This window comes from uncultured Sphingomonas sp. (assembly GCF_964237335.1).
Classification (GTDB): domain Bacteria; phylum Pseudomonadota; class Alphaproteobacteria; order Sphingomonadales; family Sphingomonadaceae; genus Sphingomonas.
This window is the reverse complement of the sequence record NZ_CAXSHM010000001.1, coordinates 114,836-169,274: the sequence shown is the minus strand read 5'-3', so window position 1 is coordinate 169,274 and position 54,439 is coordinate 114,836. Positions and strand designations below refer to the sequence as shown.

Here is a 54,439-nt window from a genome sequence, read left to right as displayed (position 1 = left end):
CAGCCTGCCCGCGTTGCGCGCGCGCCCGGCGGCCGCGCTTCGTTCGGAATAGGAGTCTGCCAATGCCAACCGTTCTCGTCACCGGCGCCACTTCCGGCATCGGGGAGGCGACCGTCCGTGAGTTCGCCGACGCCGGCTGGCACGTCGTCGCCACCGGCCGCCGCGCCGACCGTCTTGAGAAGCTGATCGCCGAGCTGGGCGATCAGGTGACGACCAGCGCGTTCGACGTGACCGACGCCGCCGCCCGCGACGCCGCGGTCGCCGCGCTTCCGCCGATCGACCTGCTCGTCAACAACGCCGGGCTCGCGCGTGGCACCGCCCCGGCGCAGGAGGCGAAGCTCGACGACTGGATGGCGATGATCGACACCAACGTCGTCGCGCTCGTCGCGCTCACCCGCGCGCTGCTGCCCGGGCTGGTCGAACGCAAAGGCGCGATCATCAACCTGTCGTCGGTCGCGGCGACCTACCCCTATGTCGGCGGCAACGTGTATGGCGGCACCAAGGCGTTCGTCCGGCAATTCTCGCTTGGCTTGCGCTCCGATCTCGCGGGCACCGGCGTGCGCGTCACCTCGATCGAGCCGGGCATGGTCGAGACCGAGTTCACCTTCGTCCGCACCGGCGACCGCGCCAAGTCCGACGCGCTGTACAAGGGCGCCAATCCGATGACGGCGGAGGACATCGCCGCGACGTTGCTGTGGGTCGCGACGCTGCCGCCGCACCTCAACATCAACACGCTGGAGCTGATGCCCGTCAGCCAGAGCTTCGCAGGCTTCGCCGTCGCGCGGGAAGGGGTCGCATGAACGAGGATCATTACGAGAAGGAGCTGGCGAAGCTCCAGGTCGCGCTGGTCGAGACGCAGGCGGCGGCCGTGAAGTCGGGCGAGCGGATCGTGCTGGTGCTGGAGGGACGCGACAGCGCCGGCAAGGACGGCACGATCAAGCGCATCGTCGAGCATCTGTCGATCCGCGACACCCGCGTCGTCGCGCTGCCCAAGCCGTCGGACCGCGAGCGGACGCAATGGTATTTCCAGCGGTACGTCAGCCACCTGCCGAGCGCGGGCGAGCTCGTGATCTTCAACCGCTCCTGGTACAATCGCGGCGGCGTGGAGGTCGTCATGGGCTTCTCCACCCCGCCCGAACAGGCCGAGTTCCTGCGCGATGCGCCCGATTTCGAGCGGATGCTGGTGGAAAGCGGCATCCGCCTGGTGAAGATCTGGCTCGACATCAGCAAGGGTGAGCAGGCCGAGCGGCTGCAGGCGCGCCGCGACGATCCGCTCAAAGCGCTGAAGACCAGCGACATGGATGCGGTCGCCCAGTCCAAATGGGACGAGTACACCGCCGCGCGCGACACGATGCTGGCCCGCACCCATACGCCGCTCGCGCCCTGGCATTGCGTGCGCGCCGACAAGAAGAAGCCCGCGCGCCTCGCGATCATCCGCCACCTGCTCGCCCGCGTCGCCCCGGCGGACGTCGCGCGCGACGTGAAGTCGCCGGACCCGGACCTGCTGTTCGCGTTCGAGGCGTCCGCGACGACGGACGGGCGGCTGTACCGATGATGGCATCGGGCGTCAGCCGGTGAGCGCGTCCTCGGCGTGGAGGAAGGACACGAACAGGTCGGTCGAGGATCGCAGCTCGCGCGCGCTCACGACGAGGTCGCTGGCGCCGGTGCGTACCGTCGCCGACAAGGTGGCCGCCACGCCCGCCGCGGTCGCGACCCGGCCGATCCGGCGACCGATGTCGTGCGCGGTGGTGGCCGCGCGCTCGGCGCCGCCGTCGACGGCCTGGGCGGCCGCCCGCTGATCGTCGACCGCGCTCGCGATACCGGTCGCGGCGACCGCCACCTGGCCGATCGCGCCGTTGACGTGCCGCAGCTTCAGGCCGGTGTCGGCGACGCCCTGCCTGATGCCCTCGATCAGCACGCCGATCCGGTCGCTGGCGCGCGTCGTGTCGGCGGACAGGCTCTTCACCTCGTTCGCCACGACCGCGAAGCCGCGCCCGGCCGCGCCCGCGCGCGCCGCCTCGATCGTCGCGTTGAGCGCCAGCAGATCGGTCTTGGCCGCGATCTTGCGGATGTCGGCGAGGAAGCCCTGAACCTCGATCGCCTGCTGTTCGAGCAGCAGCGCCGTCTCGACGCTGCGCTTGGCCTCGGCGCTCGCCGTGTCCGTCAGCACCGATTGCTGCCCGGCCGCGACCGCGATCGTCTGCACCGACCGGGACAGGTCGCGGACGGTCGACGCCACCTGCGCGATCTCGATCGCCGCGCGGGCGGCGACGCCGGCCACTTCGCCCGCTTCCGTATCCGCGGCCGCGGATGCCGTGTCGAGCTGCCCGACGGACTGTTCCATCTGCTCGCTGGTACATGCCACCGCCCGCACGATCGACGTCACCGATCGCTCGAACTCGTTCGCCAGGGTTAGCAGCTCGCCCCGCCGTTCCGCCGCCGCGCGCGCCTCGGCAGCCTCGCGCCGCTCCCGCTCGCGGTGTGCTTCGGCCTCCGCGGTCCGCGCGAGCCGCATCGCCGCCTCCGCCTCGTGCCGGCTCGCTTCCGCCGCGTCGATCAGCTCGCCTGCGTGCCGGATCGCGGCATCCTGGCCGTCGAACAACCGCTCCAGCTGGACGGTCAGGAACGCCAGCACACCGAACTGGAGCCCGACGGCCGCGACATGGAAGGCGACGCGGCCCATCGCTCCCGATCCCGCGAACACCCAACTCGGCGCCAGCCACTCGAAGATGGTGTGGTGAAGCGCGGTGAGCACGGTCGCCAGCGCGATCGGCCGCCAGTCGCCGAGCATGACGAGCGCGGCCATCCCGACGAAGAAATACATATGGCCGTCCATCTGCCAGGGATGGCCCTGGAGCAGGAACACCAGCATCGCCGGGATGATCGCGGCGAGCGTACCCATCAGCGTGCGGGCTTCGGCATCGTGGCGGCCCCGCACGGCCATATAGGTCGGGCCGATGTTGATGAGCGTACCGATGACGAGCAACGGCATTCCCATCCGCGCGCCCAGCAAGGCGTTGGCCGCCAGCAGCAGGGCGATCGACGCCCAGCCGATGATCGCCCAGGCGCGTATTCCGCGCCGCCGCAGCGTATCGAGCGTGCCGAGCGACGCTTCGTCGGCCCTGCGACCCAGGGGCTCGACGCGCGCGATGACCGGCAATTGGATCACGCGTCCGTACCGCCGCGCGTCGTGCAGCCGACGAATGGCGCGTTCAGGATCAGGATGCCGCGGCGCGCGGTCTGGCGCGCGATGCGGGCGCGGTCGCCCAGGACGATCATCGTGCCGCCGATCGGGCCAGCCCCGAGCACGGCGCCGCCGCCGGCGAGGGCCGCGTTCATCAGATCACCCTCGTGTGCGCCCGGCAGCGCGACCAGCAACATCGGCCCCGATACGGGCGGCCACAGCGCGAGCAACGGCAGCAACGCGAGGACGAGCGCCATCTGGAACACGATCAACGGATGCGGACGCGAGGGCATGCCGCCGGAGTAGCCAGGGGCGGTTAACGGGGCCCTTGCTTTCCACCCGCTAGTCGGCCGAACCTGATTTAGGTGAATGACCTATGTGACCGGGACGATCGATCGGCGGCGCGACTGGTCAGACGACCCCCGCGCGGCTCGTCATCAGCGGCTGGATGCGCGTCCCGAACGCCTCGACCCCCGCCTCGAACTCGTCGAACGTCAGCAGCACGCCGCCGGTGCCGGGCACCGCCGCCATCTCGTCGAGCATCCTGGCAACTGCCTCGTAGCTGCCGACCAGCGTGCCCATGTTGATGTTGACGGCCCCCTCGGGCGCGGCGAGCTGGCGGACGTTGGTGTCCTTGTTCACCGTGTCTTTCGCGCCCTGCTGCGCGAGCCAGGCGATCGCGCCAACGTCGACGCCGTCGTTGTAGTGCCTCCACTTCGCCATCGCCGCCGCGTCCGTCTCGTCGGCGATCACCATCACCAGCACGAACACCTGCACGTCCCGGCCCGTCTTCGCGGTCGCCGCCGCCAGCCGCTCGTTGTTGCCGGCGAAGGCAGTTGGGGTGTTGACGCCCTTGCCGAGGCAGAAAGCATAATCCGCCCATTTCGCCGAAAAAGCGAGGCCTTCGTCGGACGAGCCCGCGCAGATGATCTTCATGTCGCCCTGCGGCCGGGGCCACACGCGGCAATCGTCCATCTGGTAATAGGTGCCCTTCAGGTCCGACACGCCGCCGACCCACAGCTCGCGCAGGACCTGCGCGTATTCATCGAGCATCCGGTACCGGTCGCGAAAATGCTCGTCGCCCGGCCACATGCCCATCTGGGTATATTCCGGCGGCTGCCAGCCGGTGATGAGGTTGAGGCCGAACCGCCCGTGGCTGATCGAGTCGATCGTGTTGCCCATCCGGGCGGCGAACGCCGGTGGCACCAGCAGCGTCGGGCAGGTAGCATAGATGCCGATCCGCTCCGTCACCGCCGCGAGCCCCGCCATCAGCGTGAAGCTCTCCAGACCATAGTCCCAGAACTCGGTCTCGCCGCCGAAGCCGCGCAGCTTGATCATCGACAGCAGGAAGTCGAGCCCGTGCTTCTCGGCCGACAGCGCGATGCGCTTGTTGAGGTCGAAGCTGGGCTTGTACTGCGGCGCGTTCTTCGAAATCAGCCAGCCGTTGTTGTTGATGGGCATGAACACGCCGACCTGCATCACGATGCGCCTTTGGTTGGGTTCAGCCGTCGAGCCAGTCGAGCAGCCACAGGTTGAAGTGCTCGGACCGGGTGACGTTGCAGGCATGGCCGCCGTGCGCCATCCGTGCGAGCTGCGCCACGTCGCCCGCCGCCGCGCTCAGCCGTTCCGAGCAGGACGGTGGCACCAGCGCGTCGTCGTCGCTCGCCACCAGCAGCGTCGGCACGGATAGCGCCGGCAGCCGGTCGAGCACGTTGAAGCGCCGCGCGGCCGCCACGCGCCGCTCGATCATGTCGGGCGGCGGCAAATGCGCGAGTTGCGCCTCCACCTCGTCCTCGAGTCCGTCGTGATGATCGGAGATCCATTGCGGCGGATAGAGGAAGATCGGCTGGGCGCGCAGATAGGCGCGCGGCCCGGCGCTGCGCAGCAGGGTGAGGCGCGTGTCGAAGCAGCGCGCGGTATAGGGATCGAGCGTGGCCCAGCCGTTCACCACCACCAGCCGCTCGACGCGGTGAGGGTGCGCGAGCGCCAGCGCGAGTCCAGCCATGCCGCCGATCGCGTGGCCAATGACGGTGGCGCGCTCGATGCCGATCGCGTCCATCAACGCGGCGATATCGTCCCCCATCGCCTCGATCGTCAGCATGCCCGGCACGTCGCGCGCGGATCGGCCGGTGCCGCGATGGTCATAGGCGATCACGTCGTGCCGCTCGGCGATGGCGGCGACGTTCGGCCGCCAATAGCCCGCCGATCCGCCGAGGCCGGAAGAAAGGATCAGCGGCGTGGCGCCCCGCGGGCCCTGTCGGTCGAAGAACAGCCCCGCCGCCTCGCCCATCAGGGCCGCCCGTTCGAGCGCGGCCCGATCAAGCCCGCCCGGATCAAGCCCAGCCCGATCAAGAAAGATGCGCCACGGACGCGATCTCGATCAGGCACTCGGGCTTCACCAGATCGGCGACGATGCAATAGCGCGCGGGTTTGGCGTCGGGGAAATACTCGGCGTACACCTCATTGAACGCGGCATAGTCGCCGAGGTATTTGAGGAAGATGTGGTTCATCGCCACATCCGCCAGCGTGCCGCCCGCCGCCGCGAGCGTCGTCCTGATCGTCTCCAGCACATGCCTGGTCTGCAACCGGACGTTGCCGGGGTTGAGCACCACGCCGCCCTCGCCGAGCGCCAGCACGCCCGAGACGTAGATGGTGTTCCCCGCCTTGGCGCCCGCCGAATAGGGTGCGATCGGGGTGGGGAACTCGGGCGGGTTGATCGGCTCGAACGGCATCAGGCTTTCCCCGCTTCGTCGGCGTCCGGTCGTTGACCTACCGCCCCGCAGAAGTCCGCAACGGTCGACACCCAGCCGAAGAACTTCTCGACATTGTAGACGGTCGCGGCCTGGATGAAGTCCGGCCCCAGATGATGGGTCGCGTCCTCCAGCATCACGCCGAAATATTCGAGGTGGAAGCCGTCGCGCAGCGTCGATTCGACGCACACGTTGCTGGCGATGCCGACGAACACCAACGTCCTGATGCCGCGCGCGCGCAGGATCGAATCGAGCTGCGAGTTGAAGAAGGCGGAGTAGCGCGTCTTGTGGACGCGGATGTCGCCCGGCTTGGGGGTCAGCGCGTCGACCAGCGCGTAATCCCACCCGCCGCGCGCAAGCAACTGACCGGCAAGATCGGGCCGTGCGCGCATCGTCTTCATCGCATTCGACTTGTGCCAGTTGGGCGAACCGGTGGTCCCGGCCTCGACATAGTCCGGGTCCCAGCCGTTCTGCAGGAACACGACCGGCATCCCCGCCGCGCGCGCGGTATCCAGCACCTGCGCGATCCGGCCGATGACGCCCGCGGCGCCCGCGATGTCGAAGCCGGCGAGATCGACATAGCCGCCCTCGCTGGCATAGGCATTCTGCATGTCGATCACGACCACCGCGGTGTCGGCCGGCGACAGGCGGATCGCCTCCGGCCGGGCGGGCAGCACGGTCGTGCCGGCGGCGCCGGGCGCGCGGTGGTCGACCACCTCGTCTGGGGCGATGCCGGCGGATATCATCCCGTCATTGTTCCGCACCGCAGCACGAAGCGCAAGCCCCGACCTCGCCATCCTTTGGGGCGAACCCTCAATGATGGCGAGGCGGGTCCTGCCGGCGCGCCGCGGCGATGCTGTCGACCAGCAGCTCATACTGGTCCGCCGAATAGCCCGCGTCGTGGAACGCGCGCACCTCCTGCGGCGGTACCGTATAGCCGTGGTGCCAGGTCAGCACCGCCATACGGCGCAACGCCTCCAGCCGCGGATCGGACAGGCGCGGATTGTGGCCGCCGAACACGCCGCCCATCGCGCGCGCGATTCGGCCGGGGCGGCGGAGCGACGACAGCCGGTCGCTCCAGGCGATCGCGACCACCGACCATTCGAGCCCCGTCAGGCGCGCGGGCACCGCGACCGTGTCGGCGGCGGGTGCCAGACGGGTCAGGACGTCGCCGCCGCCCAATTCCGAAAAAGTGAGATAGCCCATCTGAAATCTCCCGACCGCCACCGGCTCTGCTTTCGATACCGGGCGGTATGGAAGTGTGCTTCCGATCCGTCAACCACTTTTCTGTACCGGACGGTAGAAAGTTCGCGCGGTCAGCGGCCCGGCCAGGTGGCGAGGCTGGTGGAGACGAGCTGCGCGAGCTCCTCGCGCGATGCGCCCGCGCCGGCCTGCACCGCCATCCCCTGCATCAGCGCCAGCAGGAAGCGCGCGAGCCCGGCCGGATCGGCGTCGGCCGGCAGGTCGCCTTCGGCCCGCGCGCGCTCCATGCGGGCGACGAGCGCGGCATGGCCGGACGCGCGCCGCGCGATCACCTCCGCGCGCACGCCCTCGGCCTCGCTGCCGCAGGCCATCGATCCGATCACGCCCAGGCAGCCGCGCGGCTCGCAGGCGCTTGTCTGGCTGTCGAGCGCGCCGCCGAGCAGCCGAGCCGCCACCTCGCGCGACGTCGGCGCCGACAGCGCCTGCGACATGTAGCCGAGCTTCTCCGTCTCGTAGAGATCGAGCGCGCGGCGGAACAGCGCCTCCTTGTTGCCGAACGCGGCATAGAGGCTCGGACGGCCGATCCCCATCGCCTCGGTTAGATCGGTCAGGCTCGCGCCCTCATAGCCCTTGCTCCAGAACACGCGCAGCGCGGCGGCCAGCGCGGCGTCCGCGTCGAACTCGCGCGGACGGCCTTTGACGGGGGCGTTGGGGCAGGCGAGGGTTTCCATATCGTCCGGTATATAAGACACAGCTGTTGCCGCGTCCATGCCCCCGGCCAGGAGGCAGACCTAGCCGGCGGTGACGATCTGGCCGTCGATCACCCGGACCGGCCAGGGGGTGAGTCGCTGGCCCCGGCAAGGCCCGCCGACGCAGCGGCCGTCCTCGATCGCGAACAGCGCGGAATGCCAGCTGCACGCGATCAGCCCACCGTCGGGCGTCAGATACGCGTCGAGCGTCTGGGCGAGCGGCAGGCCCATGTGCGGGCAGCGGTCGACATAGCCGAACGCGTCGCCGCCGCGCCGGACGACGAAGCCGTGGAACCGGCCCGCGCGCAGTTGCAGCACATAGTTGCGCGCGCCGCCGTCCGCGACCGCGTCCACCGGCCCGAGCGCCACGCCGGCAGGCGTCGCAAAGACGCGCATGTCGCTCATCCGGGCGCGCGACCGTCGGGCAGCATGGCCTTGGCGAAGCCGCGCCAGACCGCGTCGTAATCGAGCTGCATCGTCGGCGCCTCGGCGGCCCAGCGGGTCGGGCGGACGACGTGGCGCGTCTCGAACATGATCGCCATCGTGCCGTCGATCTTGTGCGGCTTGAGGTCGGCGGCGACCGCCTTCCCGTAGCTCGCCTGATCGGGGCCGTGGCCGTTCATCTGGTTGTGCAGGCTCGCGCCGCCGGGCGCGAAGCCGCCCTCCTTGGCGTCGTAGCTCCCCTCGATCAGCCCCATGAACTCGCTCATCACGTTGCGGTGGAACCAGGGCGGCCGGAACGTGCCCTCCGCCACCATCCAGCGGGGCGGGAAGATCACGAAGTCGCAATTGGCGGTGCCGGGCGTGTCGCTGGGCGAGGTCAGCACGGTGAAGATCGACGGGTCGGGATGGTCGAACGACACGGTGTTGATCGTGTTGAAGCGCGTGAGGTCATAGCGGCAGGGCGCGAGGTTGCCGTGCCAGGCAACGACGTCGAACGGCGAATGGTCGAGCGTCGTGGCCCAAAGCCCGCCCTGGAACTTCTGCACGACCTGGCACGGCGCGTCGACATCCTCGAACCAGGCGACCGGCGTCTCGAAATCGCGCGGGTTGGCTAGGCCATTCGCGCCGATCGGCCCCAGGTCCGGCAGCCGGAACAGCGCGCCGTAGTTTTCTAGGACGTATCCCCGCGCGGCACCGTCCGGCAGCGCGACGCGGAAGCGAACTCCGCGCGGGATCAGCGCGATCTGGAGCGGCGCGACGTCGATCCGGCCGAACTCGGTGTCGATCGCCAGGCGCCCCTGTTCGGGGACGATCAGCAGCTCGCCATCGGCGCAGAAGAACGCGCGGTCCATGTCGACGGTGGCGGCGTAGAGGTGGATGCCGACGCCGGTCTGCTCGGCCACATTGCCCGTGCCGCCGTAGCTGACGAGGCCGTTCAGCCAGTCGGTGGGCGTCGCCGGCATCGGCAACGGGTCCCAGCGCAGACGGTTTGGGGAGGGAGCTATTTCGTCGAACGGCGCGGACTTGAGGTGCGGCGCGCCGTCGTAGCGGGTGAAGGCCGGATGGTTGGCGGTGGGGCGCAGGCGATACAGCCACGTCCGCCGGTTCTCGGAGCGCGGCGCGGTGAAGGCGGTGCCGGAGAGCTGCTCGGCGTAAAGGCCGAAAGGCACATGCTGCGGCGAGTTGCGGCCGATGGGGAGCGCGCCGGGGATGGCCTCGGTGGAGACGTGGTTGGCGAAGCCGGGGAGGTAGGTGGTCATCTGCAACTCCTTTCACGTCGGAGCTCGGAAACCGCAATCCTCCCCCGCCAGGGGGAGGTGGCAGCGAAGCTGACGGAGGGGGAGGTAACGATCACGTCTCTTATCCTGTCCTCCCCCTCCGTCACGCCTCCGGCGCGCCACCTCCCCCTGGCGGGGGAGGATTTCTAGAAGTCGGTTCAGGCATCGACCGTGATGACACCCCGCCTGATCTGATCGAGCTCGATGCTCTCGTACAGCGCCTGGAAGTTGCCGTTGCCGAACCCCTCGTTGCCCTTGCGCTGGATGATCTCGAAGAAGATCGGGCCGAACATGTTCTCGGTGAAGATTTGTAATAAAAGCCCTTCCTCGCCGACGTTGCCGTCGATCAGGATGCGGTTGCGGCGCAGGCGATCCAGGTCGTGGCCGTGGCCGGGCACGCGCTTGTCGACGAGCTCGTAATAGGTCTCGATCGTGTCCTGCAATTTCACGCCGCGCGCGCGCAGTTTCTCCACCGTCGCGAAGATGTCGTGCGTGGTCAGGGCCAGATGCTGGATACCCTCGCCGTTATAGTCGCGGATGAACTCCTCGATCTGGCTGTGGTCGTCCTGGCTTTCGTTCAGCGGGATGCGGATCGCGCGGTCGGGCGCGATCATCGCTTGGCTGAACAACCCGGTCGCCTTGCCCTTGATGTCGAAATACTTCTGCTCCTCGAAGCCGAAGATCTGGCCGTAGAACTCGGCCCAGGTCCGCATCTGGCCGCGGCGGACGTTGTGGGTCAGGTGATCGAGCAAGTCGAGGCCGACGTTGTTCGCCGCCTCCGCCTCCGCCGCGCCGGGAACCTGGTGCCAGTCGTCGTAGATCGATCCCGCCGCGCCATGCCGGTCGACGAGGTACAGGATCGATCCGCCGATCCCGGTCAGCGCAGGAATGCCGTCGAGCGCGGCGCCCGCCGGCGCGGGCTTCGCGCCGCTGACGATAGCGGCATCATAGGCGGCGCGCGCGTCCTGCACCCGGAATGCCATCGCGCTCGCCGAGGGGCCATGCGCGGCGCGGAAATCGGCGGCGTGGCCAGTCTGCTCGCGGTTGAGCAGCAGGTTGATCCGGCCCTGCTTGTACCGCGTCACTGCCCGCGTCGGGTGCGTCGAGGCGGCGACGAAGCCGAACTGTTCGAGCTGCGCCGCCATTCGATCGGGATCGGGCGCGGTGAACTCGCAGAACTCGAATCCGTCGAGACCCATCGGGTTGACGTCCATCTCCATCGTCCTGTCCTTCACAAAGAAAGATCCGTCACAACCGGTATCGTTCGTTACCAACGTGATGCTTCCACGGTGCCGTGTCAACGGTTACGGTTCGCCGATGCTCCGGCCGACGCTCCTCCTCGACGAGTTCCTGCCGTTCCGCCTGTCGTTCACCTCCAACCTGGTGAGCGAGTGCGTCGCGCGCACCTATGAGGCGCTGTTCGGGCTGACGATCCCCGAGTGGCGGGTGGTGGCTGTGGTGGCGGAGGCGGGCGGCGTAACGCAGGCGATGATCGGCGCGCGGACGCGGATGGACAAGGTGACCGTCAGCCGCGCCGCCATCGCGCTGGTCGAGCGGAGCCTGGTGGTCCGCACGCGCAACCCGGGCGACGGGCGATCACACCTGCTCGACCTGTCGCCCGCGGGACGCGCCCTCTACGCGCAGGTCGCGCCCAAGGCGCTGGAGCTGGAGCAGCGCATCTTCGCCGAACTGCCCGCCGGCGAGATCGAGCGGTTCGTGGCGACGCTGCGCCGGATCGACGCGATCACGACCGCGCTCGAGACGGAGCGCTAACAATCCCACGCCGCGCCCGCGAGGCTCTGGCGCAGGAACGCGACGAAGGCGGTGACGGCGGGCGGCACGGTCGGCGCGCGGGGGTGGACGGCGTAGATGGCGAGGTCGTCCGGCCCCTCCCAGCCGGGCAGCACCGGCACCAGCGTCCCCGCCGCGAGCGCGTCGCCGACGTCCCACAGCGAGCGCAGCGCGATGCCGACGCCGGTGATCGCCAGCTCGCGCACGACCTCGCTGGAGTTGGTGCGCACATGGCTGCGCCCGTCGATCACCTGCCGCCGCCGTCCGTCGGCGAGCCGCCAGGGCAGTTGGCCGGTCGCGGCGAGCAGGCGATGGGCGGCCAGCGCGGCGATGCTGTCCGGCGCGCCGTGCCGGTCGAGATAGGCGGGGCTGGCGCACAGGATGCGGCGGTTGTTGCCGAGGCGGTGCGCGGTCAGCCCGGCGGGAAGCTCGGACGCGATCCGCACCGCCACGTCGATCCGGCCCGCGACCAGATCGACATAGCCGTCCGACAGGTCGAGCTCGAGTTCGACGCGCGGGCAGGCGTCGAGAAAGGCGTGGAGGCGCGGCACGACGTGCAGCCGCCCGAACGAGGTCGGCGCCGAGACGCGCAACGGCCCGGCGGGCTCGTGGCGATCGCCGGTGATCCTGGCCTCGGCGGCCTCGACCGCGCGCAGGATGGCGACGACGTCCGCGTGGAACCGCTCGCCTGCCGGCGTCAGCGCGAGCCGGCGCGTGGTGCGGTGGATCAGCCGGGCACCGAGCCGCGCCTCCAATCGCGCGAGCCGCTTCGACACCATCGCGGGCGAGATCGACAGCGCGCGCGCCGCCGCCGACAGGCTGCCCGCCTCCACGATCCCGGCGAACAGCGCATAGTCGTCATCCACGATCCGTTCTCCAGAGGCAAAGGTCCTGCGCCATCTTAGCCGCTACCGCGCTGATCGGCGTGGGTCTATCGATCGGCGGATAGACCGGATGGAGAGTGACATGAGCGAGACCTATGTGGACCGGGCGGGGCTGAAGATCGCCGAACCGCTCGCCCGCTTCCTCGAGGAGCGCGCGCTGCCCGGCACGGGGATCGCGGCGGACGCGTTCTGGCGCGGCACGGCTGACATCTACGCGCGGCTCGCGCCCGAGAATGCGCGGCTGCTGGCGATCCGCGACACGCTCCAGGCCCCCATCGACGCGTGGCACGACGCGCGCGCCGGGCAGCCGATCGACCAGGCGGACTATCAGGCGTTCCTGCGCGAGATCGGCTATCTGGTCGACGAGCCCGCGCCGTTCGCGGTCAACCCTGAGAACGTCGATGCGGAGGTCGCGACGATGGCCGGGCCGCAGCTGGTGGTGCCGATCCTCAACGCCCGCTTCCTGCTCAACGCCGCCAACGCGCGCTGGGGCAGCCTGTACGACGCGCTGTACGGGACGGACGCGATTTCTGGGAAGGCGAGGCCGGGCGGCTACGATTCGGAGCGCGGCGAGGCTGTGATCGCCTGGGCCAAGTCGTTCCTCGACCGCGCGGTGCCGTTGGCGAAGGGATCGTGGACAGACTGGGCCGGCGGCGATCCGGTGCTGGCGGACCGCTCGCAGCTCGTGGGACGGGCCGGCGACAACCTGCTGCTGCGCCACAATGGGCTGCACATCGAACTGGTGATCGACGCGACGCATCCGATCGGCCGCGACGACCCGGCGGGCCTTGCGGACGTGGTGCTCGAATCCGCACTGACGACGATCGCCGACCTCGAGGACTCGGTCGCCGCAGTGGACGCGGAGGACAAGGTCGCCGCCTATGCCAACTGGCTCGGGCTGATGAAGGGCGACCTGGAGGCGTCGTTCGACAAGGGTAGCCGGACGATGACGCGACGGCTGGAAGCGGACCGCCGCTACGTCGCGACCGATGGGTCGGAGCTGGTCCTCCCCGGCCGCAGCCTGATGTTCGTCCGCAACGTCGGCCATCTGATGACCACGCCCGCCGTGCTGCTGCCCGACGGCGGCGAGGGGCCCGAGGGCATCCTCGACGCGATCGTCACCAGCCTGATCGCGCTCCACGATATCAAAGGCGCGCGCGCCAACAGCCGCGCGGGCAGCATCTACATCGTCAAGCCCAAGATGCACGGCCCCGACGAGGCCGCGCTAACCAACGACCTGTTCGACGCGGTCGAGGACCTGCTTGCCCTGCCGCGGCACACGATCAAGGTCGGCGTGATGGACGAGGAGCGACGCACGTCGGCCAACCTCGCCGCTTGCATCCACGCGGTGCGCGGGCGGATCGTGTTCATCAACACGGGCTTCCTCGACCGTACCGGCGACGAGATGCACACCTCGATGCGCGCGGGCCCGATGATCCGTAAGGGTGAGATGAAGGGCTCGGGCTGGATCGCGGCGTATGAGGACCGCAACGTCCAGATCGGCCTCGCCTGCGGCCTGGGCGGCAAGGCGCAGATCGGCAAGGGCATGTGGGCGGCGCCCGATCGCATGGCCGACATGCTCGACCAGAAGATCGGCCACCCGCGCAGCGGCGCCAGCACCGCCTGGGTGCCGAGCCCGACCGCCGCGACGCTGCACGCGACGCATTATCACGCGGTCGACGTCTTCGCCCGCCAGGCCGAGCGTCGCGCCGAACCGGTCGCGCCGCTCGACGCATTGCTGAGCGTGCCGGTGGCGCTCGGGCGCAACTGGCGGCCGGACGAGGTGCGCGAGGAGCTGGACAACAACGCGCAGGGCATCCTCGGTTATGTCGTGCGCTGGGTCGATCAGGGCGTCGGCTGTTCCAAGGTGCCCGACATCCACGACGTCGGCCTGATGGAGGACCGCGCGACGCTGCGCATCTCGTCGCAGCACATGGCCAACTGGTTGCTGCACGGCGTCGCGACGCCGGCGGAGGCGGACGATGCGCTGCGCCGGATGGCGGCGAAGGTCGACGCGCAGAATGCAGGTGATCCTCTATATCGATCGATGGCCGGCCACGAGGACGACAGCCTCGCGTTCCAGGCCGCCCGCGCGCTGGTGTTCGATGGCCTGACGCAGCCCAATGGCTATACCGAGCCGCTGCTCCACGCGTTCCGCGCACGAGCGAAGGGGGCCGCCGCCTGATGCCACGCTACGCGATCGACGGACGCGAGCCGCAGGTGCCGGCCGACAGCTGGGTCGCGCCCTCGGCGGACCTCATCGGCGACGTGCGGCTGGGGCACCGGGTCGGCATCTGGTTCGGCGCGGTGATTCGCGGGGACAACACCGCGATCGTGGTGGGGGACGGCACCAACATCCAGGAAGGCGCGATGCTGCACTCCGATCCCGGCGCGCCGCTGACGGTGGGGCAGGGATGCACGGTCGGCCACCACGCGATCCTCCATGGCTGCACGATCGGCGACAATGTGCTCGTCGGCATGGGCGCGACGGTGCTCAACCGCGCGACGATCGGCGAGGACTGCCTGATCGGCGCGGGCGCGCTGGTGACGGAGGGCAAGGCCTTCCCGCCCGGCAGCCTGATCGTCGGCGCCCCCGCCCGGGTCGCTCGCCCGCTGACGCTCGAGGAGATCGCGGGATTGCGGCTATCGGCCGAGCATTACGCCGTCCGGCAACGCGGTTACGCGACGGGGCTCAAGCGCCTGGATTGAGCTGGCCGCCCGGCAGCAGCAGCGACGCGTCGCCGTAGGAATAGAAGCGATAGTCATTCTGAATGGCATGCGCGTAAGCCGCCTGCATCCGGTCGAGTCCCATCAGCGCCGATACCAGCATGAACAATGTCGAGCGCGGCAGGTGGAAGTTGGTCAGCAGGCCGTCGATGCCGCGGAAGCGATAGCCCGGCGTGATGAAGATCGCCGTGTCGCCCTCGAACGGCCGGACCTGGCCGTCCGCGTCGCACGCACTTTCGATAAGGCGCAGCGACGTGGTGCCGACCGCGATCACGCGGCCGCCGGCGGCGCGGACCGCGTTCAGGCGATCGGCGGTGGCGGCATCGATGCGGCCCCATTCGGCGTGCATCTGGTGGTCGGCGGTATCGGTCGCCTTGACCGGCAAGAACGTGCCCGCGCCGACGTGCAGCGTCAGGGTGGCATGCCCGACCCCTGCCGCCGCCAGCGCCGCCATCAGCGCCGGCGTGAAGTGCAGCGCGGCCGTGGGCGCGGCGACGGCGCCCGGCTCGGCGGCGAACATCGTCTGGTAATCGGCGCGGTCGCTCGCGTCGGCGGCGCGGCGGGCGGCGATATAGGGGGGCAGCGGCATGCGGCCGGCGCGCTCCAGCAGCAGCTCGACGGGCTCGTCCCCGGCGAAGGTGAGCGCCCAACTGCCGTCCGCGCCGCGGTTGCCGGCCAGCGCCGACACGCCTGCGCCGAAGTCGATCAGGTCGCCGTCGCGCAACCGGCGGCCGTTGCGCACGAACGCGCGCCAGCGGCGCGGCCCCTCGCGCTTGTGCAGCGTCGCGCCGATCCGCGCGTCTCCGCGCCGGCCCTCGAGCTGCGCCGGGATGACGCGCGTGTCGTTGAACACCAGCAGGTCGCCCGCGCGCAATGCGGCGGGCAGGTCGGCCACAATGCGGTCGTCTGTCGTCGCGCCGTCGAGCACCAACAATCGCGCGGCGTCGCGCGGGACGGCGGGACGCAGCGCGATCCGCTCGGGCGGCAGCACGAAGTCGAACAGGTCAACGTCCATCGCGCGGGATCAGTGCTGGCGCGTCGTCCTGGGCAGTCGCTGGCTGGCGGCCGGCTTCACCGCCGCGGGCTTGGTCGACACAGTCGCATCGTCGGTCGCCGCCGTGGTGCCCGGCAGCGCGGCCGCGCCCGGTGCCGCGGCGAGCGCGCTCGCGGGCAGGTTGGCATAGGGCGGCGGCGTGTCGGCGGCGATATAGGCGTGGACGATCCGCGTCGGGTTCGCCGGCGGCTCGCCGCGCTGGATCTCGTCGACATAGGACATGCCCGACAGGACGCGGCCGAACACCGTGTACTTGCGGTCGAGTTTCAGCGTCGGCTGGAAGACGATGAAGAACTGGCTGTTGGCGCTGTTCTTGTCCTCCGCGCGCGCCGCCGCGACCGCGCCGCGGGCGTGCGGCAGGCTGTTGAACTCAGCCGGCAGATTGGGCATCTGCGAGCCGCCGGTGCCGTCGCCCTTCGGATCGCCGCCTTGGGCCATGAAGCCCTCGATCACGCGGTGGAACGCCAGGCCGTCGTAGAAATGCTGGCGGGTCAGCGCCTTGATCCGGGCGACCATCGTCGGTGCCATGTCCGGGCGCAGCCAGATCGTGACGCGGCCGCCATCCGACAGGTCGAGCAGCCAGATGTTGCTGAGGTCGGTGATCGGCGGCATCGGCGAGGCAGGGACGAGCGGTGCGAGCGCCGGCGTGGGGGTCGCGGCCGGTGTCGGCGTCGCGGCGGGGGTCGCCGCCGGTGCGGGGGCCGCCGGTGCTGGAGCCGTCTGCGCTGGGGCGGTCTGCGCGAGGACCGGCAGTGCGGCGGCGCCCGAGAGCGCGACCAGGGCGGCAACGAAACGCTTCATCATCACGACTTCCACTTGAGCTTCGCCGATCGATACCGACCGCGCCTTCTTTCCACCTGTGGCGGCAATGCGTCGATTATAGGGCGTTTCGTCCGCCACGCCAATCGCGCGGGCCATCGGAGCCGCCGATCGCGTCCGGATCAGCCGCGCGGGCCACGGGCGGCGACCTTGGCCGCCACCTCGTCGCGCACCGCCGGCGGCACGAACGGCGCGATCTCGCCGCCGAACAGCGCGATCTCCTTCACCAGCCGGCTGGCGATCGGCTGCAGGCCCACGTCGGCCATCAGGAAGATCGTCTCGACCTGGTCGTTGATCTGCTGGTTCATGCCGGCCATCTGATACTCGTACTCGAAGTCCGCCACCGCACGCAGGCCGCGCACGATCACGCTGGCGCCCTCGCGGACCGCAAAGTTCATCAGCAGCATGTCGAAACTGGTGACGGCGATGTCGCCGTCGATCTCCGCCACCTCGCGCCGCACGGTCGCCATGCGTTCGTTGAGCGTGAACATCGGCGACTTGGACGGGTTGGTCGTCACCCCCACCACCAGCCGGTCGACCAATTTGGCGCCGCGGCGGATGATGTCCATGTGCCCGAGCGTCAGCGGGTCGAAGGTGCCCGGGTACACACCAATCCGCGCGCCGTGCGTACTCAGCGGTCCCGCTCCAGCGTATAGCGCGCGATCTCGCGCAGCATGTCGGCTTCCGCCCCGTAGCTCTTGAGGTGCTCGATCGCCTGGTCGACGAGGATCCGCGATTGCTCGCGCGCCCGATCCGGGCCCAGCAGCGACAGGAACGTCTCCTTGCCCGCGCCCTCGTCCTTGCGCAGCGCCTTGCCGACCGCCGCCTCGTCGCCCTCCGCGTCGAGCAGGTCGTCCGCGATCTGGAACGCGAGGCCGACGTCGCGGGCATAGCCGCGCAGGTGCGTGCGCCCCTCCGCCGGCAGGCGTCCCAGGATCGCGCCCGCCTCCACCGCCGCCGCGATCAGCGCGCCCGTCTTCATCGCCTGCAACCGCGTGACCGTCGGCAGGTCGAAGCTCGCCTTCTCCGCTTCCAGGTCCATCGCCTGGCCGCCCGCCATGCCCGACGGGCCGGCCGCGCGGGCGAGGTCGAACACCAGCTCGGCGCGCACGAACGGATCGGGGTGGGTGGCGGGATCGGCGAGGATCTCGAACGCCAGCGCATGGAGGCAGTCACCCGCCAGGATCGCGGTCGCCTCGTCATAGGCCTTGTGGACGGTGGGCTTGCCACGCCGCATGTCGTCGTCGTCCATCGCCGGCAGGTCGTCGTGGATCAGCGAATAGACATGGACCGACTCGACCGCCACCGCGGCGCGCGCCGCGCTCTCATGGGCGACGTTGAACATCCGTGCGGTGGCGCACACCAGCAGCGGACGCAGCCGCTTGCCGCCGCCGATCGCGGCATGACGCATCGCGCGGTACAGGTCGGCGCGCGGATCGTCCGGGATCGCGAGGAACCGGTCGAACAGCCGGTCGACCTCCTCCGACACCTCCGCCATCGCGGCATGGAGCGACGACGGGGCGAGCGTCACGTCGCTCACGCCGCCGAAGAGGATTGGGCCGCGAACGGCTGAAGGCCCGCCGGGCGGCCCTCGGCATCCAGGCGGATCGCCTCGATCCGTGCCTGGGCCGCGTCGAGGCGCTCGGCGCAGCGGCGGCGCAGATGGTTGCCGCGCTCGAACAGATCGATCGATTCCTGGAGTGAGGCATCGCCGCTCTCGAGCCGGGAGACGATCCGTTCGAGTTCCTTGAGGGCGTCCTCGAACGATAGCGCGTCGACGGCGGGGTCCATGGCCGCGCTATGCGGCAGGTGGGCGAGGGGGGTCAAGACGGCGCCCGCGAACGGTCGGACCGCATTAACCCACGTTGCCCGGCACGGCGTCCGGGCGTCGCCGCAGCCACCGCGGCCGCGCGCTGCCCGACTGGAGCACGCCGCGCCGGAACGCCCGGGCGCCGACCCCGATCGCGATGGCGACCCACAACGCCTCCCACGCGAGCGCGGCGACGTGCGGCCAGAGCTGCGGCTCGCCCGCCGCACGGCCCGCCATCGCCGAGGGCGACGACAGCGGGAACAGATCCGCCGCCAGCGCGAGGCCGGTGCCGGGGTGGGAGGCGGCGGCGGTGGACAGGCCGAAGACGCCGATCTGCAGGATCGTGATCGGCAGCGACAGGAGCTGCACCTCGCGTGTCGAGGTCGCCTGCGCGCCGATGCCGAGGTACACCGCACCCATCAGCATATAGGCCATCGTGAAATAGGCGAAGAACAGCAGCGGGAACGCCGCCCCGGTCGCGGGTCGCAGCTCCGCCAGCCCCTGCGCCAGCGCGGGCGGCATCAGCGAGCCGATCCCGGCGATCATCGCGCCCCAGAAGGCGACGAAGACGAGCGCGATGCCGAACATGCCGATCAGCTTGCCGAAGAACACCGCCTCCAGCGGCACCGCCGCCGCGAGGATCTCGATCACCTTGTTGTTGCGCTCCTCCGTCATGCTGCCGATCACCGGGCTCGAGAGCAGCAGCGTCAGCAGGAAGACGCCGAACACCGCGAAGAACGCTGATCCGTTCCGGCCGCGCGCGGTCGGATGCGGCGCGGCAAGCGTGATGCGGACGGCCTCCGCCGGAGGGCCGAGCGCCTGCGCCGAGCGCGTCGCGCCGGCAAGCGTCGCCAGCCAGTCGGCGGAACGGCCCGCCGCGGGCGCGACCAGGATGTGCGGGTGGTCGAGCGGGCCGAACATCACCGCGGTCGCGTCGAACTTGGTGCTGGCGAAGGCGGCACGCGCCTGGGCAAGCGCGTCGCCTGACGGGTGCAGGGTGGTGAGCGGCGGCGGCGCGTCGTCCGGATCGCGGAACATGCCGCGCAGCCGGCCGTCGGCCTCCGCGATCGGTCGCGCCAGCGTGTCGGGCACGATCGCCACCACCCGGCTGCGCGCCGCCCCGCCGACCGCACCCGCGGCGCCCAGCCCGCCCAGCGCGCCGAACGATCCCATCAGCACGGGCGCGAACAGGAACAGCAGGAAGAACGGCGTCAGCACCGTCGCGGTGAAGTCCCGCCGCGCGATCGTCAGCGCCTGACGGAGGGTGCGGCGCGCGGAGCCGGTGGCGGCGGTCACAGCGGCTCTCCCGTCGTGGATTGTTCGCCGACGATGCGCACGAACGCGTCGTGCAGCCCGGGCCGCTCGATCGACAGGCCGGCGATGCCCGGGCTCGCCGCGCCCGTCAGCCGCGCCAGCAGCGGCTCGATCCCGTCATCGGGCAGCGGGAAGCGCCATGCACCGCCGACCTCGTGCGCGCCGGCGGGCAGCAGCGCGGCGAGCCCGGCGCCGTCGCGGCGCGGGCGCCAGCTCACCTGCATCGGCAGCGTGCCGCGCGCCTCGTCCACCGTGCCCTCGAACCGGCGGCGCCCGCCCGCGATGATCGCGAGCCGGTCGCACAGTCGCTCGGCGTGGGACATGATGTGGGTGGAGAAGATGACGGTCGCGCCCCGGTCGCGCTCGGCGAGGATCAGCGCCTCCAGCCGTTCCTGGTTGACGGGATCGAGCCCCGAGAACGGCTCGTCCAGCACCAGCAAGTCGGGGCCGTGCACCACCGATCCCAGCAGCTGGACGATCTGCGCCATGCCCTTGGACAGCTTGCGGATCTTGGTGTCGCCCGCCTGGCCGAGGCCGGCGCGCTCCAGCAGCGGCCCCGCGCGCCTGCGCCCTTCCGCCCAGGGCAGCCCGCGCAGCGCGCCCATGAAGGCGATCGCCTCGCGCGCCTTCATCGCGGGGTACAGCCCGCGCTCCTCGGGCAGATAGCCGACGCGGTCGCTCGCCTCGCGCGGCACGTCGGTGCCCAGCAGCATGCGGTGGCCCGCGTCCGGCTCGATGATGCCGAGCAGCATGCGCAGCGTCGTCGTCTTGCCCGCGCCATTGGGGCCGAGCACGCCATAGATGCTGCCGGCGGGCACCGCGATGTCGACGCCGTCGACCACGCGCCGGTTGCCGAAGCGCTTGACGAGGCCGGTGGCGGCAAGGGCGAAACTGGATTGCACGAGATCATCCCTCCAACCGTTCACCCTGAGCTTGTCGAAGGGCTGCCTTGTCTTCGCGAGGAAGGGCAGGGCTTCGACAAGCTCAGCCTGAACGGAGTAGGGGACAGTATCACTCCCCCAAGTGGTTGGTAGCTGGCGCGGATGCCCGAACACAAGCTGGAAGCGCGGATCAGGGCAAAGGCGGCGGAACTCGGCTTCGCGGCCTGCGGCATCGCGCGCGCCGACGCGGCGCCGCGCGCCGGCGAGCGGCTGCGCGAATGGCTGGCGGAGGGGCGGCACGGCGGCATGATCTGGATGGAGGAGCGCGCGCACCACCGGTCAAGCCCGCGCGACCTGTGGCCGGCGGTGCGCAGCGTGATCGCGCTCGGCATGAGCTACGCGCCCGCCGCCGACCCGCTGGCGCTGGCGGGCGAAGGCGGGGTGGGGCGCATCTCCGTCTATGCGCAGGGCGGCGACTATCACGACGTGGTGAAGCGCCAGCTCAAGGCGATGGGGCGGTGGCTGGCGCAGGAGGCCGGCTGCGACCTGCCATTTGACCTCAAGGTGTTCGTCGACACCGCGCCCGTCATGGAGAAGCCGCTGGCAGAGGCGGCGGGGCTCGGCTGGCAGGGCAAGCACACCAACCTCGTCAGCCGCAGCGAGGGGAGTTGGCTGTTCCTGGGCGCGATCTACACGACGCTCGACCTGGAGGGGGACGCGCCGGGGCGGGACCTGTGCGGATCGTGCGACCGGTGCCAGCGCGCCTGCCCGACGGCGGCGTTCCCGGCGCCGTACCAACTGGATGCGCGGCGGTGCATCTCGTACCTGACGATCGAGCATCGCGGGCCCATCCCGGTCGAGTTCCGGGCGGCGATCGGCAACCGCATCTATGGCTGCGACGACTGCCTGGCGGTGTGCCCATGGAACCGCTTCGCGCAGGCCGCCGCCGCCAACCGCGCCTTCGCGCCCCGCGCGGAGCTGGCGGCGCCGGAGCTCGCCGACCTGCTGGCGCTGGACGACGCAGGCTTCCGGCAGGTGTTCGCAGGTTCGCCGATCAAGCGGATCGGGCGGGATCGTATGGTGCGCAACGCGGCGGTCGCGGCTGGCAATAGCGGGGAGCCGGCGCTGGCGGGGCCGGTCGCGCGACTGCTGGACGACCCGGCGCCGGAGGTGCGCGGGGCGGCGGTGTGGGCGCTGGGCCGGCTCGATCGGGCGCGTTGGGCTGTGGAGCAGGAGGGGCGAATGGCGGGGGAGGATGATGTGGAGGTGCGGGTCGAATGGGTGGGGTAACCCCGCGCGGCAGGGTGGCGGCGGAAAAGTAGGTAACAGTACTTCGCACCAAAACGCGGTTTTGCGATCCGCGGTCATTACCAACTCCGTTCGTCCCGAGCGCAGTCGAGGGACAAGAAACCTGACCTATCCATGGTGTCTCGACTTCGCTCGACACGAACGGTTGGTTGGGGTGGGGTGGACGGGCTGGGACGCGATCATGCGTCCGTGCCGTCGAGCCGACGGCCTGTGCAGCAAGGGGCGGACGGTAGAAAAGAGCAGCTCTCCCGCTCTCACGACCTATCCAACATCGCAAGCGGGAGAGTCGGGAGCGTCGCCTAACCGACTTTAGGGGAGTGCAGACCGGCCGCTTTAAGCGTGAAGACTGGAAAGCTGACATCAATCTGGTAGCTTGCGCCATGCCCGCTGCAACACATCTCGCTTGGCTGGCGTTATTAGCCATAGCGGTCGCTCCAAAGGCAACTGCCCCTACACAGATTGAGACAACCTATCAGGCGAGTAAGTGTGGAGGCTCGCCACCGAACTGGCAGCGACAGGGAAGCGAATTCGGAGAACTACTAGAGCATGACCTAATAGAAATCCACCACCACGATATTTTGTGGAACGGTGGAAAGATACCAAATAAGACCCTTGCTCGCAATCTTTACTCAGTACGACATATGTTTTTAATGCCGGGTACGATTTTGATCGTCGCCCCTACCGCTCTCTGTTCTGCCGTCGAGTCAGTACGAAGAGCGGTAAATCTCGGCTCAACTTGCGGGCCCCACCACGCTTGCGTGGAATACACCAGCGCCGAGTGGAAGAAAAACGAGCCTCCTCCGCCCCCTCGCTTGAATAGCAGGTTTCGGTAAGCGGCCACCCGAAGCGAACAGCCCAAAGTGGGCGTTTCTCCCCTGGCGGGGGAGGATTGGGATGGCCACGATGGCCGACTTCCACCCTACCGCGCCGCCCCCCTCCTCGTCAGCGCCGCGACGCAGCTTGCGCGGTCGATCGGGCTGCCGTCGGGTTCGCGGGCGTCGAGGTAGGTGACGGTGGGGTCGGCCGCCCGGTCCTTCGGGCCCTTGGGGTATAGATACGCGTCCAGCACGCAGATCGGTCCGGAGAATTGCAACCGACGCGCGGTGCCTTCGCGCACGTCCGCGTCCGGCTCGCCGAACAGCTGCGTCAGGCCGGCGGCGTTCTGGCCGATCACGCGCTCCAGCCCGGTGCTGGCATAGGGGATCGGGATGCGCGCCGCGCGCTGCGGGCCGGGGCCGGTCGGGACGGTCGCGCACCCCGCGAGCGCCACGGTGCCGGCCAGCATCGCCGCCAGCCGCAGGTCTGCGCGTCGCGATCGGCGTTCTTGCAGTCTCGTCGGCATCGCGCGTCCCCTCTGCCCGATCGTGTGGCGTCGCGTGCGCGGCCCGGCAAGTCGGGCGGGCGCACCGGCGGGGCGGCTGGGCTTGTCCTCCCCGGCTCCGTTCGTCCCGAGCGACGTCGAGGGACTGCCTCACCTCAAGAAGAAGGGCAGTGCTTCGACAAGCTCAGCATGAACGGGGTGGAGGAGGCGGATCACGCTTTCATCCCAGACGACGCGGCGCGACGTTGCGCGGGTGGCGGGGCGGCTATAGTCGCAGGGTCGACCGCCGCGCCTTCGCGGCTCAGGAGACCAGCCGCATGTCCCAGCCTAGCTACGACGTCGTCGCCATCGGCAACGCGATCGTCGACGTCCTGTCCCAGGCCGACGACGGCTTCATCGCGCAGGAGGGCATGGCCAAGGGATCGATGCAGTTGATGTTCTCGCCCGCCGAGGCGGACGCGCTCTACGCCAAGATGGGCCCGGGCACCGAGGCGTCGGGCGGGTCGGCGGCCAACACCGTCGCCGCGATCGCGGCGCTGGGCGGGCGCACGGCTTTCGTCGGCCAGGTGGCGGACGACCAATTGGGGGAGGTGTTCGCGCACGACATCCGCGCCGCCGGCGTCTCGTTCGCGACCCCCGCGCGGCCCGGCGAGCCGACCACCGCGCGCTGCCTGATCTTCGTGACGCCCGATGGCCAGCGGACGATGAACACCTTCCTGGGCGCGTCGCAGTTCCTGCCGGAGGCGGCGCTCGACCGCGCGCTGATCGCCGACGCCGCGATCCTGTACCTCGAAGGCTATCTGTGGGACCCCGAAGAGCCGCGCGCCGCGATGCGCGCCGCCATCGAAGTGGCGCGCAAGGCGGGGCGCAAGGTCGCGTTCACCCTGTCCGACACCTTCTGCATCAGCCGCCACGGCGACGATTTCCGCAAGCTGATCGCCGACGGCCTGATCGACATCCTGTTCGCCAACGAGGCCGAGCTGGTAGCGCTGGCGGAGGTCGACGATTTCGACGCGGGCGTGGCGAAGATGGCCGGCCAGGTGCCGCTGCTGGTCGTCACGCGCGGGCAGGCCGGGGCAACCGCGGTGCAGGCCGGGCGGACCGTCAGCGTCGGCGCTGAGCCGGTGGAGCAGGTGGTGGACACAACCGGCGCGGGCGACCTGTTCGCGGCCGGCTTCCTGCGCGGGCAGGCGCAGGGCTGGGGGCTGGAGAAGTCGCTGAAACTGGGCGCGGTGTGCGCGGCGGAGATCATCTCGCACTACGGCGCCCGCCCACAGGTCGACATGCAGGCACTGGTCGCCGCTAAGCTGGGGTGAACAAACGCCGCCCGCCCGCCGCCCATCCGTCACCCCAGCGAACGCTGGGGTCGCTGCGAGGAGGGCACGGTCCCCTCTCGCGGAGAGATGCCAGCCTGCGCTGGCATGACGGATCAACCGCCGCGCGCCTACTCCGCGGCGTGTGCGGTATCGAACGCCGGGTTGTCGTCTAGGTCGTTGACGCCGCGCCCGACGTTGCTGCGGCTGCGGCTGTAGCCGAAGTAGATCGCGAGCCCGATCGCGCCCCAGCCGAACAGGACCATCTGCGCCACGAACGGCAGGTACAGGTACAGGCCGACGCAGCCGATGATGGCGAGCGGCGCGACCACCCAGACGAACGGCGTGCGGAACGGGCGGTTGCGCGTCGGGTCCGTCCGCCGCAGCACCATCACCGACACCGCGACCATGGCGAAGGCGAACAGCGTGCCCGAGTTGGAGTAATCCGCGAGCTTGCCGACCGGCAGGAACGCCGCGGCGAGCGTCACGACGATGCCGGTGAAGGCGGTGACGACATGCGGCGTCTTGAAGCGCGGGTGGACGCTGGCGAGCTTCGCCGGCAGCAGGCCGTCGCGGGCCATCACGAAGAAGACGCGGGTCTGGCCGAACATCATCATCAGCACGACCGACGGCAAGGCGATGAACGCGGCCAAGCCCATCAGATTGCCGATCCGGGCCCAGCCGACGACGCGCAGCACATGCGCCAGTGCCTCATGGCTGCACACCAGCGGCTCGGTCGCGCCGCCAGCGACGATCTGCGCGCAGCGGGCGGCGAGCTCGGGCGAGCCGGGCGGCAGGGCCTCGCCACCCAGGCCGAACACCGGCTGCGCGCCGATCGCGCCGATCGCGCCCGCCGACACCAGCAGGTAGAAGACGGTGCATATCAGCAATGACCCGATCAGCCCGATGGGCACGTTGCGCTGCGGGTTCTTGGTCTCCTCCGCCGCGGTCGAAACCGCGTCGAAGCCGACATAGGCGAAGAAGATCGACGATGCGGCGCCGACTACGCCGATCGTTCCCCAGCCGTTGGGCAGGAACGGCGTGAACTCCGTCGCCTTGATCGCTGGGACGGTGAGCGCGATGAAGAGCGTGAGCGCCGCGACCTTCACCGCGACGAGGATCGCGTTCACCCGCGCGCTCTCGGTCGTGCCCAGGATCAGCAGGCCGGTGACGAGCGCCGAGATCACCACGGCGGGCAGGTTGACGATCCCGCCCTCGTTCGGCCCGACCGCCAGCGCCTGCGGGATCACGACGCCGAACGTGTTCTTCATGAAGCCGACGAAATATCCCGACCATCCGACCGCAACCGCGCTCGCGCCTACCGCATATTCGAGGATCAGCGCCCAGCCCACCATCCAGGCCAGCAGCTCGCCCATCACCGCATAGGTATAGGTGTAGGCGGAGCCCGCGACCGGCACCATCGAGGCGAGCTCGGAGTAGCACAGCGCCGCAACCGCGCAGACGAAGCCCGCGATGACGAACGAAAGCATCATGCCCGGCCCGGCCTTTTGCGCCGCCTCGCTGGTCAGCACGAAGATGCCGGTGCCTATCACCGCGCCGACGCCCAGCATGGTAAGCTGAAAGGCGCCAAGCGAGCGTTCCAGGCCCTTCTTCTCGGCGGTGGCCAGGATCGCGTCGAGGGACTTCACGCGGTCGAAAATCATCAACGTCTCCCGGGCGGGCGACCGTCGCGCCCCTGATTTGCCGAGCCTAGCCGCAAAACGGGGCCGCGCAATCCCTTACCGCCCCTCCGCCTGCGTCGCGGCATCGTCGCTGCCCGCCAGCATCGGCCCGAGCGGGCGGCCGGCGAACAGGTGGACGTGGAAATGCGGCACTTCCTGCCCGCCATGCGCGCCGACGTTGGCGAGCAGGCGATAGCCCGGCGCGACCAGCCCCGCGGCCCGCGCGACCGCGCCGACCGCGCGCACGAAGCCCGCGATCTCCGCGTCGCTCGCGCGGGCGGAGAAATCGTCCCACGACACATAGGCGCCGCGCGGGATCACCAGCACATGCGTCGGCGCCTGGGGCGCGATGTCGCGGAAGGCGACGGCATGCTCGTCCTCATACACCCGCGTGGCCGGGATTTCGCCGCGCAGCAGCCGCGCGAAGATGTTGGCGTCGTCATAGGGCAGGGTGGCGTCGATCGGCATGGGCGATGTCTTAACGCCTCCACGCCATCATGCGAGCGGCAAGTGAGCCGGCGTTGGAGCGCGCGTCGTCGCGACCTCTCGCCGGACCGGAGGAAGCGAGGAATGCGACGATGCTGGGGTTGACCATATCCGCGATCCTGATGTGGATGCCGCCACCACCACCGCCGCCCGCCGACGCGTGGGCCGCTGCGGTGGCGCTCTGGAACGAGCATCCCGTTCCGCCGGAGGAGAAGCGGTTCGCCATCAACTCCGCAGTGAGCATCGCTGCCAGCCGGGCGGCGGGCGCCGCGTTCCTGAAGCCGAATGCCCATCATGGCATGCGGGCGATCAGGATGTTCTCCGACGCGTCCACGGCGTTGCAGCCGCTGATCGCTCGCCAGGTCCCTACGGACCAGTCCGGGCTCGACGCCGAGGTCGCCCGGTGCGCGACGATGAGCCTAGCCTATTCCTTCAGCGTGAGCGATCTGGCGGAGATTGGCCGGTTCGCGGCGACGCCGGTGGGTGCCCGCTTCTGGCACCATTATGTAGGCTTCGACCCCAACCTGGAGCTATGCTACCGTAACGTATTGAAGTTGCGCGCGAGCGACGCCGACCTGCGGGCCGTCGGCATCGATCCGTCCCGAGTTGATCCCGGCCAGCGGTGACGCGGCGGCCGGTTCAGCGCGCGGCCTTCTCTTCAAGTCCCGACAGCCCCTCGCGCCGGGCAAGTTCCGTGCGGACGTCGTCGAGCGACAGGCAGGCGTCGGCCAGCAGGACGAGCAGGTGGAACACGAGGTCCGCCGCCTCGGGCACGATCGCGGCTGGGTCGGCGCCCAGCGCGGCGATCACCGTCTCCACCGCTTCCTCGCCGACCTTCTGCGCGATGGCGGCGCGGCCGCGGGCGGTCAGCCGGGCGACGTAGGACGCATCCGGATCGCCGGCGCGACGCTCGCGGATCGTGGCTTCGAGGCGGTCGAGGAGGTCTGCCATGCGCTTCGGGTGACGCGGGCGGTGGCCGGCGTCAATCCCGGCTACGTCGGCCCGGAGTGCGCCCGTCCGGACGATCGCGGAACCGGGTGCGCAAGCGGCGGCGGACGAACCACACCGCCAGCACCGCCAGCAGGAACAGCGCGGCGTCCGACGCTTCCGGTCCGGTCCGCACCCGGGCAACGCCCGTATGCCCGGATGCGACGGCTAGGAGGAACGGGATCATTTCCGCTTCATGCGGCAGAGCGATGGAGAAAGCGTTTCGCGGGGCCAAAAAAAGGGCCAGCCCGAAGGCTGGCCCGCCGCATCAACGGCCGTTGTAGTGACGGTGGTGATGATGGTGATGACGGTGGTGGAAAAGGCTCGCATCGGCCGGCGCGGCGACCGCCACCAGGGTTCCGACAAGGCTGGCCGCCAGGATCGCTGAACGCAACTTCATAAGTCTCTCCATTCGCGCGGCTTTCGCGCGGAGACCTCGATAGGCCTGCCCCGAGCCTTGGTCCAGCGGCGCGATCAGGCTTTGGCGATGGCGACGGAGCGCACCGGAACGCCGGCGGCGGCGAGCGCGGCGTGCGCGTCGGCGACGCTCGCCTCGCCGAAGTGGAAGATCGACGCGGCGAGCACGGCGGAGGCATGGCCCTGGACGATGCCGGCGACCAGATCGTCGAGCGTGCCGACGCCGCCCGACGCGACCACCGGCACGGACACCCGATCGGCGATCGTGCGGACCAGGTCGAGGTCATAGCCGCCGCGCGTGCCGTCGCGATCCATCGAGGTGACGAGCAGCTCGCCCGCGCCGAGCTTCGCCAGTCGGATGGCGTGCGCGACCGCGTCGATCCCGGTCGCGCGGCGGCCGCCGTGGGTGAATACCTCCCAACCGCCGAGATCGCCGGCGCCGGTGCGCCGCGCGTCCACCGAGGCGACGCAGCACTGGCTGCCGAACCGCTCGGCGATGTCGCTCACCAGCTCGGGTCGCGCGACCGCGGCGGAGTTGACCGCCACCTTGTCCGCGCCCGCCAGCAGCAGCGCGCGCGCGTCGTCGGCGGATCGCACGCCGCCGCCGACGGTCAGCGGCATGAAGCAGACGGCGGCGGTGCGGCGCACCACGTCGAGCAACGTGCCGCGCCCTTCGTGGCTGGCAGAGATGTCGAGGAAGCACAGTTCGTCCGCGCCCGCCGCGTCATAGGCGCGCGCCTGCTCGACCGGATCGCCCGCGTCGCGCAGCGAGACGAAGTTGACGCCCTTGACGACGCGGCCGTTGGCCACGTCGAGACAGGGGATGACGCGAGCGCGGACGGTCACCGGAGATTGCCGTTCGTGTCGAGCGTAGTCGAGACACCTGTCCGACCGTCGGCTGTTTCTCGACTTCGCTCGAAACGAACGGATTGGGGAGGACTATCGTCGCTCATCCCGCCGCCTCCACGGCCAGCGCCGCCGCCAGGTCGAGCCGCCCGTCGTACAGCGCCCGGCCCGTAATCACGCCCTCCACCCCATCCTTGGCGTATAGCGACAGCATCCGGATATCGCCGATGCCCTTCACCCCTCCGCTCGCGATCACCGGGATCGACACGGCGCGCGCGAGGTCGACCGTCGCCTCGACGTTGCAGCCTTTGAGGAGCCCGTCGCGACCGACGTCGGTGAACAACAGGCTCGCGACGCCCGCGTCCTCGAACCGGCGCGCCATGTCGACCACCGGCACGTCGGACACCGACGCCCAGCCGCGCGTCGCGACCAGACCGCCGCGCGCGTCCACCGCGACGACGATGCCGCCGGGATGCTCGGCGGCCATCGCGCGGACGAAGTCGGGCTGCTCCAGCGCGGCGGTGCCGATGACGAGCCGCGAGACGCCGAGCGCGAACCACCGCTCCACCGCGGCGGCGTCGCGGATGCCGCCGCCGAGCTGGACATGGCCGGGGAAGCGTTCGAGGATCGCCGCCACCGCGCCCCCGTTGCGGCTCTCGCCCGCGAACGCACCGTCGAGGTCGACGACGTGGAGGTGCCCCGCCCCCGCATCGGCGAACGCCGCGGCCTGCGCGCCCGGATCGTCGCCATAGACGGTGGCGCGATCCATGTCCCCCTCGGCCAGCCGTACGACATGGCCGCCCTTGAGGTCGATGGCGGGGAAAACGATGAACATTCTAATCCTCCCCGAGCTTGCTCGGGGAGGGGGACCGTCCGCAGGACGGTGGAGGGGCATAGCCCAAGACTCCACGCCTGCGGCTTTGCCCCTCCACCAGCTTCGCTGGTCCCCCTCCCCGAGCGAGCTCGGGGAGGATTAGGAAGTGGGTCACGGTCGCCATGCGAGGAATCTTTCCAGCACTGCCAGGCCGTAGCGCTGGCTCTTCTCCGGATGGAACTGAACGCCGACGAGGTTGTCGCGGCCGATCGCGGCGGTGACGGGGCCGGCGTGGTCGGTGGTGGCCAGCACCTGCTCGGCCCCCGCCGCTGCAGGTTCGAACGCGTAGCTGTGGAGGAAATACGCCTCGCCCGGCTCGATCAGCGGGTGCGGCGCGGCGGGTACGACGTCGTTCCAACCCATGTGCGGCACCTTCGCCGCCGGATCGGCGGGCGCGAGACGGCGCACGCGACCGGGCACCCAGCCGAGCCCGCGATGCTCACCCATCTCATCGCCCGTGTCCGCCATCAACTGCATGCCGACGCAGATGCCGAGGAACGGCACGCCGCGCTCCAGCACCGCCGCGCCCAGCGCCGCCTCCAGCCCCGGCACGCCGCGCAGGTTCGCGGCGCACCGGCCGAACGCGCCGACGCCCGGCAGCACGATCCGCTCCGCGCGCGCGATCGTGTCGGGATCCGCGGTGACGAGCAGATCCTCGCACCCCGCGGCGCGCAGCGCGTTCTCGACGGAGTGGAGGTTGCCGGACTCGATATCGATGAGCGCGAGCGTCACAGGCCTAGAGCACGCCCTTGGTGGACGGCACCGCGTCCGCCTTGCGCGGGTCGATCTCCACCGCTCGGCGCAGCGCGCGGGCGAGGCCCTTGTAGGCGCTCTCGACGATGTGGTGATTGTTGGCGCCGTACAGCGTCTCGACGTGCAGCGTGATCCCCGCGGCCTGCGCGAACGAGTGGAACCAGTGTTCGAACAATTCGGTATCGATGTTGCCCAGCCGCGCGATCGTGAACTGCGTCTTCCACACCAGCCACGGCCGCCCGGAGATGTCGAGCGCCACGCGCGTCAGCGTCTCGTCCATCGGCGACAGCGCGTCGCCATAGCGGCGGATGCCGCGCTTGTCGCCGAGCGCGTCGCTAAGCGCTGCGCCGATCGCGAGCGCGGAATCCTCCACCGTGTGATGCTCGTCGATGTGCAAATCGCCCGCGATCGCGACGTCCATGTCGATCAGCGAATGGCGCGACAGCTGCTCCAGCATATGGTCGAGAAAGCCGATGCCGGTCGCGATCCGATAGTGGCCGGTGCCGTCGAGATCGAGCGTGACGTCGATCCGCGTCTCGGCGGTGTGGCGGGAAAGGGTGGCGGTGCGCATCGTGCGCTGTCCATAACGCACGCACGTTTCCGCGCAATCTTGCGCGCGAATCTTGACCGGCCGCCATCAGGCTCTACCCAAGGGGCATGACCGACGGCATGCCCGACAGCCTGATTCCCTATGACGAGATCGTGCAGGAGGCGCTGCGCGCCGTCGTGGGCCGCGTTCTCAGCACGGTGGTGCAGGGCGGCAGCACGCTGCCCGGCGAGCATCATTTCTACATCACCTTCAGGACGCGCGCCCCTGGCGTCGACGTGCCGCAGCGGCTGATCGAGCGGTTCCCGGACGAGATGACGATCGTGCTCCAGAACCGGTTCTGGGACCTGGTGGTGACGGACGAGCGCTTCTCGGTGGGGTTGAGCTTCGGTCAGGTGCCGTCGAAGCTCGTCGTGCCCTATTCCGCGATCACCGGCTTCCACGATCCGGCGGTGAACTTCGAGCTGCGGTTCCAGGCGCAGGAGGGCCCGGACGACGGCCCGGGCGGCCACGACGACGCCGAGAACGACGGGCCGCCGGCGGCGGTACCGGTCGAGGACGGGTCCAACGTCGTCGCGGTGGATTTCAAACGCAAAAAATAAGCTTTCGGCAATTGGGTCCGTCACCCCGGACTTGTTCCGGGGTCCAGCGTTCCGCATAGGCCACCGTCGATGGGCTTGTGGCACCCTGGATGCCGGAACAAGTCCGGCATGACGGAGGCAAGTTTGACCGACACCCGCACCGAAACTGACTCGATCGGCGCCATCGAGGTGCCCGCCGCTGCCTATTGGGGCGCGCAGACGCAGCGGTCGATCGAGAACTTCCCCTTTGGAGAACGCGAGCGGATGCCGATCGGGATCGTCCATGCGCAGGCGATCGTGAAGCAGGCGGCGGCGCGGGTGAACGCGAAACATGGCCTGGACGCCACCGTCGTCGCCGCGATCGAGGATGCGGCGCAGGCGATCGTGTCGGGCAGCCTCGACGATCAGTTCCCGCTGGTCATCTGGCAGACCGGATCGGGCACGCAGACCAACATGAACGTCAACGAGGTGATCGCGGGCTATGCCAACGACAAGCTCGCGGGCACGCGCGGCGGCAAGAAGCCGGTGCATCCCAACGACCACGTCAACATGAGCCAGTCGTCCAACGACAGCTTTCCGACCGCGCTGCACGTCGCGACCGTGCTCGCGACGCGCGACGCGCTGATCCCGGCGCTCGACCGGCTGACGGCTTCGCTGACCCGGAAGGTCGAGGCCTGGAGCCACATCGTCAAGATCGGCCGCACGCACACGCAGGACGCGACGCCGCTGACGCTTGGCCAGGAGTTTTCCGGCTATGCGGCGCAGCTGGTGAGCTGCCGTGCGCGGATCGAGGGCGCGCTGGGCGGCAACATCCGCAAGCTCGCGATCGGCGGCACCGCGGTCGGCACCGGCCTCAACGCGCCCGCGGGCTGGGCCGAGGACATGACGGCCGCGATCGGCGACATCGCCGGCACCCCGTTCGAGAGCGCGCCCAACAAGTTCGAGCAGCTCGCGGCCAAGGACGGGCTGGTGTTCTTCTCAGGCGCGCTCAACACGTTGGCGGTGGCGCTCAACAAGATCGCCAACGACATCCGCCTGCTGGGCTCGGGGCCGCGCTCGGGGCTCGGCGAGCTGTCCCTGCCCGCGAACGAGCCGGGCAGCTCGATCATGCCGGGCAAGGTTAACCCCACGCAGTGCGAATCGCTGACGATGGTCGCCGCGCAGGTGATGGGCAACAACCAGGCCGTGACGATCGGCGGCATGCAGGGGCATTTCGAGCTCAACGTGTTCATGCCGCTGATCGGCGCGAACGTGCTGCGCTCGATCCACCTGCTGAGCGTCGGCATGACGAGCTTCGCGGAGCGGTGCGTCGACGGCATCGAGGCGAACGAGCGGCAGATCGCGGACCTCGTCGGCCGCTCGCTGATGCTGGTGACCGCGCTCGCGCCCGAGATCGGCTATGACGCGTCCGCCAAGATCGCCAAATACGCGCATGAGAAGGGCCTGACACTGAAGGAGGCGGGGCTGGAGCTGGGCCTGGTCGACGAGGCGACGTTCGACCGCGTCGTGCGGCCCGAGGACATGATCGGGGCCTGAGGCCACCTTCCGTCATCCCCGCGAAAGCGGGGACCCATCTCGCAACGCTCGTCCACGCACGCCAGTACAGGAGATGGGTCCCCGCCTACGCGGGGATGACGAAAGGGTGGGAGTGACCGGTGCGGGCGCGATTCGTCCGCCCCCACGCCTGGCGGTGCTTGACGCCTCCCCCGACGCGCCGCCAAAGGCGCGCATGCAACATTCCGATCTCGACCCGCACGGCTTCCGGCGACGCGGGGTGTTGTTCGTCCTGTCCTCCCCCTCGGGCGCGGGCAAGTCGACGATCGCGCGGATGCTGCTCGAAGACGAGCCGGACCTCGAAATGTCCGTTTCCGCCACCACCCGGCCGATCCGGGCAGGCGAGGTCGAGGGGCAAGACTATCGCTTCGTCGACCTCGAACGCTTCCGCGAGATGGTGTCGGAGGGCGAGTTCCTGGAATGGGCGCACGTCTTCGGCCACCGCTACGGCACCCCGCGCGAGCCGGTCGACCGCATCCTGACATCGGGCCGCGACGTGCTGTTCGACATCGACTGGCAGGGCGCACAACAGCTCTACCAGCTCGCGGGCGGCGACGTGGTGCGCGTGTTCATCCTGCCGCCGTCGATGGAGGAATTGCGCCTGCGGCTGGAGCGGCGCGCGACCGACAGCCTGGACGTGATCGACGCCCGCATGAACCGCGCCGCCGCCGAGGTCAGCCACTGGGACGGATACGACTATGTCCTCATCAACGACGACGTCGACCGCTGCTTCCGCGCGGTGAAGACGATCCTGGCGGCGGAACGCCTGCGCCGGTCGCGGCAGACGGGGATGATCGGGATCGTGCGGCGGCTGACGCGGTAGGGGTGGTGGTTAGCTGTCCTTCGCTACTCGACCACTTTCAACGATACCGTTGAACCGTCGGGTAATCCCTCTACCCGTTTGAACAGGTCGGATGTGAAGGAGAACCACTCCCGCCAAGGCGCCATCCAGACGTTCTCCACGGTGTAGACTCCACCAAGGATCGGCGGCGTGGTGAACGCGTAACACTGTCCGTCCGCTAACGTCTTGCCAGCCTGCCGGCATTCGTCCGCTAAGGAGCGAAGTTGCCAGCCTTCAGGATCATCTTGGACCTCGCGCCAGAACTCCTCTTCGGATCGAGCGATCAGTTCGACCGAGCATCCGCCTCGATCCAGCATGTGCACCGCACCAGCACCATCAACGAGGAAATGATCGCCAAAGAGGTTGGTGCGGAGGACGCGATATTGCGATGGGAGCAGCGGAACCCAAGCGGACAGATCAGGGTGGTCGGCAGCAGCCGGGAGGAAGTAGTCGATCGCGATCATGGGACGATGGTGACTGGTTGATCAAACATCTGCAACTGGGTGTCAGCTGTCTTTCCCCGCTCAACCTACCGCTACGCCGTTCGGGCCAACCCCAAAAATCTCACCGCCGCATCGAACTCCGCCCTCCGCTGCAGCCGCGCACCTTCCGCCAGCGGGTCCGCGCCCCATAGTTCCGCCTGCCAGTCGAAGTCGAGCTCCGACGCGCGCCAAGCCGTGTCAGGGTCGATTGCGCCCTCCACCAGCGCCAGCGCGAGGATCAGCGAGCCGGTCAGCGTCACGATCGGTGACAGCGGCGCAAGCTCCCACGCCGAGCGCGCGGCGATCGCCTCGCCCAGCCGGGCGACCGTCGCAGGCGGCTGCGGGCGGTGCATGATGCCGGCGACGATCTCGAAGCCGACGTCGTAGCGCCCACGCGCCCAGGCGAGCGGCGGGTCCCACAGCGCCGCCTGCCGCTCGACCAGCGGCTCGGGCGTCTCGGCGCGGTAGCACAGCAGGTCCGTCTCGGCGTAGCGGGCGAGGGTGGCGGCGAAGGCGGCAGGATTGGGCGCGATCCGGTCGATCGCGGCGTTGGCGAGGCCGGTGAGCGGCGTCGCGCGCGGGTCGATCGTCTCGCCCATGCTGCGCCATTCCTCGGCGACCGCCTGAGCCAACGCGTCCGTCGGCAGCGCGAGCGGCACGCGGCCCGGCGTGCGCACCGGCCGCGCATCGAGCCGCACCACGCGCCCCCCCTGGATCGAGCTGTCGACCGAAACCTCCGTCCAGAACCGCTTCACCGGCGCGCGCCTCGCCTGCGGCCCCAGCGCGTCGGCCCCGATCCATCCGGTGGCGGCCCGCTCCGCCACCTGGCCGCCAGCGCACCCGAGACGGCGGCCGTCATGTACAGCGCCGACAGCACCAGCGCGACGCCCAGCACCTTGGGCCACCACACATGCGCCCGCGCGATCAGCACCACGCCCAGCACCGCACCGAGCGCGCCTGCGATGCGAACGGCGGCAAGCGTGAAGTATCGCGAGCGAGGCGACGGAGGCGTCGTCACTCGCTGCCCCGCCCGCGCCGCTCTCCCTTGCGGGCGCGGCGGACCGTTTTGGCGTGGGCCTTCGCGCGCGCCTTCACCACCTCGCGCGGCGGGGGTCCGCGATCCTCGTCCTGCGGCAGCGCGTCTCCGGCGGCGGGGTCGAAGCCCAGCGAAGCGAGGCTGTCGGCAATGTGCTTGGGCAGGTCCGCGGTCACGTCGATACGGCCGCCGTCGGGATGATCGACGCGGATGCGGCGCGCATGGAGGTGCATCTTGCGGCTGATGTTGCCCGACAGGAACGCCGCCGGGCCGCCGTACTTGCCGTCGCCGACGATCGGATGGCCGATCGCGTTCAGGTGGACGCGCAGCTGGTGGGTGCGGCCGGTGAAGGGGGTCAGCTCGACGAAACAGGCGCGGTTGCCGGCGCGCTCGATCACGCGGTAGCGGGTGCGGGCAGGCGATCCTTCCGCTTCGTCGACATGCATCTTCTCGCCGCCGGTGCCGGGCTGCTTGCCGATCGGCAGTTCGATCATGCCATCGGTGATGCTCGGCACGCCGACCACCAGCGCCCAATAGGTCTTGCGCGCGGTGCGGCTGGAGAACGACTTGGCGAACGACGCCGCCGCGCGGGCGGTGCGCGCGAGCAGCAGCGCGCCCGACGTGTCCTTGTCGAGCCGATGCACCAGCCGCGGCCGGCTGTCGGCATCGAACTGCAGCGCGTCGAGCAGGCCGTCGACATGCTCGTGCGTCTTGGTCCCGCCTTGCGTCGCAAGGCCCGGCGGCTTGTTGATGACCAGCGCCTGCGCATCCTGATGGATCACCAGCTCGCGCGCGAAGGCGATCTGGTCATCGCTCAGGACGGGGCGGGGCTTGGCGGCCTTAGGTGCGCCAGGAACGGGCCCGGCGGCGGTGAGAGGCGCGGCGGGGCGGGGCGCCTCCTCGGGCGGTACGCGCAACTGCTGGCCCGCCTGCAACCGGTCGCCGGGCGTCGCGCGCGAGCCGTCGACGCGCAGCTGGCCGGTGCGCGCCCATTTGGCGACGGTGGTGAAGCTCGTCTCGGGCAGGTGGCGCTTGAACCAGCGATCGAGGCGGATGCCGTCGTCATCGTAACCGACGACGAACTGGCGGACGTTACTCGTGTCGGGCGTGGTGGACGCGTCGCTCATGCCGCCGCCCGCGTGAGCGCGAGCCCGGCGACGAGCGCCGCGATCGAGCCGATCACCGACGCGAGGACATAGCCGAGCGCCACCGGCCACTGCCCGCGCTCGACCATCGCGACCGCGTCGAGCGAGAAGGAGGAGAAGGTCGTGTAGCCGCCGAGCACGCCGACGCCCAGGAACAGCCGCCAAGGCTCGCCCAGGCTCAGGCGCAGCAGCAGCCCCGCCAGCACGCCCATCGCCAATCCGCCGGTCAGGTTCACCGCCAGCGTCCCCCACGGGAACGCGCCGCCGAACGCATCGAGCAGCGCCCGGCCGACGAGATGGCGCGCGCCCGCGCCGATCGCGCCGCCGAGCATGACGAGGAGGAGGGGGGGCATGGCGCTGCGACTAGCGCGAAGTGGCGGTGAGGGGAACCGGGTTGGTGTCTTCCGTCATCCCAGCGAAAGCTGGGATCGCTCGCCGGGTGTTCCCAAACTGCGAAAGACCCCAGCGTTCGCTGGGGTGACGAGTGGCGAGCTTCTCGCGACGATCAGCGCGCGTCGGCCATCAGGTCCACGTCGCTGCCACCCCCCGCGCGGGGGCGCACCGACACCAGATACGCGCCGCCGCCCGGGTGGCTGCCGGCCAGCATCTCGCCGTCGGCGTCCGCGCCATGGCCGGCCGAGAAGCCTGCAGCGCTCGTCCTGGTGTAATACCAGTCGAGCATCCGCTGCGGGCTGGCCGAGCTGGTGAAGCTGACGATCCGCAGCGCGCATCCTTGGCCGTCGGCGCCCGCCGCCTCCGTCACCCGCGCGTCGGGGTAGAGCGGCACCGACGCGGGCAGGCGGGTGGACCAGGTTGCGGTATAGCTGATCGAGTTGGAGCAGGTGCCGACCTGACCTTTCTGCCGGCCGGCGAGTGCGCCGAGCGTCAGCGCCTGGCGCGCGGCGGCGCATTCGCGGCAGGTGCCGTGCGCGGCCGGTGCGTGGCGCAGCGTGTCGTGCTCGGCGGGGCCCGATTGCGCCGCCAACTGGGCCGCGACGTCGACCGGCGGCGTGGCGCCGTCGACCGGGCGGGGCGGCGGGCGCAGCGCGTTGCGGTTGGCCTGCTGGACGAGGTCGGGATCGACCATGATCTGGTCGTGCAGCGCGGCCGTCAGCGCCGGGTCCGCGTTGGCGTTGGGCGCGGTGACGTTGGTGCCGGTCAGTTCGGCGTCCAGCGTGTCGACGGGCTTAGTCGCATCGGGCTTGGGGCCGCCGCAGCCGGCGAGCATCGCCGCCGCCGCCATCGCGAGCCCCGCTTGTGCCGTAGTCAGTCGTGTCGCCCCCATCGCCCGCTCCGTCGTCGCCCCGGCGGCCATGCCAGCTCAGGGTTAAGGACGGGTGAGCGGCGTCGCGCGCTCAGGTCAGCGTACGCGCCAGCGCGGCGGCGAGGCCGACGATCCCCACCAGCATCTGCGGTGGGCGGAGCCGTGCGAAATGCGCCGGCGCGTCGCCGCTCATCGCCGCGCGCCGGTCGAGCAGCGCGACCAGCGCGAAGCCGAGCGCCAATAGGGACAGTGACAGCGACAATCTGGGTACCGCGATCGCAACCAGGGCGAGCAGGAAATAGACGAGCATCGTCGCGATTTCCGCAGCGGTTGACGCGCCCGGATTGCCCATGCCGAACCCGCGCCGCACGCCCGCGATGAACACCAGGATCAGCGCCCCCCACAGGATCGTCGCCTGCACCGCCCACAGCGGCCACGGCCACGGCAACAGCCACGCTCCCGCGCCACCGACGACGAGCGGCAGCATCGGGCCATAGCCGAACAGCACGGAGGTGGCGGGAACGCGGGGATCGTGCGGATCGGCCATGCGGTGCCAACGTGCCGACGCGGGCAGGGTTGCCGGTCAGTCTCGCGAGAAGACCTCTTCATGTGGCAAGGTGATGCCAAGCGAGGCCAGGACGACATCGGCTTCGGCGGGCAGCCAGTCGTCGGCCCAGTCGGACGTTCCCACCCGGCGGACATGGCGGATGCGCTGCATGTTGGGATCGACGAACAGAATGTCGCGCATACCGGCCATCGCGGTGTACTCCCGCAATTTGACGACCTGATCGTGCGAGGCCGTGGACGGCGACAATACCTCGATCACCATCACCGGGTCGCCCAACAGCTGCTTGAGATCGTTCGCCGGATCGGCCGGCGAGCCGCAGTAAACGCTGACGTCCGGCAGCCGAGCCGTGTCCGCGCCCGTCTTCACCAGCAGATCGGGACCATAAGGCCGGCAGCCGGTTCCGCGCAGCCTTGTCCTGAGCGCCACGTATATGTTGCCGCACACCATTGCGTGGATCGCCGTGCCGCCGGCCATCATGTAGATCAGGCCATTGTCCAACTCGGCTTTCGCGCCGCGGAAATCCATCGCGAGAAACTCCTCGACGGAGATGCGACGATAGGCGGGGTCAAGCGCGATGCTGGCCATAAGCGATCAGTACGCCATGCGCCCAGACAAGCAAAGAGCCGGAAGGTTACCCTCCCGACTCTCTGATGTATTTGAAGAAGGCTAGCGACGGCAAGCCGCCGCTGGACGTCGAACAGGTCTGACGGCGATGCCGCCAGCCTGCCGGCCGTTCTGATTGCGTGTCGGGCGCAGCGAACGCTGCGCCCGTCCGAAATCAGAAGTCCATGCCGCCCATGCCGCCGCCCATGCCGCCACCGGCGGGCATGGAGGAACCCTTGTCCTCGGGCATCTCGGACACGGTCGCCTCGGTGGTGATGAGGAGACCCGCGACCGACGCCGCGTTCTGCAGCGCGATCCGGACGACCTTGGTCGGGTCGATCACCCCGGCCTGGACCAGGTTCTCATACGTGTCCGTCGAGGCGTTGAAGCCGTACGACGTGTCGCTCTGATCGAGCAACTTGCCCGACACCACCGCGCCGTCCATGCCGGCGTTGGCGGCGATCTGGCGGACCAGCGACGTCAGCGCTTTGCGGACGATGTCGATGCCGCGCGTCTGGTCGTCGTTGACGCCCTTCATCCCGTCGAGCGCCTTGGTGGCGTACAACAGAGCCGTGCCGCCACCGGGGACGATGCCCTCTTCGACCGCAGCGCGGGTCGCATGGAGAGCGTCGTCGACGCGATCCTTGCGCTCCTTGACCTCGACTTCGGTAGCGCCGCCCACCTTGATGACGGCGACGCCGCCGGCGAGCTTGGCGAGACGCTCCTGGAGCTTCTCCTTGTCATAGTCGGACGAGGTGTTCTCGATCTGCTGACGGATCGCCTCGGTACGGCCCTTGATCTGCTCGGCATCACCCGCGCCATCGACGATGGTGGTGGTGTCCTTGTCGATCGTGACGCGCTTGGCCTGGCCGAGCATCGCGACGGTGACCGTCTCGAGCTTGATGCCCAGGTCCTCGGAGATCATCTCGCCCTTCGTCAGGATCGCAATGTCCTCGAGCATCGCCTTGCGGCGATCGCCAAAGCCCGGCGCCTTGACCGCCGCGACCTTGAGGCCGCCGCGCAGCTTGTTCACCACGAGCGTGGCCAGCGCCTCGCCCTCGATGTCCTCGGCGATGATCAGCAGCGGGCGACCCGACTGCACGACCGCCTCGAGGATCGGAAGCATCGCCTGGAGATTGGAGAGCTTCTTCTCGTGAATCAGGATGTACGGATCGTTGAGCTCGACCGACATCTTCTCGGGGTTGGTGATGAAGTACGGCGACAGGTAGCCGCGGTCGAACTGCATGCCCTCGACGACGTCCAGCTCGAACTCGAGGCCCTTGGCCTCCTCGACCGTGATGACGCCTTCCTTGCCGACCTTCTCCATCGCTTCCGCGATCTTCTCGCCGACTTCCTTGTCGCCGTTCGAGGAGATGATGCCGACCTGTGCGATCTCGGCGGTGCCCGCGACGGGCTTGGAGCGCGACTTGACGTCCTCGACGACCTTGATGACGGCCAGGTCGATGCCACGCTTGAGGTCCATCGGGTTCATGCCGGCCGCGACCGACTTCATGCCCTCACGGACGATCGCCTGCGCCAGGACGGTCGCGGTGGTCGTGCCGTCGCCGGCGATGTCGTTGGTCTTCGAAGCCACTTCGCGCACCATCTGCGCGCCCATGTTCTCGAACTTGTCCTTGAGCTCGATCTCCTTGGCGACGGTGACGCCGTCCTTGGTGATCCGGGGAGCGCCGAAGCTCTTGTCGATCACGACGTTGCGGCCCTTGGGCCCCAGGGTGACCTTCACCGCATCGGCGAGGATGTCGACGCCGCGCAGGATACGCTCGCGTGCGTCGCGGCCGAACTTCACTTCTTTGGCTGCCATGGTGGCTGTTCCTTCTGTATCGTCACCCCGGCGAAGGCCGGGGGCTGGTGCGGCGGATGCCGCGCTCGTGGAAACCGACCCTGACCTTGTCGTCAGGATGGGCGTCGCAGGCTGTTCAGCCCACGATGCCCAGGATGTCGCTTTCCTTCATGATGATGAGGTCTTCGCCATCGACCTTGACCTCGGTGCCCGACCATTTGCCGAACAGGATCTTGTCGCCCGCCTTGACGTCGAGCGGCGTGATCTTGCCGTCGTCGGAACGCGCGCCGGTGCCGGCGGCGACGACCTCGCCCTCCTGGGGCTTTTCCTTGGCGGTGTCGGGGATGATGATCCCGCCAGCCGTCTTCTCTTCCGCCTCGACGCGGCGGACGAGGACTCGGTCGTGCAACGGACGAAAGTTCATGTTGCCCTGATCCCTTGATCGTTGATGGGTGAGTTGGCTTGGCACTCACGGAGGGCGAGTGCCAATGGCGGCGATATGCGATCGGCTCTCCGCCCCGTCAACAGCGTTCAGCCGGTTAATTCGCGTCATAATCGGTGATCGGACCAGCGGGGCGACGAGACGGGCCGTTTACGCGCCCGCACGACTGCTCTAGCTCACGTTTGTGACGGTTTCGGGAGCATGCGGGTGAAGCTGGTTCGGGGCGCTTGGACGATACTGGTCGGCATCAAGGACGCGCTGGTGCTCGCCGCGATGCTGATGTTCTTCGGCCTGCTGGCGGCGGCGCTGCTCGCGCGGCCGAGCCGGGGCGCGGTCGGCGACGGCGCGCTGCTGCTGAAGATCGACGGCCCGATCGTCGAGCAGCCCGCCGACCCCGGCTTCTCCGCCTTCGCCAGCGGGCAGAAGATGCCGCACGAGTTCCGGCTGCGCGATCTCGTCCGCGCGATCGACAAGGCGAAGGACGATGCGAGCGTCAAGGTGGTGGTGCTCGACCTCGACGAGTTCGGCGGCGCCTATCCGGCCGCGCTGGACGAGGTGGGCGCGGCGCTGCTGCGGGTCCGCGCGTCGGGCAAGAAGGTGCTGGCCTATGCCACCGCCTATACCGACGGCGGCTATCGGCTGGCCGCCAACGCGAGCGAGATCTGGGTGAACCCGATGGGCGGCTCGCTGTTCCTGGGACCGGGCGGATCGCAGCCCTATTACAAGGGCCTGATCGACAAGCTGGGCGTCAACGCGCACGTCTACCGCGTCGGCAAGTACAAGAGCTACGTCGAGCCCTACACCCGCACCGAGGCGTCGCCCGAAGCCAAGGAGGAGTCGGTCGCGCTGTACCGCGTCCTGTTCGACGGCTGGCAGCAGTCGATCCACAAGTCGCGGCCCCAGGCGCAGTTCGCGGACTTCCTCGCCCAACCCGACAAGGTGGTGGTCGCCGCGAACGGCGACATCGCGCAGGCGAACCTGAAGGCCGGTCTGGTCGACAAGCTCGGCGACCGGCTGGCGTTCGGCAAGCGGGTGGCGGAGCTCGCCGGCGTCGACGGCGGCAAGGCGGCGGGCAGCTTCAAGACGATCGCCTATCAGGATTACGTCGACATCAATCCGTTGCCGACGAGCGGCGACGCGGTCGGCATCGTGACGGTCGCGGGCGACATCGTCGACGGCAAGGCGGGACCCGGATCGGCCGGCGGCGACACGATCGCCGCGCAGCTGCTCAAGGGCCTGGCGACCAAGAACCTGAAGGCGCTGGTCGTGCGCGTCGACTCGCCGGGCGGCTCCGCGCTCGCATCCGAGAAGATCCGGCTGGCGGTGGCGGAGGCCAAGAAACAGGGCCTGCCGGTGGTCGTCTCGATGGGGTCGGTCGCGGCGTCGGGTGGCTATTGGGTGTCGACCGCGGGCGACGTGATCTTCGCCGAGCCCAGCACCATCACCGGCTCGATCGGCATCTTCGGCATCATCCCGACGTTCGAGAATGCGCTGAAGAAGATCGGCGTGACGAGCGACGGCGTGCGCACGACGCCGCTGTCCGGCCAGCCCGACGTGCTCGGCGGCACCACGCCGCAGGCGGACGCGGTGTTCCAGGCCGGCATTGAGAACGGATACCGCCAGTTTGTCGGCCGGGTCGCCACCGCGCGCCACCTGACGCCGGCGCGGGTGAACGAGATCGGCCAGGGCCGGGTATGGGACGGCGGCACCGCGCACCAGATCGGCCTCGTCGACCGGTTCGGGACGCTCGACGACGCGGTGGCGGAGGCCGCGCGGCGCGCGAAGCTCGACCCCGCCCACGTCCATGCCGAGTATCTGGAGAAGAAGCCCGGCTGGACCGCGCAGCTCGCCCAGTCGCTCGGCCACAAGGACGATGACGACGATACGGCGACCGCGATGGGCGGCACCGACGCGTTCGGCCATGTCGCCGCGGACCGTCGCGCGATGCTCGGCCGCGCGCTTGGGGACGCACGGCGGCTGGCGACGGGCGCGTCGATCCAGGCGCGCTGCCTCGCCTGCGCGGGCCTCGGCCCTGATGCAGCGGATGCGGACGATGCGCGGCTGGTCGACGTGGTGCTGGCACGGCTGGGCTGGTGACGCCGCGCCGATGTTGACCGCGAGCCGGGCGGTGGCGGTGTGATCCGCCCGGCTCACCCGGACGACGCGGGCGCGATCGCGGGCATCTATGCGCCCTATGTCACCGGCGGCATCGCGACGTTCGAGCTCATCCCGGCGGGCGCCGCCGAGATCGCTCGACGGATGGCATCGTCCGACGGGCGGCTGCCGTGGCTGGTGTGGGAGGATGCCGACCGGGTGACAGGCTATGCCTATGCCTCGCCGTTCAACGCGCGGGCGGCGTATCGCTGGACGGTGGAGACGACGGTCTATCTAGCGGCAGCGGCGCATGGTCAAGGCGTAGGCCGGAGGCTGTACGAGGCGCTGCTGACGATGCTCACGGCGCAGGGCTTCGCGCAGGCGGTGGCCCTGGTGTCGCGGCCCAATCCTGCGTCCGAGCGGTTGCACGAGCGGCTGGGCTTCCGGCTGGCGGGCACGATCGAGCGGGCGGGCTGCAAGCATGGCGCGTGGATCGACGTCGGCTACTGGCAGCGCGCGCTCGCCGATCCGGGCGATCCGCCGGCGGAGCCGCGCGTGATAGCGAGCGATCCTTGACGCCAAGACTTGTTTCAATCGCCAAACCATTTCCCAAACGGCGAGGTGTTGCCGGCCGAATAATTACCAACTGAAAACTTGGAGGAGATGCTGCGATGACCAGGGCGATCTTCATCAGCCTGCCCGTTGCCGACGTCGCACGGTCGACGGCCTTTTACGAAGCAATCGGGTTCGAGAAGAACATGCAATTCTCGAACGAGCATGCGTCGTCGATGATGTGGTCCGACGCCATCTCGATCAACGTGCTGGACAAGGGCTTCTACGCCACGCTGACGCCCAAGCGGATCATCGACGCGCACACGAGGAGCGGCGTGCTGATCGCCTTCCCGTTGGACAGCAAGGAAGCGGTTGATGCGATAACGCGGGCCGCGGTGGCTGCTGGCGGTGGTGACGAACATGGCGCCGAGGACCTGGGTTTCATGTACAGCCGCGCCTTCACGGACCCCGATGGACACGGTTTCGGTCCGTTCTGGATGGACGTGGACGCGGCAGCCGGGGCGTTGGCGCCGGCCACGGACGACTAGGGGCGGTAACTTCCTACAACGGCCGACCCGCCTGACAGCGCTCCAGCTCGACGGGATCGTGGGTGCAGGTGATCGTCACTTCGTCGCGCCGCTCGATCGACAGTGCGCGCAGCCAGGCCTGGTTCTTCATCCGGCTGTCCGCGTCCATCTCCATCAGCCGCTGATAGCCCCGCAGACCTGGCGTGCAGCGTCGCCGCGCGCTCCGCATCTCGCCGCGGTAGAAATAGGCGTCGCCGGCGTGCAACAGCCAGCGGCCGTCTTCCCGGCGGATCGCGACGCCGGCATGGCCCCAGGTGTGACCGGGGAGCGGCACGAGCAAAATCTCGGGCGGCAGGCCGTCGAGGTCGCGCACCGCGTCGAACCCGAACCACGGCTCGCCGCGTGCACCATAGCGACGCCACGCCTGGACGCCGTCGAGCTGCGCCGGGCGCCAGCGGTTGCGCGCGACGACGCCGGCGCGCGGGCCGGTGGCGTCGTCATACTCTCGCTGCATGACGTGGACGGTCGCGTTCGGGAAATCCTCCAGCCCGCCCGCATGGTCGAAGTCCAGGTGGGTTGCGACGATGTGGCGCACGTCGGCGGCGCGGAAGCCCATCGCCTCCACCTGCCGAACCGCCGTCTCCCGCTCGTGCAGGCGGATGTTGAGCATCAGCCGCCACGGCAGCGTGATGCGCGGGTGCGGATGGCGGTGCGGGTGGGCGACGTCGCGCAGGCCATAGCCCGTGTCGACCAGCACCAGCCCGTGCGCGTCCGTCTCGATCAGCAGGCAGTGGCAGACGATCCGCCCCAGCGGCCCGAGGCTGCGCCCGTCGAACAGCGCGCCGCCCAGCGGACAGTCGGTGCCGCAGTTGAGGTGGTGGATGCGCATGGCGTTCCTCTCGCGGCCGGCTGCCGGTCCGTCGTTGCTTTCAACGAGAGGCGACGGCGATCGGGTCCATAGGCCTGGACCGGCTTACCGGCGGCCGCCATAAGCCGGCAGCGCCAGCTTCCAGCGGATCGCCGCCGCCCGCAGCGCGAACCCCGCCGCCGCCGCGACACCCGCCGCCACCGGGGGTGCGACGCCCAGCCGCTCCAGCGCGACGAAGCTGCCCGACGCGAGCGCGGCGGCGGTGACGTACAGTTCCGGGCGCATCAGGATCGACGGCTCGCCCGCCAGCATGTCGCGGATGATGCCGCCGACGCTTGCGGTCACCACGCCCATCAGCGCAGCGGGGACGGGCGGCACGCCATAGCCGAGCGCCTTGGCCGCGCCGTACACCGCATAGGCGGCGAGCCCGACCGCATCGAACCAGTCGAGCGCCGCGCCGCCCTCCCTTGGGCGCCACCAGGCTCGCGGGCTCAGCCAGATGGCGCCCGCGACGACCAGGCACACGACGGCGACGTGCCCGTCATGCACCCAGAACACCGGCGCGCCGATCAGCAAGTCGCGCGCCGTGCCCCCGCCGACGCCCGTGACGAGCGCGAAGAAGGCGAGGGTGACGATCGTCTGCCCGTGTTTGGCGGCCGCCAGCGCGCCCGAGGCGGCGAACACCGCGAGTCCCGCGATGTCGAGCCACGGCGCCGCGATCGGCAGCAGGACGTGCGGCGGCGGCAGGATGTGCGCGAGGACTTGGGGCGTCGGTGGCATGGCCCTCTTCCTACCGTCGTCTTCGCTCGAGCTGAAGCCTCGCCCTGAACCCTCGCCACGCCGGTCAGCCCCGCTCGCGGCCCCGCCGGGTCGGCGCGTGGAAGTCGGGCGGCTTGTCGGCGACCCAGCGGATGAACCGCGCCACCGGCTCCAGCCCGCGCACCGCCTCCAGGCCGCCGCCGGCGCCGGCCACGAGCCGGGCGAGATCGGCGTTACCGGCCGCCGCGTGGATGGTGCGGTGGCAGATTGGGTGGACCGGCACCGTCTCGCGGCCGCCCTCGCTCTTGGGAACCGCGTGGTGCCACTCGACCTTGCTGCCGATCGTGCGACCGCACAGCGCGCAGGCGAGGACCGCGTCCCCGGCATCCGGCGCCACCTGCGCCAGCGCGGCCTCCGCCAGCCGGCGCCTGACGCGGCCCCGCGTCATGCCGCCGCCGCGCAGGCCCTCACCGCGTCACCGGTGCTTCATCGACTCGATCAGTTTCTTGACCTCCTGGCTGCGCCCGCGCGGCAGGATCAGCACGTCGCCGCCGCTCGCCACCACGATCAGGTCCTCGACGCCGACGAGCGCGATCCGCACGCCGTCGCTGCGCACCAGGCAGTTGCTGGTGTCGATCGCGAGCACCTCGCCCCCCTCGCTGGTGGCGTGCGTGTTGCCGTCGGCGTCCGCCTCGCTGATCGCGTGCAGCGCGTCCCAGCTGCCGACGTCGCTCCAGCCCATGCTGACGGGCACCACCGCGACCCGCGTCGCACGCTCCATCACCGCGTAGTCGATCGACTGGTCGGGCGCCGCGGCGAAGGCGTCGCGGTCTGGGAATATTCGAGTTCCCTCCCGCGCTGCCGCCGTCATCGCGCCGCGCGCGGCGACGAGCATCCCGGGCTCGAACTCGGCGAGCGCCTCGAGGTAGCGGTCGGCGCGGAACAGGAAGATGCCGCCGTTCCAGACATGGTCGCCGCTCGCCAGCATCGCCTCCGCCCGGTCGCGCGGCGGCTTCTCGACGAACCGCGCGACGCGGTGGACGCCGGGCGCGACCTCGTCGCCGACCTGGATCCAGCCATAGCCGACCTCCGGCGCGTCCGGCGTGATCCCGAAGGTGACGAGCCAGCCCTGCGCGACGAGCGGCAGCGCCGCCTGCACCGCGGCGTGGAAGGCGGTGATGTCGGCGATGACATGGTCCGACGGCATCACCAGTAGGGGGGCCTCCTCGTCACCATCCGGGCCGGCTCCGGCCTCGATCGCCGCCAGCGCGATGGCGGGCGCGGTGTTGCGCGCCATCGGCTCCAGGATCAGCGCCCGTGCGCGGGTCGCGACCGCGCCCAACTGGCGCTCCACCTCGTCGGCATGACGCGCGTTGGCGACCACGATGGGCGCGGCGAACGCTTCGCCACCCACCCGCATCGCGGTCATCTGGAGCATCGTCTCCTTCGCCGTCAGCGGCAGCAGCTGCTTCGGCCGCTCCGGCCGGCTCATCGGCCACAGCCTGGTCCCCGATCCGCCCGACAGGATGACGGGGACGATCGGGTGCGGCTGCGACATGGAACGATGGTCTCCGGTTCGCGTCGCCATTGGGGTACGCCTGCACTTCCCTAGCTGGCCTCTCGCGGATCGGGAAGGGCATCGCGCTGCGGCGCGTCACGAACGTCGGCAACGATTTGTTCGTCAATTTCGCGCATGCGTGTGTCGGTCCGCTTTACACAGGCGGCGGCGCGAAGGGGCGGACACGGCGCGATGATACGGCTGTTCAAGCATTACATTCCCCACGCGGTGCTGCTGCTGGGCGTGTGCGACGCGGTCGCGCTGCTCGTGGCGGCGGAGATCGGCTGGGTCGTGCGTGCGCACCAGATCGGGATCGAGGCCGGGCCGGTGTGGCATCGCATCCCGCGGCTCGTCGCCTTCGCGGCCAGCCTGCAGCTCGCGATGGTGGGGGTCGGCGTATACTCGGCGGGCAAGCTCCACTCGATGCGCTATGCGGCCGCGCGGCTGCTGGTGGCGGTCTCGCTCGGCGTGATCGTTCAGAGCGTCATCTTCTTCCTGGTTCCCGAGATCACCTTGTGGCGATCGAACCTGTTCTATGCGCTGCTGGCGGCGATGGTGATGCTGATGGCGCTGCGGCTGGTGCTGGCGCGCGCGATCGGCGGCGCGGCGTTCCGGCGGCGCGTGGTGGTGCTCGGCGCCGGTCCGCGGGCCGCGCGGCTGAAGGATCTGTGCGCGCAGGAGGGCGCGGGATGCATGGTCGCAGGCTTCGTCGCGATGGCCGAGGCGGGGCGCGTCCTGCCCGAGGCGATCCCGCGCGACTATATCTCCAACCTTGCCGAGCATGTGATCGCGCTGGGCGCGAGCGAGGTGGTGCTGGCGCTCGAGGAGCGCCGCAACGCGCTGCCGCTCGCCGATCTGCTCCGCGTCAAGACGACCGGCGTCGAAGTGTCGGAGCTGTCGAGCTTCCTGGAGCGCGAGACGGGGCGGATCGACCTCCAGTCCGTCAATCCGTCGTGGCTGATCTTTTCCGACGGTTTTTCGTCGGGGCGGATGCTGTCGGGGGTCGTCAAGCGGCTGTTTGACATCGCCGCGAGCCTGATCCTGCTGCTGCTGACCGCGCCGATCCTGCTGGTGACCGCGATCGCGATCCGGCTGGAGAGCCGCGGGCCGATCTTCTATCGCCAGCGCCGTGTCGGGCTGTTCAACGAACCGTTCGACATCCCCAAGTTCCGCTCGATGCGCACGGACGCGGAGGCCGGCGGCGTGCCCGTCTGGGCCGCCAAGGCCGATCCGCGCGTCACCCGCGTCGGCCGGATCATCCGCAAGATCCGCGTCGACGAGATCCCGCAGGCCTGGAGCGTCCTGAAAGGCGAGATGAGCTTCGTCGGCCCGCGTCCCGAACGCCCGCAGTTCGTCGAAAGCCTGGAGCGCGAACTGCCCTTCTACGCCGAGCGGCACATGGTGAAGCCGGGCATCACCGGCTGGGCGCAGATCAACTATCCCTATGGTGCCTCGATCGAGGATGCGCGGCACAAGCTGGAATACGACCTGTATTACGCCAAGAACTATTCGCCGTTCCTCGACCTGCTGATCCTGCTGCAGACGCTGCGCGTCGTGCTGTGGCCGGAAGGCGCGCGCTGAGCATGGGCGCGATCATGAGCTGGACGGTGCCGGGTAGCCTGCTGTTGTGGTGCTGGGCATTGGCGGCGCTGCTGCTGGGCATCGTCGGTGTGGACCAGTGGCGGCAGGCCGGCGGCAACCGCGTCCGCCGCGTCTTCGCCGGCGCCGTGTTGGGCAACGCGCTGTGGGCGCTGGCGATGGCCGGGATCGACGGAACCGATCTCGTCACCCGACTGGCGGAAGGCGCGCGCACGCTCGCCTGGCTCGGCTTCATGGCGATGCTCGCGCGCCAGTCGGAGCCGACGGACGACGGCCGCGTCCGTGCCCGCGCCACGAGCATGGCCGACGCGCGCCCGTCCCGGAACGGCAGCCTCGCGATCGGGGCGATCTATGGCGTCGTCGCGCTGATCGTGCTGGCGGGCATGGGGTTGGCCGTGCTGGCGACGATCTTCCCCGATCCCGCGATCGGCGCCACGCTGCGCGACGGCCGGCTGATCCTGCGCATGATGGCGGCAGTCAGCGCGCTGGTGCTGACCCACCAGCTTCACGCCGCCACCAGGGGCGGCGCGCAGCATGCGTTGCGGCTGGTGATCGGCATCCTGGGCGCGGTCTGGCTATCGGACCTCGTCGATTTCATGCTCGCCTACATGCTGGGCGGCTGGACGCCGATGCTGGTGGGCGCGCGCGCGATTGCCACCTTGTCGCTCGCGCCGGCGCTGGCGGTCGCGGCGCATCGCGACGGCGACTGGAGCCTGCGCGTGTCGCGCACCGTCGCCTGGCAGTCGCTGCGCGCGGTCGGCGTCGTCGGCTACCTCGCGATCACCCTGCTGGGCACCGCGCTGATCGAACGCTGGGGCGGTGCGCAGGCGCGACTGTGGCAGACGGCGTTCGTCATCGGCACCGGCGCCGCGACGCTGACGCTGATCGCCAACCCGTGGCTGCGCGCCTGGACGCGGGTGAAGATCGCCAAGCACCTGTTCAGCCACCGGTACGACTATCGCGCGGAGTGGGTGCGCTTCACCGACACGCTCGGCCGTGGCCAGGACGGGCAGGGCGGCGGCGCGCCGCTCGACCGGCGCATCGTCCAGGCGGTGGCGGACCTGACCGCCTCGCCTGCCGGGCTGCTGCTGGTATCCGAAGGGGCGGAGACGGGTGGGGGATTGGGCGTGGGCGCGGGCTGGAACTGGCCGGCGGCGCAGCCCGGCGGCGCGCCGCTCGCCCGGCACCTCGCCGCCACCGCGCGGATCGTCGAGCTGGACGCGGTGCGGGCGGGCACCGCCGATCCGGAGGACGCGGCCGCGGTGCCCGGCTGGATGCTGGCGCATGAAGAGGCCTGGGCGATCGTGCCGCTGATCCATTTCGGCGCGCTGACGGGCGCGATCCTGCTCGCCCGGCCGCCGATCGACCGCGCGCTCGACTGGGAAGACCTCGACCTGCTGCGCATCGCCGGCCGCCAGGTCGCGAGCTATATCGCCGAGGCGCGCGCGCGCGACGCGCTGGCGGAGGCGCAGCGGTTCGACGAGTTCAGCCGCCGCTTCGCGTTCATCGTCCACGACATCAAGAACCTCGTCAGCCAGCTTTCCCTGGTGGCGCGCAACGCCGAGCGGCATGCCGACAACCCCGCCTTCCGCGCCGACATGGTCGCGACACTGCGCGACTCGGCGGACCGGATGAACGCGTTGCTCGCCCGCCTGTCGCAGCATCACCACGCCCGCGCCGAGCCGCCGCGCGCGACCGACCTTCGGACGCTCGCCGAACGGATCGCACGCCGCCGCCGCATGCAGCACCCGGTGATCGTCGCGGAAGGAGGCTCCGTCCTGGCGCTGGCCGACGAGGCCCGGCTGGAGCAGTTGCTCGACCACCTCGTCCAGAACGCGATCGAGGCGAGCGCGCCGGGCGCGGCGGTGACGCTGGAGGTGTGGGCAGGCCCGCACGACGGTCGCGCCGGTGCGACGATCGCGGTGGTCGACACCGGCTGCGGCATGACGCCCGGCTTCGTGCGCGACGAGCTGTTCCGCGCCTTCCACTCGTCCAAGCCCGGCGGCTTCGGGATCGGCGCGTTCGAGGCGCGGCAACTGGCGGAAGCGATGGGCGGCAGCGTCGCGGTGGAGAGCCGCGAGGGCGAGGGGACCCGCTTCGCGGTGCGCCTGCCGTCGGCGCCGGCCGCGCCGGCCGAGATGGGGAGGGCGGCGTGAGCGACGTGAAGAAGCTGCTGATCGTCGAGGACGATCTGGGCCTCCAGCGGCAGTTGCGCTGGGCCTATGACGGCTATGAGGTCATCGTGGCGGCGGACCGCGGCGAGGCGATCGCAGCGATGCGCGCGGAGGAGCCCGCGGTGGTGACGCTGGACCTCGGCCTGCCGCCCGATCCCGACGGCACCGCCGAAGGTTTCGCGACGCTCGCGGGGATATTGGCGCTGGCGCCCGAGACGAAGGTAATCGTCGCGTCCGGGCACGGCGCGCGCGAAAGCGCGCTGCGCGCGATCGCGGACGGGGCATGGGACTTCTACGCCAAGCCGATCGACATCGACGCACTGGGGCTGATCGTCGCGCGCGCGTTCCACGTCCATGCGCTGGAGGCGGAGAACCGCCGGCTCGCCGCGCGCACGGAAGGCGGGACAGTGCTCGGCGGCATCATCACCGCCAGTCCCGAGATGCTGAAGGTCACGCGCACGATCGAGCGGGTCGCGCCCGCCGGCGTGTCGGTGATGGTGCTGGGCGCGAGCGGCACGGGCAAGGAGCTGCTGGCGCGTGGCCTGCACGAGGCGAGCCGCCGCAAGGGGGCGTTCGTCGCGATCAACTGCGCCGCGATCCCCGAGGCGCTGCTCGAAAGCGAGCTGTTCGGGCACGAGAAGGGCGCCTTCACCGGCGCGGTGCGTACCGTCGAGGGCAAGATCGAGGCCGCGCAGGGCGGGACGTTGTTCCTCGACGAGATCGGCGACGTGCCGCCCGCCATCCAGGTGAAACTGCTGCGGTTCCTGCAGGAGCGCGTGATCGAGCGGGTGGGCGGGCGCAAGCCGATCGCGGTCGATACGCGCGTGGTGTGCGCGACGCATCGCGACGTCGACGCGATGGTGGCCGACGGCAGCTTCCGCGAGGATCTATACTATCGCCTAGCCGAGATCGTCGTGCGCGTGCCCAGCCTGGCCGAGCGGCCGGGCGACGCCGGGCTGTTGGCGCGGGCGTTCCTGGCCCGCCACGCCAAGGCGATGAACCCCGCCGTCACTGGGCTGTCAGCGGACGCACGCGCCGCGATCGACGCGCACGGCTGGCCGGGCAACGTGCGCGAGCTCGAGAACCGGATGAAGCGCGCCGTCATCATGGCCGACGCGCGCCACGTCACCGCCGCCGACCTGGACCTGGCGCCCGCCGAGGACGCGTCCGCCGGGATCAACCTGCGCGCCGCCCGCGAGCGCGCGGACCGGCTCGCGATCCGTCACGCGCTCGCCCGGTCGGACGGCAACATCTCCGCCACCGCGCGGCTGCTCGGGGTGAGCCGTCCGACGCTGTACGACCTGCTCAAGAGCTATGACCTGGGCGCGGGGGCGGCGGGTGCTTGAGGGCGGGGCCATCGTCGAGCGACCCCGCCGCTATCCGTTATGGCGACGGCGGCGGCGCACCTGGCTGCGGCGGCTGCGCGACCGGACGGCGCCGATGGTCGCCCGGCTGACGGCAATGTCGTCGCGGCATGCCAGCGCGCTGGCCGTCTTGGCCGGCGCGGTGCTGATGGCGGCCTGGCTGGTCCATCGCTCGCACCGTCCCGATCCCAAGGCGGAGGTCGCGATGGCGCTGTCGACGCTGGCCCAGGGCAATTACGCCGCCGCGCACCGCCATGCGCAGACCGCGACGACCGCCGAGCCGGGCTGGGGCCGCGCGCATGCCGTCTTCGCGCGCGTGGCGCTGGCGCAAGGTGACGGCGTGCTGGCCGAGGGCGAGCTGACCCGGGCGATAGCGACGGGCTGGGATGCGACCGGGCGGGGGCGCCGCGGGCAGGCGATGCAGGCCGAGGCACGGCTGCTGCAGGGCGACGCCGCCGGCGCGATCGAGGCGGCCGCCGCCGCCGCGCCGGGTCAGGCCGCCGCCGCCGGCCGAACCACCGCGCGCGCGCAGGCCGCGAGCGGCGATGCGCGCGCCGCGCAGGCGACGCTCGGCCGCGTGCTGGTCCGCTATCCCTTCGACGCGCCCGCGTGGCGCGACCTCGCGCGCATCCGTTTCGACTCGGGCGACGTGCTGGGCGCGACGAACGCCGCCGCCCGCGCGCTGTCGCTGACCCGCACCGACCCCGACCTGCTGGTGCTGGAGGCGGAGATCGTGCGCTGCCGCTATGGCCTGACGGCTGGGCTGCCGTGGTATCGCGCCGCGCTGAACCTCGACGCCTATCACGTCCCCGCGCTGCTTGGCGCCGCGGCGACGCTGGGGGACATGGGCCGGTACGGCGAGATGCTCGATGCGACCCGCCGCGCGCTGGCCGCGAGACCGGGCGAGCCTCGCGCGCTGTACCTCGAGGGCGTGATGGCCGCGCGCGCCGGCCGGGCGGAGCTCGCCCGCGCGATCCTGACGCACGCGAACGGCGCGCTCGACCATGTGCCGGGCGGGCTGCTGTTGGGCGGGATGCTCGATTATCAGGCCGGCCATCTGGAGCAGGCGATCGGTCGCTGGCGCGAACTGGTGGGGGTGCAGCCGTACAACATCGTCGCGCGGCGGCTGCTGGCGCTCGCGCTGCTGCGGTCGGGCGATCCGCGCAGCGCGCTCGACATGGTGCGTCCGATCGCGCAGCGCGCCGA

Annotated in this window: 61 protein-coding genes (2 of these 61 cut by a window edge); 19 read left to right on the top strand and 42 right to left on the bottom strand. The window is 70.2% G+C overall.

Going from position 1 to position 54,439, the window contains the following annotated elements; translation table 11 throughout:
• The 3 genes in view from ACFE65_RS00800 to ppk2 are tightly spaced (at most 10 nt apart) and all read left to right on the top strand, a layout consistent with a single transcriptional unit that may run on beyond the window.
• Positions 1-52 carry the final stretch of an ABC transporter permease gene (locus ACFE65_RS00800; protein WP_375380420.1) on the top strand. It extends 2,453 nt beyond the left edge of the window, so only the last 52 of its 2,505 coding nucleotides appear in the window; its start codon lies off the left edge, out of view; it ends in the stop codon at positions 50-52.
• A 10-nt stretch (positions 53-62) separates the two neighbouring features.
• Entirely contained in the window at positions 63-800 is a 738-nt protein-coding gene (locus ACFE65_RS00795) for an SDR family NAD(P)-dependent oxidoreductase (RefSeq protein WP_375380419.1), read from the top strand.
• Positions 797-1,555 carry a polyphosphate kinase 2 gene (gene ppk2, locus ACFE65_RS00790; protein ID WP_375380418.1) on the top strand — a complete coding sequence of 253 codons (759 nt, stop codon included), beginning with the start codon at positions 797-799 and terminating at the stop codon, positions 1,553-1,555. The genes ACFE65_RS00795 and ppk2 overlap by 4 nt, the downstream gene beginning before the upstream one ends.
• Before the next feature lie 12 nt (positions 1,556-1,567).
• On the opposite strand, the gene ACFE65_RS00785 is transcribed toward ppk2, so the two are convergent.
• The 11 genes from ACFE65_RS00785 to hppD all read right to left on the bottom strand — a co-directional run bounded on the left by ACFE65_RS00785 (position 1,568) and on the right by hppD (position 10,827).
• Positions 1,568-3,169, bottom strand: a complete 1,602-nt coding sequence (locus ACFE65_RS00785) for a methyl-accepting chemotaxis protein (protein ID WP_375380417.1) — start codon at positions 3,167-3,169, stop codon at positions 1,568-1,570.
• Positions 3,166-3,441, bottom strand: coding sequence for a hypothetical protein (locus tag ACFE65_RS00780; RefSeq protein WP_375380416.1), 276 nt, complete (start codon positions 3,439-3,441; stop codon positions 3,166-3,168). Before ACFE65_RS00780 ends, ACFE65_RS00785 begins: the two co-directional genes overlap by 4 nt.
• Positions 3,442-3,595: 154 nt before the next feature.
• Positions 3,596-4,663 carry a pyrimidine utilization protein A gene (rutA, locus tag ACFE65_RS00775; protein ID WP_375380415.1) on the bottom strand — a complete coding sequence of 356 codons (1,068 nt, stop codon included), beginning with the start codon at positions 4,661-4,663 and terminating at the stop codon, positions 3,596-3,598.
• Between the two features lie 22 nt (positions 4,664-4,685).
• Entirely contained in the window at positions 4,686-5,474 is a 789-nt protein-coding gene (gene rutD / locus ACFE65_RS00770; RefSeq protein WP_375380414.1) for a pyrimidine utilization protein D, read from the bottom strand.
• Positions 5,475-5,532: 58 nt separating this feature from the next.
• Positions 5,533-5,916: a Rid family hydrolase gene (locus tag ACFE65_RS00765; protein WP_375380413.1), complete on the bottom strand. Its 384-nt coding sequence runs from the start codon at positions 5,914-5,916 to the stop codon at positions 5,533-5,535.
• Complete coding sequence (gene rutB, locus ACFE65_RS00760; protein ID WP_375380412.1) at positions 5,916-6,680, bottom strand: pyrimidine utilization protein B; 765 nt, start codon at positions 6,678-6,680, stop codon at positions 5,916-5,918. Before rutB ends, ACFE65_RS00765 begins: the two co-directional genes overlap by 1 nt.
• 67 nt (positions 6,681-6,747) lie before the next feature.
• On the bottom strand, positions 6,748-7,140 hold the full coding sequence (locus tag ACFE65_RS00755; RefSeq protein WP_375380411.1) for a hypothetical protein: 393 nt from the start codon (positions 7,138-7,140) through the stop codon (positions 6,748-6,750).
• Positions 7,141-7,250: 110 nt separating this feature from the next.
• Complete coding sequence (locus ACFE65_RS00750; protein ID WP_375380410.1) at positions 7,251-7,868, bottom strand: TetR/AcrR family transcriptional regulator; 618 nt, start codon at positions 7,866-7,868, stop codon at positions 7,251-7,253.
• A gap of 60 nt (positions 7,869-7,928) precedes the next feature.
• The gene (locus tag ACFE65_RS00745) at positions 7,929-8,291 is read right to left on the bottom strand and encodes a Rieske (2Fe-2S) protein (protein WP_375380409.1); all 363 of its coding nucleotides are present in this window, start codon (positions 8,289-8,291) and stop codon (positions 7,929-7,931) included.
• On the bottom strand, positions 8,288-9,589 hold the full coding sequence (hmgA, locus tag ACFE65_RS00740) for a homogentisate 1,2-dioxygenase (protein ID WP_375380408.1): 1,302 nt from the start codon (positions 9,587-9,589) through the stop codon (positions 8,288-8,290). Before hmgA ends, ACFE65_RS00745 begins: the two co-directional genes overlap by 4 nt.
• Positions 9,590-9,765: 176 nt before the next feature.
• The gene (hppD, locus tag ACFE65_RS00735) at positions 9,766-10,827 is read right to left on the bottom strand and encodes a 4-hydroxyphenylpyruvate dioxygenase (protein ID WP_375380534.1); all 1,062 of its coding nucleotides are present in this window, start codon (positions 10,825-10,827) and stop codon (positions 9,766-9,768) included.
• A gap of 97 nt (positions 10,828-10,924) precedes the next feature.
• Here hppD and ACFE65_RS00730 point away from each other — a divergent pair, with 97 nt between their 5' ends.
• A complete protein-coding gene (locus ACFE65_RS00730) occupies positions 10,925-11,380 on the top strand; it encodes a MarR family winged helix-turn-helix transcriptional regulator (RefSeq protein WP_375380407.1) in 456 nt (151 codons plus the stop codon).
• On the opposite strand, the gene ACFE65_RS00725 is transcribed toward ACFE65_RS00730, so the two are convergent.
• Positions 11,377-12,267, bottom strand: coding sequence for a LysR family transcriptional regulator (locus ACFE65_RS00725; protein ID WP_375380533.1), 891 nt, complete (start codon positions 12,265-12,267; stop codon positions 11,377-11,379). The two genes, ACFE65_RS00730 and ACFE65_RS00725, sit on opposite strands and share 4 nt — an antisense overlap.
• A 97-nt stretch (positions 12,268-12,364) precedes the next feature.
• Between ACFE65_RS00725 and ACFE65_RS00720 the strand changes: the two genes are divergently transcribed.
• Complete coding sequence (locus ACFE65_RS00720; RefSeq protein WP_375380406.1) at positions 12,365-14,467, top strand: malate synthase G; 2,103 nt, start codon at positions 12,365-12,367, stop codon at positions 14,465-14,467.
• Positions 14,467-14,991 carry a gamma carbonic anhydrase family protein gene (locus ACFE65_RS00715; RefSeq protein ID WP_375380405.1) on the top strand — a complete coding sequence of 175 codons (525 nt, stop codon included), beginning with the start codon at positions 14,467-14,469 and terminating at the stop codon, positions 14,989-14,991. Before ACFE65_RS00720 ends, ACFE65_RS00715 begins: the two co-directional genes overlap by 1 nt.
• On the opposite strand, the gene queA is transcribed toward ACFE65_RS00715, so the two are convergent.
• The 7 genes from queA to ACFE65_RS00680 all read right to left on the bottom strand — a co-directional run bounded on the left by queA (position 14,975) and on the right by ACFE65_RS00680 (position 20,908).
• Entirely contained in the window at positions 14,975-16,024 is a 1,050-nt protein-coding gene (gene queA / locus ACFE65_RS00710; RefSeq protein ID WP_375380404.1) for a tRNA preQ1(34) S-adenosylmethionine ribosyltransferase-isomerase QueA, read from the bottom strand. The two genes, ACFE65_RS00715 and queA, sit on opposite strands and share 17 nt — an antisense overlap.
• 9 nt (positions 16,025-16,033) lie before the next feature.
• On the bottom strand, positions 16,034-16,867 hold the full coding sequence (locus ACFE65_RS00705) for a peptidylprolyl isomerase (protein WP_375380532.1): 834 nt from the start codon (positions 16,865-16,867) through the stop codon (positions 16,034-16,036).
• A 137-nt stretch (positions 16,868-17,004) separates the two neighbouring features.
• On the bottom strand, positions 17,005-17,490 hold the full coding sequence (gene coaD, locus ACFE65_RS00700) for a pantetheine-phosphate adenylyltransferase (RefSeq protein WP_375380403.1): 486 nt from the start codon (positions 17,488-17,490) through the stop codon (positions 17,005-17,007).
• Positions 17,491-17,513: 23 nt separating this feature from the next.
• Positions 17,514-18,380: a polyprenyl synthetase family protein gene (locus ACFE65_RS00695; RefSeq protein ID WP_375380531.1), complete on the bottom strand. Its 867-nt coding sequence runs from the start codon at positions 18,378-18,380 to the stop codon at positions 17,514-17,516.
• Between the two features lie 38 nt (positions 18,381-18,418).
• Positions 18,419-18,673, bottom strand: a complete 255-nt coding sequence (locus ACFE65_RS00690; RefSeq protein WP_375380402.1) for an exodeoxyribonuclease VII small subunit — start codon at positions 18,671-18,673, stop codon at positions 18,419-18,421.
• A gap of 64 nt (positions 18,674-18,737) precedes the next feature.
• The gene (locus ACFE65_RS00685) at positions 18,738-19,988 is read right to left on the bottom strand and encodes an ABC transporter permease (protein WP_375380401.1); all 1,251 of its coding nucleotides are present in this window, start codon (positions 19,986-19,988) and stop codon (positions 18,738-18,740) included.
• Positions 19,985-20,908: an ABC transporter ATP-binding protein gene (locus tag ACFE65_RS00680; RefSeq protein WP_375380400.1), complete on the bottom strand. Its 924-nt coding sequence runs from the start codon at positions 20,906-20,908 to the stop codon at positions 19,985-19,987. Before ACFE65_RS00680 ends, ACFE65_RS00685 begins: the two co-directional genes overlap by 4 nt.
• Before the next feature lie 141 nt (positions 20,909-21,049).
• Between ACFE65_RS00680 and queG the strand changes: the two genes are divergently transcribed.
• A complete protein-coding gene (gene queG / locus ACFE65_RS00675; protein ID WP_375380399.1) occupies positions 21,050-22,177 on the top strand; it encodes a tRNA epoxyqueuosine(34) reductase QueG in 1,128 nt (375 codons plus the stop codon).
• 937 nt (positions 22,178-23,114) lie between these two features.
• On the opposite strand, the gene ACFE65_RS00670 is transcribed toward queG, so the two are convergent.
• Positions 23,115-23,537 carry a hypothetical protein gene (locus ACFE65_RS00670; protein WP_375380398.1) on the bottom strand — a complete coding sequence of 141 codons (423 nt, stop codon included), beginning with the start codon at positions 23,535-23,537 and terminating at the stop codon, positions 23,115-23,117.
• Between the two features lie 296 nt (positions 23,538-23,833).
• Between ACFE65_RS00670 and ACFE65_RS00665 the strand changes: the two genes are divergently transcribed.
• The gene (locus ACFE65_RS00665; protein ID WP_375380397.1) at positions 23,834-24,832 is read left to right on the top strand and encodes an adenosine kinase; all 999 of its coding nucleotides are present in this window, start codon (positions 23,834-23,836) and stop codon (positions 24,830-24,832) included.
• A gap of 128 nt (positions 24,833-24,960) precedes the next feature.
• On the opposite strand, the gene ACFE65_RS00660 is transcribed toward ACFE65_RS00665, so the two are convergent.
• A complete protein-coding gene (locus tag ACFE65_RS00660) occupies positions 24,961-26,493 on the bottom strand; it encodes an amino acid permease (protein WP_375380396.1) in 1,533 nt (510 codons plus the stop codon).
• A 75-nt stretch (positions 26,494-26,568) separates the two neighbouring features.
• The gene (locus tag ACFE65_RS00655) at positions 26,569-26,979 is read right to left on the bottom strand and encodes an HIT domain-containing protein (protein WP_375380395.1); all 411 of its coding nucleotides are present in this window, start codon (positions 26,977-26,979) and stop codon (positions 26,569-26,571) included.
• A gap of 110 nt (positions 26,980-27,089) precedes the next feature.
• Between ACFE65_RS00655 and ACFE65_RS00650 the strand changes: the two genes are divergently transcribed.
• Complete coding sequence (locus ACFE65_RS00650) at positions 27,090-27,623, top strand: hypothetical protein (protein WP_375380394.1); 534 nt, start codon at positions 27,090-27,092, stop codon at positions 27,621-27,623.
• A 13-nt stretch (positions 27,624-27,636) separates the two neighbouring features.
• On the opposite strand, the gene ACFE65_RS00645 is transcribed toward ACFE65_RS00650, so the two are convergent.
• From ACFE65_RS00645 to hisB, 6 genes are all read right to left on the bottom strand, one after another.
• Positions 27,637-27,948 carry a phosphoribosyl-ATP diphosphatase gene (locus ACFE65_RS00645; RefSeq protein ID WP_375380393.1) on the bottom strand — a complete coding sequence of 104 codons (312 nt, stop codon included), beginning with the start codon at positions 27,946-27,948 and terminating at the stop codon, positions 27,637-27,639.
• A 31-nt stretch (positions 27,949-27,979) separates the two neighbouring features.
• Positions 27,980-28,171 (bottom strand): hypothetical protein, encoded by a 192-nt coding sequence (locus ACFE65_RS00640; protein WP_375380392.1) that lies wholly within the window; start codon positions 28,169-28,171, stop codon positions 27,980-27,982.
• Positions 28,172-28,458: 287 nt separating this feature from the next.
• Positions 28,459-29,247 carry an imidazole glycerol phosphate synthase subunit HisF gene (gene hisF, locus ACFE65_RS00635; protein WP_375380391.1) on the bottom strand — a complete coding sequence of 263 codons (789 nt, stop codon included), beginning with the start codon at positions 29,245-29,247 and terminating at the stop codon, positions 28,459-28,461.
• 103 nt (positions 29,248-29,350) lie between these two features.
• Positions 29,351-30,082, bottom strand: coding sequence for a 1-(5-phosphoribosyl)-5-[(5-phosphoribosylamino)methylideneamino]imidazole-4-carboxamide isomerase (hisA, locus tag ACFE65_RS00630; protein WP_375380390.1), 732 nt, complete (start codon positions 30,080-30,082; stop codon positions 29,351-29,353).
• Between the two features lie 150 nt (positions 30,083-30,232).
• Positions 30,233-30,853: an imidazole glycerol phosphate synthase subunit HisH gene (hisH, locus tag ACFE65_RS00625; RefSeq protein ID WP_375380389.1), complete on the bottom strand. Its 621-nt coding sequence runs from the start codon at positions 30,851-30,853 to the stop codon at positions 30,233-30,235.
• Positions 30,854-30,857: 4 nt separating this feature from the next.
• Positions 30,858-31,445, bottom strand: a complete 588-nt coding sequence (gene hisB / locus ACFE65_RS00620) for an imidazoleglycerol-phosphate dehydratase HisB (protein ID WP_375380388.1) — start codon at positions 31,443-31,445, stop codon at positions 30,858-30,860.
• A gap of 86 nt (positions 31,446-31,531) precedes the next feature.
• Between hisB and ACFE65_RS00615 the strand changes: the two genes are divergently transcribed.
• From ACFE65_RS00615 to gmk, 3 genes are all read left to right on the top strand, one after another.
• On the top strand, positions 31,532-32,023 hold the full coding sequence (locus tag ACFE65_RS00615) for an SspB family protein (protein ID WP_375380387.1): 492 nt from the start codon (positions 31,532-31,534) through the stop codon (positions 32,021-32,023).
• 123 nt (positions 32,024-32,146) lie between these two features.
• The gene (fumC, locus tag ACFE65_RS00610) at positions 32,147-33,538 is read left to right on the top strand and encodes a class II fumarate hydratase (RefSeq protein WP_375380386.1); all 1,392 of its coding nucleotides are present in this window, start codon (positions 32,147-32,149) and stop codon (positions 33,536-33,538) included.
• Positions 33,539-33,731: 193 nt separating this feature from the next.
• Positions 33,732-34,379, top strand: a complete 648-nt coding sequence (gmk, locus tag ACFE65_RS00605) for a guanylate kinase (protein WP_375380385.1) — start codon at positions 33,732-33,734, stop codon at positions 34,377-34,379.
• A 23-nt stretch (positions 34,380-34,402) separates the two neighbouring features.
• Here gmk and ACFE65_RS00600 read toward each other — a convergent pair whose 3' ends face one another.
• The 10 genes from ACFE65_RS00600 to groES form a co-directional block, all read right to left on the bottom strand.
• Positions 34,403-34,861 (bottom strand): T6SS immunity protein Tdi1 domain-containing protein, encoded by a 459-nt coding sequence (locus ACFE65_RS00600; protein ID WP_375380384.1) that lies wholly within the window; start codon positions 34,859-34,861, stop codon positions 34,403-34,405.
• 71 nt (positions 34,862-34,932) lie between these two features.
• Positions 34,933-35,634, bottom strand: coding sequence for an ATP12 family chaperone protein (locus ACFE65_RS00595; RefSeq protein ID WP_375380530.1), 702 nt, complete (start codon positions 35,632-35,634; stop codon positions 34,933-34,935).
• Positions 35,631-35,897, bottom strand: coding sequence for a hypothetical protein (locus ACFE65_RS00590; protein WP_375380383.1), 267 nt, complete (start codon positions 35,895-35,897; stop codon positions 35,631-35,633). The genes ACFE65_RS00595 and ACFE65_RS00590 overlap by 4 nt, the downstream gene beginning before the upstream one ends.
• Positions 35,894-37,042 carry an RluA family pseudouridine synthase gene (locus ACFE65_RS00585; RefSeq protein ID WP_375380382.1) on the bottom strand — a complete coding sequence of 383 codons (1,149 nt, stop codon included), beginning with the start codon at positions 37,040-37,042 and terminating at the stop codon, positions 35,894-35,896. Before ACFE65_RS00585 ends, ACFE65_RS00590 begins: the two co-directional genes overlap by 4 nt.
• Complete coding sequence (gene crcB, locus ACFE65_RS00580) at positions 37,039-37,413, bottom strand: fluoride efflux transporter CrcB (protein WP_375380381.1); 375 nt, start codon at positions 37,411-37,413, stop codon at positions 37,039-37,041. The genes ACFE65_RS00585 and crcB overlap by 4 nt, the downstream gene beginning before the upstream one ends.
• Positions 37,414-37,565: 152 nt before the next feature.
• Positions 37,566-38,375 (bottom strand): hypothetical protein, encoded by an 810-nt coding sequence (locus ACFE65_RS00575; protein WP_375380380.1) that lies wholly within the window; start codon positions 38,373-38,375, stop codon positions 37,566-37,568.
• A gap of 40 nt (positions 38,376-38,415) precedes the next feature.
• Complete coding sequence (locus ACFE65_RS00570) at positions 38,416-38,871, bottom strand: DUF3429 domain-containing protein (protein WP_375380379.1); 456 nt, start codon at positions 38,869-38,871, stop codon at positions 38,416-38,418.
• A gap of 36 nt (positions 38,872-38,907) precedes the next feature.
• Positions 38,908-39,477, bottom strand: coding sequence for a Uma2 family endonuclease (locus ACFE65_RS00565; protein ID WP_375380378.1), 570 nt, complete (start codon positions 39,475-39,477; stop codon positions 38,908-38,910).
• A gap of 193 nt (positions 39,478-39,670) precedes the next feature.
• A complete protein-coding gene (gene groL, locus ACFE65_RS00560; RefSeq protein ID WP_375380377.1) occupies positions 39,671-41,317 on the bottom strand; it encodes a chaperonin GroEL in 1,647 nt (548 codons plus the stop codon).
• Between the two features lie 115 nt (positions 41,318-41,432).
• A complete protein-coding gene (gene groES / locus ACFE65_RS00555) occupies positions 41,433-41,720 on the bottom strand; it encodes a co-chaperone GroES (RefSeq protein WP_375380376.1) in 288 nt (95 codons plus the stop codon).
• 225 nt (positions 41,721-41,945) lie between these two features.
• On the opposite strand from groES, the gene sppA reads away from it, so the two are divergent.
• From sppA to ACFE65_RS00540, 3 genes are all read left to right on the top strand, one after another.
• Positions 41,946-43,835, top strand: a complete 1,890-nt coding sequence (gene sppA / locus ACFE65_RS00550) for a signal peptide peptidase SppA (RefSeq protein ID WP_375380375.1) — start codon at positions 41,946-41,948, stop codon at positions 43,833-43,835.
• 39 nt (positions 43,836-43,874) lie between these two features.
• Positions 43,875-44,408: a GNAT family N-acetyltransferase gene (locus ACFE65_RS00545; protein ID WP_375380374.1), complete on the top strand. Its 534-nt coding sequence runs from the start codon at positions 43,875-43,877 to the stop codon at positions 44,406-44,408.
• 95 nt (positions 44,409-44,503) lie between these two features.
• Positions 44,504-44,932: a VOC family protein gene (locus tag ACFE65_RS00540; RefSeq protein ID WP_375380373.1), complete on the top strand. Its 429-nt coding sequence runs from the start codon at positions 44,504-44,506 to the stop codon at positions 44,930-44,932.
• A 13-nt stretch (positions 44,933-44,945) separates the two neighbouring features.
• On the opposite strand, the gene ACFE65_RS00535 is transcribed toward ACFE65_RS00540, so the two are convergent.
• From ACFE65_RS00535 to ACFE65_RS00520, 4 genes are all read right to left on the bottom strand, one after another.
• Complete coding sequence (locus ACFE65_RS00535) at positions 44,946-45,800, bottom strand: MBL fold metallo-hydrolase (RefSeq protein ID WP_375380372.1); 855 nt, start codon at positions 45,798-45,800, stop codon at positions 44,946-44,948.
• Between the two features lie 84 nt (positions 45,801-45,884).
• A complete protein-coding gene (locus ACFE65_RS00530; RefSeq protein WP_375380371.1) occupies positions 45,885-46,559 on the bottom strand; it encodes a trimeric intracellular cation channel family protein in 675 nt (224 codons plus the stop codon).
• Between the two features lie 64 nt (positions 46,560-46,623).
• Positions 46,624-46,986 (bottom strand): HNH endonuclease, encoded by a 363-nt coding sequence (locus tag ACFE65_RS00525; RefSeq protein ID WP_375380370.1) that lies wholly within the window; start codon positions 46,984-46,986, stop codon positions 46,624-46,626.
• Positions 46,987-47,013: 27 nt separating this feature from the next.
• Positions 47,014-48,096, bottom strand: coding sequence for a mannose-1-phosphate guanylyltransferase/mannose-6-phosphate isomerase (locus ACFE65_RS00520; protein ID WP_375380369.1), 1,083 nt, complete (start codon positions 48,094-48,096; stop codon positions 47,014-47,016).
• Positions 48,097-48,288: 192 nt separating this feature from the next.
• On the opposite strand from ACFE65_RS00520, the gene ACFE65_RS00515 reads away from it, so the two are divergent.
• The 4 genes in view from ACFE65_RS00515 to ACFE65_RS00500 are tightly spaced (at most 2 nt apart) and all read left to right on the top strand, a layout consistent with a single transcriptional unit that may run on beyond the window.
• Positions 48,289-49,677 carry a TIGR03013 family XrtA/PEP-CTERM system glycosyltransferase gene (locus ACFE65_RS00515; RefSeq protein WP_375380368.1) on the top strand — a complete coding sequence of 463 codons (1,389 nt, stop codon included), beginning with the start codon at positions 48,289-48,291 and terminating at the stop codon, positions 49,675-49,677.
• A gap of 2 nt (positions 49,678-49,679) precedes the next feature.
• Positions 49,680-51,851 (top strand): XrtA/PEP-CTERM system histidine kinase PrsK, encoded by a 2,172-nt coding sequence (prsK, locus tag ACFE65_RS00510; RefSeq protein WP_375380367.1) that lies wholly within the window; start codon positions 49,680-49,682, stop codon positions 51,849-51,851.
• The gene (gene prsR / locus ACFE65_RS00505; RefSeq protein ID WP_375380366.1) at positions 51,848-53,215 is read left to right on the top strand and encodes a PEP-CTERM-box response regulator transcription factor; all 1,368 of its coding nucleotides are present in this window, start codon (positions 51,848-51,850) and stop codon (positions 53,213-53,215) included. The genes prsK and prsR overlap by 4 nt, the downstream gene beginning before the upstream one ends.
• On the top strand, positions 53,184-54,439 hold the 5' portion of the coding sequence (locus ACFE65_RS00500) for a tetratricopeptide repeat protein (RefSeq protein WP_375380365.1). The gene runs 832 nt beyond the window's last position; only the first 1,256 of its 2,088 coding nucleotides appear in the window; its start codon is at positions 53,184-53,186; its stop codon lies beyond the right edge, outside the window. Before prsR ends, ACFE65_RS00500 begins: the two co-directional genes overlap by 32 nt.

Excerpts from the sequence above, each read along its gene's own strand:
- ACFE65_RS00665 (WP_375380397.1), top strand. The coding sequence starts at position 23,834 with ATGTCCCAGCCTAGCTACGACGTCGTCGCCATCGGCAACGCGATCGTC.
- ACFE65_RS00565 (WP_375380378.1), bottom strand. The coding sequence starts at position 39,477 with ATGGCCAGCATCGCGCTTGACCCCGCCTATCGTCGCATCTCCGTCGAG.
- groES (WP_375380376.1), bottom strand. The coding sequence starts at position 41,720 with ATGAACTTTCGTCCGTTGCACGACCGAGTCCTCGTCCGCCGCGTCGAG.
- hisB (WP_375380388.1), bottom strand. The coding sequence starts at position 31,445 with ATGCGCACCGCCACCCTTTCCCGCCACACCGCCGAGACGCGGATCGAC.
- ACFE65_RS00615 (WP_375380387.1), top strand. The coding sequence starts at position 31,532 with ATGACCGACGGCATGCCCGACAGCCTGATTCCCTATGACGAGATCGTG.
- ACFE65_RS00705 (WP_375380532.1), bottom strand. The coding sequence starts at position 16,867 with ATGATGAAGCGTTTCGTTGCCGCCCTGGTCGCGCTCTCGGGCGCCGCC.
- ACFE65_RS00670 (WP_375380398.1), bottom strand. The coding sequence starts at position 23,537 with ATGCCGACGAGACTGCAAGAACGCCGATCGCGACGCGCAGACCTGCGG.
- ACFE65_RS00600 (WP_375380384.1), bottom strand. The coding sequence starts at position 34,861 with ATGATCGCGATCGACTACTTCCTCCCGGCTGCTGCCGACCACCCTGAT.
- ACFE65_RS00690 (WP_375380402.1), bottom strand. The coding sequence starts at position 18,673 with ATGGACCCCGCCGTCGACGCGCTATCGTTCGAGGACGCCCTCAAGGAA.
- ACFE65_RS00515 (WP_375380368.1), top strand. The coding sequence starts at position 48,289 with ATGATACGGCTGTTCAAGCATTACATTCCCCACGCGGTGCTGCTGCTG.
- ACFE65_RS00535 (WP_375380372.1), bottom strand. The coding sequence starts at position 45,800 with ATGCGCATCCACCACCTCAACTGCGGCACCGACTGTCCGCTGGGCGGC.
- ACFE65_RS00645 (WP_375380393.1), bottom strand. The coding sequence starts at position 27,948 with ATGGCAGACCTCCTCGACCGCCTCGAAGCCACGATCCGCGAGCGTCGC.
- hisA (WP_375380390.1), bottom strand. The coding sequence starts at position 30,082 with ATGTTCATCGTTTTCCCCGCCATCGACCTCAAGGGCGGCCATGTCGTA.
- crcB (WP_375380381.1), bottom strand. The coding sequence starts at position 37,413 with ATGCCCCCCCTCCTCCTCGTCATGCTCGGCGGCGCGATCGGCGCGGGC.
- ACFE65_RS00585 (WP_375380382.1), bottom strand. The coding sequence starts at position 37,042 with ATGAGCGACGCGTCCACCACGCCCGACACGAGTAACGTCCGCCAGTTC.
- ACFE65_RS00650 (WP_375380394.1), top strand. The coding sequence starts at position 27,090 with ATGCTGGGGTTGACCATATCCGCGATCCTGATGTGGATGCCGCCACCA.
- ACFE65_RS00655 (WP_375380395.1), bottom strand. The coding sequence starts at position 26,979 with ATGCCGATCGACGCCACCCTGCCCTATGACGACGCCAACATCTTCGCG.
- ACFE65_RS00530 (WP_375380371.1), bottom strand. The coding sequence starts at position 46,559 with ATGCCACCGACGCCCCAAGTCCTCGCGCACATCCTGCCGCCGCCGCAC.
- ACFE65_RS00780 (WP_375380416.1), bottom strand. The coding sequence starts at position 3,441 with ATGGCGCTCGTCCTCGCGTTGCTGCCGTTGCTCGCGCTGTGGCCGCCC.
- hmgA (WP_375380408.1), bottom strand. The coding sequence starts at position 9,589 with ATGACCACCTACCTCCCCGGCTTCGCCAACCACGTCTCCACCGAGGCC.
- hppD (WP_375380534.1), bottom strand. The coding sequence starts at position 10,827 with ATGGAGATGGACGTCAACCCGATGGGTCTCGACGGATTCGAGTTCTGC.
- ACFE65_RS00640 (WP_375380392.1), bottom strand. The coding sequence starts at position 28,171 with ATGATCCCGTTCCTCCTAGCCGTCGCATCCGGGCATACGGGCGTTGCC.
- ACFE65_RS00575 (WP_375380380.1), bottom strand. The coding sequence starts at position 38,375 with ATGGCCGCCGGGGCGACGACGGAGCGGGCGATGGGGGCGACACGACTG.
- queA (WP_375380404.1), bottom strand. The coding sequence starts at position 16,024 with ATGGACGTTGACCTGTTCGACTTCGTGCTGCCGCCCGAGCGGATCGCG.
- ACFE65_RS00765 (WP_375380413.1), bottom strand. The coding sequence starts at position 5,916 with ATGCCGTTCGAGCCGATCAACCCGCCCGAGTTCCCCACCCCGATCGCA.
- ACFE65_RS00570 (WP_375380379.1), bottom strand. The coding sequence starts at position 38,871 with ATGGCCGATCCGCACGATCCCCGCGTTCCCGCCACCTCCGTGCTGTTC.
- groL (WP_375380377.1), bottom strand. The coding sequence starts at position 41,317 with ATGGCAGCCAAAGAAGTGAAGTTCGGCCGCGACGCACGCGAGCGTATC.
- ACFE65_RS00720 (WP_375380406.1), top strand. The coding sequence starts at position 12,365 with ATGAGCGAGACCTATGTGGACCGGGCGGGGCTGAAGATCGCCGAACCG.
- ACFE65_RS00525 (WP_375380370.1), bottom strand. The coding sequence starts at position 46,986 with ATGACGCGGGGCCGCGTCAGGCGCCGGCTGGCGGAGGCCGCGCTGGCG.
- ACFE65_RS00745 (WP_375380409.1), bottom strand. The coding sequence starts at position 8,291 with ATGAGCGACATGCGCGTCTTTGCGACGCCTGCCGGCGTGGCGCTCGGG.
- ACFE65_RS00755 (WP_375380411.1), bottom strand. The coding sequence starts at position 7,140 with ATGGGCTATCTCACTTTTTCGGAATTGGGCGGCGGCGACGTCCTGACC.
- queG (WP_375380399.1), top strand. The coding sequence starts at position 21,050 with ATGCCCGAACACAAGCTGGAAGCGCGGATCAGGGCAAAGGCGGCGGAA.
- ppk2 (WP_375380418.1), top strand. The coding sequence starts at position 797 with ATGAACGAGGATCATTACGAGAAGGAGCTGGCGAAGCTCCAGGTCGCG.
- rutB (WP_375380412.1), bottom strand. The coding sequence starts at position 6,680 with ATGATATCCGCCGGCATCGCCCCAGACGAGGTGGTCGACCACCGCGCG.
- ACFE65_RS00660 (WP_375380396.1), bottom strand. The coding sequence starts at position 26,493 with ATGATTTTCGACCGCGTGAAGTCCCTCGACGCGATCCTGGCCACCGCC.
- prsK (WP_375380367.1), top strand. The coding sequence starts at position 49,680 with ATGGGCGCGATCATGAGCTGGACGGTGCCGGGTAGCCTGCTGTTGTGG.
- rutD (WP_375380414.1), bottom strand. The coding sequence starts at position 5,474 with ATGGGCGAGGCGGCGGGGCTGTTCTTCGACCGACAGGGCCCGCGGGGC.
- ACFE65_RS00730 (WP_375380407.1), top strand. The coding sequence starts at position 10,925 with ATGCTCCGGCCGACGCTCCTCCTCGACGAGTTCCTGCCGTTCCGCCTG.
- ACFE65_RS00540 (WP_375380373.1), top strand. The coding sequence starts at position 44,504 with ATGACCAGGGCGATCTTCATCAGCCTGCCCGTTGCCGACGTCGCACGG.
- rutA (WP_375380415.1), bottom strand. The coding sequence starts at position 4,663 with ATGCAGGTCGGCGTGTTCATGCCCATCAACAACAACGGCTGGCTGATT.
- ACFE65_RS00695 (WP_375380531.1), bottom strand. The coding sequence starts at position 18,380 with ATGGCGGAGGTGTCGGAGGAGGTCGACCGGCTGTTCGACCGGTTCCTC.
- ACFE65_RS00750 (WP_375380410.1), bottom strand. The coding sequence starts at position 7,868 with ATGGAAACCCTCGCCTGCCCCAACGCCCCCGTCAAAGGCCGTCCGCGC.
- gmk (WP_375380385.1), top strand. The coding sequence starts at position 33,732 with ATGCAACATTCCGATCTCGACCCGCACGGCTTCCGGCGACGCGGGGTG.
- ACFE65_RS00715 (WP_375380405.1), top strand. The coding sequence starts at position 14,467 with ATGCCACGCTACGCGATCGACGGACGCGAGCCGCAGGTGCCGGCCGAC.
- ACFE65_RS00520 (WP_375380369.1), bottom strand. The coding sequence starts at position 48,096 with ATGTCGCAGCCGCACCCGATCGTCCCCGTCATCCTGTCGGGCGGATCG.
- ACFE65_RS00795 (WP_375380419.1), top strand. The coding sequence starts at position 63 with ATGCCAACCGTTCTCGTCACCGGCGCCACTTCCGGCATCGGGGAGGCG.